Annotated in this window: 55 protein-coding genes (2 of these 55 running past the window's edge); 33 read left to right on the forward strand and 22 right to left on the reverse strand. The window is 67.7% G+C overall.

What is annotated here, in order from left to right:
- From ACIPXZ_RS10950 to ACIPXZ_RS10970, 5 genes are all read right to left on the reverse strand, one after another.
- Nucleotides 1–470 carry the beginning of a DUF222 domain-containing protein gene (locus ACIPXZ_RS10950; RefSeq protein ID WP_400593758.1) on the reverse strand. 1342 nt of this gene lie to the left of the window's left edge, so 470 of the gene's 1812 nt are visible here — the first part of the coding sequence; it begins with the start codon at nt 468–470; the stop codon falls past the left edge of the window.
- Nucleotides 471–534: 64 nt separating this feature from the next.
- Nucleotides 535–1959: an aspartate ammonia-lyase gene (locus ACIPXZ_RS10955; RefSeq protein ID WP_400593968.1), complete on the reverse strand. Its 1425-nt coding sequence runs from the start codon at nt 1957–1959 to the stop codon at nt 535–537.
- Between the two features lie 129 nt (nt 1960–2088).
- Entirely contained in the window at nt 2089–3234 is a 1146-nt protein-coding gene (locus tag ACIPXZ_RS10960; RefSeq protein ID WP_400593761.1) for a M20 family metallopeptidase, read from the reverse strand.
- Complete coding sequence (locus tag ACIPXZ_RS10965; protein WP_400593764.1) at nt 3224–3895, reverse strand: DUF1028 domain-containing protein; 672 nt, start codon at nt 3893–3895, stop codon at nt 3224–3226. Before ACIPXZ_RS10965 ends, ACIPXZ_RS10960 begins: the two co-directional genes overlap by 11 nt.
- A 129-nt stretch (nt 3896–4024) precedes the next feature.
- Nucleotides 4025–4447, reverse strand: a complete 423-nt coding sequence (locus ACIPXZ_RS10970) for a RidA family protein (protein ID WP_400593767.1) — start codon at nt 4445–4447, stop codon at nt 4025–4027.
- Between the two features lie 125 nt (nt 4448–4572).
- Here ACIPXZ_RS10970 and ACIPXZ_RS10975 point away from each other — a divergent pair, with 125 nt between their 5' ends.
- Nucleotides 4573–5487 (forward strand): LysR substrate-binding domain-containing protein, encoded by a 915-nt coding sequence (locus ACIPXZ_RS10975; protein WP_400593770.1) that lies wholly within the window; start codon nt 4573–4575, stop codon nt 5485–5487.
- A 5-nt stretch (nt 5488–5492) separates the two neighbouring features.
- Here ACIPXZ_RS10975 and ACIPXZ_RS10980 read toward each other — a convergent pair whose 3' ends face one another.
- Together ACIPXZ_RS10980 and ACIPXZ_RS10985 are read right to left on the reverse strand one after the other, a co-directional pair.
- Entirely contained in the window at nt 5493–6083 is a 591-nt protein-coding gene (locus tag ACIPXZ_RS10980; RefSeq protein ID WP_400593772.1) for a TetR/AcrR family transcriptional regulator, read from the reverse strand.
- 66 nt (nt 6084–6149) lie between these two features.
- Entirely contained in the window at nt 6150–8108 is a 1959-nt protein-coding gene (locus tag ACIPXZ_RS10985) for a primary-amine oxidase (protein WP_400593775.1), read from the reverse strand.
- Nucleotides 8109–8227: 119 nt separating this feature from the next.
- On the opposite strand from ACIPXZ_RS10985, the gene ACIPXZ_RS10990 reads away from it, so the two are divergent.
- From ACIPXZ_RS10990 to ACIPXZ_RS11005, 4 genes are all read left to right on the forward strand, one after another.
- Nucleotides 8228–8707 carry a hypothetical protein gene (locus tag ACIPXZ_RS10990; protein WP_400593778.1) on the forward strand — a complete coding sequence of 160 codons (480 nt, stop codon included), beginning with the start codon at nt 8228–8230 and terminating at the stop codon, nt 8705–8707.
- 71 nt (nt 8708–8778) lie between these two features.
- On the forward strand, nt 8779–10278 hold the full coding sequence (locus ACIPXZ_RS10995) for an aldehyde dehydrogenase family protein (protein WP_400593781.1): 1500 nt from the start codon (nt 8779–8781) through the stop codon (nt 10276–10278).
- A 235-nt stretch (nt 10279–10513) separates the two neighbouring features.
- Nucleotides 10514–12040, forward strand: coding sequence for an APC family permease (locus ACIPXZ_RS11000; RefSeq protein WP_400593784.1), 1527 nt, complete (start codon nt 10514–10516; stop codon nt 12038–12040).
- On the forward strand, nt 12037–12819 hold the full coding sequence (locus ACIPXZ_RS11005; RefSeq protein WP_400593787.1) for an SDR family NAD(P)-dependent oxidoreductase: 783 nt from the start codon (nt 12037–12039) through the stop codon (nt 12817–12819). Before ACIPXZ_RS11000 ends, ACIPXZ_RS11005 begins: the two co-directional genes overlap by 4 nt.
- Before the next feature lie 92 nt (nt 12820–12911).
- Here ACIPXZ_RS11005 and ACIPXZ_RS11010 read toward each other — a convergent pair whose 3' ends face one another.
- Nucleotides 12912–14546, reverse strand: coding sequence for an MFS transporter (locus ACIPXZ_RS11010; RefSeq protein WP_400593789.1), 1635 nt, complete (start codon nt 14544–14546; stop codon nt 12912–12914).
- 259 nt (nt 14547–14805) lie between these two features.
- Between ACIPXZ_RS11010 and ACIPXZ_RS11015 the strand changes: the two genes are divergently transcribed.
- The 6 genes from ACIPXZ_RS11015 (at nt 14806) to ACIPXZ_RS11040 (ending at nt 17597) form a co-directional block, all read left to right on the forward strand.
- The gene (locus ACIPXZ_RS11015; RefSeq protein WP_400593792.1) at nt 14806–15279 is read left to right on the forward strand and encodes an Asp23/Gls24 family envelope stress response protein; all 474 of its coding nucleotides are present in this window, start codon (nt 14806–14808) and stop codon (nt 15277–15279) included.
- Nucleotides 15280–15284: 5 nt separating this feature from the next.
- The gene (locus tag ACIPXZ_RS11020; RefSeq protein WP_400593795.1) at nt 15285–15476 is read left to right on the forward strand and encodes a DUF2273 domain-containing protein; all 192 of its coding nucleotides are present in this window, start codon (nt 15285–15287) and stop codon (nt 15474–15476) included.
- Complete coding sequence (locus tag ACIPXZ_RS11025) at nt 15473–15856, forward strand: hypothetical protein (protein ID WP_400593798.1); 384 nt, start codon at nt 15473–15475, stop codon at nt 15854–15856. The genes ACIPXZ_RS11020 and ACIPXZ_RS11025 overlap by 4 nt, the downstream gene beginning before the upstream one ends.
- Nucleotides 15857–15861: 5 nt before the next feature.
- A complete protein-coding gene (locus ACIPXZ_RS11030; protein ID WP_400593801.1) occupies nt 15862–16467 on the forward strand; it encodes a DUF6286 domain-containing protein in 606 nt (201 codons plus the stop codon).
- Nucleotides 16464–17072 (forward strand): hypothetical protein, encoded by a 609-nt coding sequence (locus ACIPXZ_RS11035; protein WP_400593804.1) that lies wholly within the window; start codon nt 16464–16466, stop codon nt 17070–17072. Before ACIPXZ_RS11030 ends, ACIPXZ_RS11035 begins: the two co-directional genes overlap by 4 nt.
- 168 nt (nt 17073–17240) lie before the next feature.
- Nucleotides 17241–17597 carry a hypothetical protein gene (locus ACIPXZ_RS11040; RefSeq protein WP_400593807.1) on the forward strand — a complete coding sequence of 119 codons (357 nt, stop codon included), beginning with the start codon at nt 17241–17243 and terminating at the stop codon, nt 17595–17597.
- A gap of 86 nt (nt 17598–17683) precedes the next feature.
- Here the strand turns inward: ACIPXZ_RS11040 and ACIPXZ_RS11045 are convergent, their stop codons facing one another.
- On the reverse strand, nt 17684–19312 hold the full coding sequence (locus ACIPXZ_RS11045; RefSeq protein ID WP_400593970.1) for a glycoside hydrolase family 13 protein: 1629 nt from the start codon (nt 19310–19312) through the stop codon (nt 17684–17686).
- A gap of 235 nt (nt 19313–19547) precedes the next feature.
- On the opposite strand from ACIPXZ_RS11045, the gene ACIPXZ_RS11050 reads away from it, so the two are divergent.
- From ACIPXZ_RS11050 to ACIPXZ_RS11070, 5 genes are all read left to right on the forward strand, one after another.
- Nucleotides 19548–20828 (forward strand): ABC transporter substrate-binding protein, encoded by a 1281-nt coding sequence (locus ACIPXZ_RS11050; protein ID WP_400593810.1) that lies wholly within the window; start codon nt 19548–19550, stop codon nt 20826–20828.
- 107 nt (nt 20829–20935) lie between these two features.
- Complete coding sequence (locus tag ACIPXZ_RS11055; protein ID WP_400593813.1) at nt 20936–21961, forward strand: carbohydrate ABC transporter permease; 1026 nt, start codon at nt 20936–20938, stop codon at nt 21959–21961.
- A 1-nt stretch (nt 21962) separates the two neighbouring features.
- A complete protein-coding gene (locus tag ACIPXZ_RS11060; RefSeq protein WP_400593816.1) occupies nt 21963–22820 on the forward strand; it encodes a carbohydrate ABC transporter permease in 858 nt (285 codons plus the stop codon).
- A complete protein-coding gene (locus tag ACIPXZ_RS11065) occupies nt 22817–23167 on the forward strand; it encodes a hypothetical protein (protein ID WP_400593819.1) in 351 nt (116 codons plus the stop codon). The genes ACIPXZ_RS11060 and ACIPXZ_RS11065 overlap by 4 nt, the downstream gene beginning before the upstream one ends.
- 77 nt (nt 23168–23244) lie before the next feature.
- Complete coding sequence (locus tag ACIPXZ_RS11070) at nt 23245–24288, forward strand: LacI family DNA-binding transcriptional regulator (protein WP_400593822.1); 1044 nt, start codon at nt 23245–23247, stop codon at nt 24286–24288.
- Nucleotides 24289–24297: 9 nt separating this feature from the next.
- Here the strand turns inward: ACIPXZ_RS11070 and ACIPXZ_RS11075 are convergent, their stop codons facing one another.
- The 3 genes from ACIPXZ_RS11075 to ACIPXZ_RS11085 all read right to left on the reverse strand — a co-directional run bounded on the left by ACIPXZ_RS11075 (nt 24298) and on the right by ACIPXZ_RS11085 (nt 27526).
- The gene (locus ACIPXZ_RS11075) at nt 24298–25632 is read right to left on the reverse strand and encodes an MFS transporter (RefSeq protein ID WP_400593825.1); all 1335 of its coding nucleotides are present in this window, start codon (nt 25630–25632) and stop codon (nt 24298–24300) included.
- A 167-nt stretch (nt 25633–25799) separates the two neighbouring features.
- Nucleotides 25800–26690, reverse strand: a complete 891-nt coding sequence (locus ACIPXZ_RS11080) for a hypothetical protein (RefSeq protein WP_400593828.1) — start codon at nt 26688–26690, stop codon at nt 25800–25802.
- Between the two features lie 29 nt (nt 26691–26719).
- On the reverse strand, nt 26720–27526 hold the full coding sequence (locus ACIPXZ_RS11085) for an exodeoxyribonuclease III (protein WP_400593831.1): 807 nt from the start codon (nt 27524–27526) through the stop codon (nt 26720–26722).
- A gap of 76 nt (nt 27527–27602) precedes the next feature.
- On the opposite strand from ACIPXZ_RS11085, the gene ACIPXZ_RS11090 reads away from it, so the two are divergent.
- Nucleotides 27603–28739 carry an NADH:flavin oxidoreductase/NADH oxidase gene (locus ACIPXZ_RS11090; RefSeq protein WP_400593834.1) on the forward strand — a complete coding sequence of 379 codons (1137 nt, stop codon included), beginning with the start codon at nt 27603–27605 and terminating at the stop codon, nt 28737–28739.
- Between the two features lie 50 nt (nt 28740–28789).
- Here ACIPXZ_RS11090 and ACIPXZ_RS11095 read toward each other — a convergent pair whose 3' ends face one another.
- From ACIPXZ_RS11095 to ACIPXZ_RS11110, 4 genes are all read right to left on the reverse strand, one after another.
- Nucleotides 28790–29860 carry a VanZ family protein gene (locus ACIPXZ_RS11095; RefSeq protein WP_400593837.1) on the reverse strand — a complete coding sequence of 357 codons (1071 nt, stop codon included), beginning with the start codon at nt 29858–29860 and terminating at the stop codon, nt 28790–28792.
- Between the two features lie 102 nt (nt 29861–29962).
- Entirely contained in the window at nt 29963–30499 is a 537-nt protein-coding gene (locus tag ACIPXZ_RS11100) for a hypothetical protein (RefSeq protein WP_400593840.1), read from the reverse strand.
- On the reverse strand, nt 30496–31116 hold the full coding sequence (locus ACIPXZ_RS11105) for a response regulator (RefSeq protein WP_400593843.1): 621 nt from the start codon (nt 31114–31116) through the stop codon (nt 30496–30498). The genes ACIPXZ_RS11100 and ACIPXZ_RS11105 overlap by 4 nt, the downstream gene beginning before the upstream one ends.
- The gene (locus ACIPXZ_RS11110; protein ID WP_400593846.1) at nt 31113–32225 is read right to left on the reverse strand and encodes a sensor histidine kinase; all 1113 of its coding nucleotides are present in this window, start codon (nt 32223–32225) and stop codon (nt 31113–31115) included. The genes ACIPXZ_RS11105 and ACIPXZ_RS11110 overlap by 4 nt, the downstream gene beginning before the upstream one ends.
- Before the next feature lie 279 nt (nt 32226–32504).
- On the opposite strand from ACIPXZ_RS11110, the gene ACIPXZ_RS11115 reads away from it, so the two are divergent.
- Together ACIPXZ_RS11115 and ACIPXZ_RS11120 are read left to right on the forward strand one after the other, a co-directional pair.
- Nucleotides 32505–33089, forward strand: a complete 585-nt coding sequence (locus tag ACIPXZ_RS11115) for a heme-binding protein (protein ID WP_400593849.1) — start codon at nt 32505–32507, stop codon at nt 33087–33089.
- A 19-nt stretch (nt 33090–33108) separates the two neighbouring features.
- On the forward strand, nt 33109–33846 hold the full coding sequence (locus ACIPXZ_RS11120; protein ID WP_400593851.1) for an ankyrin repeat domain-containing protein: 738 nt from the start codon (nt 33109–33111) through the stop codon (nt 33844–33846).
- 22 nt (nt 33847–33868) lie between these two features.
- On the opposite strand, the gene ACIPXZ_RS11125 is transcribed toward ACIPXZ_RS11120, so the two are convergent.
- The gene (locus ACIPXZ_RS11125; RefSeq protein WP_400593854.1) at nt 33869–34885 is read right to left on the reverse strand and encodes a LacI family DNA-binding transcriptional regulator; all 1017 of its coding nucleotides are present in this window, start codon (nt 34883–34885) and stop codon (nt 33869–33871) included.
- A gap of 158 nt (nt 34886–35043) precedes the next feature.
- Here ACIPXZ_RS11125 and ACIPXZ_RS11130 point away from each other — a divergent pair, with 158 nt between their 5' ends.
- The 4 genes from ACIPXZ_RS11130 to ACIPXZ_RS11145 all read left to right on the forward strand — a co-directional run bounded on the left by ACIPXZ_RS11130 (nt 35044) and on the right by ACIPXZ_RS11145 (nt 39488).
- On the forward strand, nt 35044–36120 hold the full coding sequence (locus ACIPXZ_RS11130; protein WP_400593857.1) for a C45 family autoproteolytic acyltransferase/hydolase: 1077 nt from the start codon (nt 35044–35046) through the stop codon (nt 36118–36120).
- Between the two features lie 29 nt (nt 36121–36149).
- Nucleotides 36150–37508 carry an MFS transporter gene (locus tag ACIPXZ_RS11135; RefSeq protein WP_400593860.1) on the forward strand — a complete coding sequence of 453 codons (1359 nt, stop codon included), beginning with the start codon at nt 36150–36152 and terminating at the stop codon, nt 37506–37508.
- Between the two features lie 65 nt (nt 37509–37573).
- Nucleotides 37574–38695: an enoyl-CoA hydratase/isomerase family protein gene (locus tag ACIPXZ_RS11140; protein ID WP_400593863.1), complete on the forward strand. Its 1122-nt coding sequence runs from the start codon at nt 37574–37576 to the stop codon at nt 38693–38695.
- Nucleotides 38696–38705: 10 nt separating this feature from the next.
- Entirely contained in the window at nt 38706–39488 is a 783-nt protein-coding gene (locus tag ACIPXZ_RS11145) for an enoyl-CoA hydratase (RefSeq protein ID WP_400593866.1), read from the forward strand.
- A gap of 37 nt (nt 39489–39525) precedes the next feature.
- On the opposite strand, the gene ACIPXZ_RS11150 is transcribed toward ACIPXZ_RS11145, so the two are convergent.
- The 5 genes from ACIPXZ_RS11150 to ACIPXZ_RS11170 form a co-directional block, all read right to left on the reverse strand.
- Nucleotides 39526–40179, reverse strand: coding sequence for a TenA family protein (locus tag ACIPXZ_RS11150; RefSeq protein WP_400593869.1), 654 nt, complete (start codon nt 40177–40179; stop codon nt 39526–39528).
- 128 nt (nt 40180–40307) lie between these two features.
- Nucleotides 40308–41075, reverse strand: a complete 768-nt coding sequence (locus tag ACIPXZ_RS11155) for a glucose 1-dehydrogenase (protein WP_400593872.1) — start codon at nt 41073–41075, stop codon at nt 40308–40310.
- Complete coding sequence (locus ACIPXZ_RS11160) at nt 41072–41686, reverse strand: TetR/AcrR family transcriptional regulator (RefSeq protein ID WP_400593875.1); 615 nt, start codon at nt 41684–41686, stop codon at nt 41072–41074. The genes ACIPXZ_RS11155 and ACIPXZ_RS11160 overlap by 4 nt, the downstream gene beginning before the upstream one ends.
- Before the next feature lie 141 nt (nt 41687–41827).
- On the reverse strand, nt 41828–42649 hold the full coding sequence (gene nadE / locus ACIPXZ_RS11165) for an ammonia-dependent NAD(+) synthetase (RefSeq protein ID WP_400593878.1): 822 nt from the start codon (nt 42647–42649) through the stop codon (nt 41828–41830).
- A gap of 52 nt (nt 42650–42701) precedes the next feature.
- A complete protein-coding gene (locus ACIPXZ_RS11170; RefSeq protein ID WP_400593881.1) occupies nt 42702–43778 on the reverse strand; it encodes a LacI family DNA-binding transcriptional regulator in 1077 nt (358 codons plus the stop codon).
- A 220-nt stretch (nt 43779–43998) separates the two neighbouring features.
- Between ACIPXZ_RS11170 and ACIPXZ_RS11175 the strand changes: the two genes are divergently transcribed.
- From ACIPXZ_RS11175 to ACIPXZ_RS11220, 10 genes are all read left to right on the forward strand, one after another.
- On the forward strand, nt 43999–45348 hold the full coding sequence (locus ACIPXZ_RS11175) for an ABC transporter substrate-binding protein (protein ID WP_400593883.1): 1350 nt from the start codon (nt 43999–44001) through the stop codon (nt 45346–45348).
- Nucleotides 45349–45360: 12 nt separating this feature from the next.
- Nucleotides 45361–46359, forward strand: coding sequence for a carbohydrate ABC transporter permease (locus ACIPXZ_RS11180; protein ID WP_400593886.1), 999 nt, complete (start codon nt 45361–45363; stop codon nt 46357–46359).
- A complete protein-coding gene (locus ACIPXZ_RS11185; RefSeq protein ID WP_400593889.1) occupies nt 46356–47294 on the forward strand; it encodes a carbohydrate ABC transporter permease in 939 nt (312 codons plus the stop codon). The genes ACIPXZ_RS11180 and ACIPXZ_RS11185 overlap by 4 nt, the downstream gene beginning before the upstream one ends.
- Nucleotides 47295–48119 carry a sugar phosphate isomerase/epimerase family protein gene (locus ACIPXZ_RS11190; protein ID WP_400593892.1) on the forward strand — a complete coding sequence of 275 codons (825 nt, stop codon included), beginning with the start codon at nt 47295–47297 and terminating at the stop codon, nt 48117–48119.
- A gap of 17 nt (nt 48120–48136) precedes the next feature.
- On the forward strand, nt 48137–49321 hold the full coding sequence (locus ACIPXZ_RS11195) for a Gfo/Idh/MocA family protein (protein WP_400593895.1): 1185 nt from the start codon (nt 48137–48139) through the stop codon (nt 49319–49321).
- Nucleotides 49318–50211, forward strand: coding sequence for a sugar phosphate isomerase/epimerase family protein (locus tag ACIPXZ_RS11200; protein WP_400593897.1), 894 nt, complete (start codon nt 49318–49320; stop codon nt 50209–50211). Before ACIPXZ_RS11195 ends, ACIPXZ_RS11200 begins: the two co-directional genes overlap by 4 nt.
- 5 nt (nt 50212–50216) lie before the next feature.
- Entirely contained in the window at nt 50217–51650 is a 1434-nt protein-coding gene (uxaC, locus tag ACIPXZ_RS11205; RefSeq protein ID WP_400593972.1) for a glucuronate isomerase, read from the forward strand.
- Nucleotides 51651–51760: 110 nt separating this feature from the next.
- Entirely contained in the window at nt 51761–52999 is a 1239-nt protein-coding gene (locus ACIPXZ_RS11210; protein WP_400593900.1) for a mannitol dehydrogenase family protein, read from the forward strand.
- Nucleotides 52996–54228 (forward strand): D-mannonate dehydratase ManD, encoded by a 1233-nt coding sequence (manD, locus tag ACIPXZ_RS11215; protein WP_400593903.1) that lies wholly within the window; start codon nt 52996–52998, stop codon nt 54226–54228. Before ACIPXZ_RS11210 ends, manD begins: the two co-directional genes overlap by 4 nt.
- An 89-nt stretch (nt 54229–54317) precedes the next feature.
- Nucleotides 54318–55171: the 5' portion of an MFS transporter gene (locus ACIPXZ_RS11220; protein WP_400593906.1), read on the forward strand. The gene runs 538 nt beyond the window's last position; only the first 854 of its 1392 coding nucleotides appear in the window; its start codon is at nt 54318–54320; its stop codon lies off the right edge, out of view.

Consider the following 55171-nt stretch of genomic DNA (forward strand, 5'->3'; position numbering starts at 1 on the left):
TGCTCGTATCCTGACCGTGCCGCGCGGTCCACGATGACGGCACCGTTCTCCCGAATCACCCGCACGTGTGAGGTGCTGATCCTGCCCTCGGCCAAAGCCTGGAACGTGGCCGGGAAATCATCCAGCAACTCCACGGCGGCATCCAGCTGCCGCTGCATGCTCCGGTCACTCGTCCGTGTCGCGGTCGCGAGTTCGGCCGCGACGGTGCGTTGAGCAAGTTCCAGCGTGTTCAGACCCCACACCCTGCCTTCCGCGCCGCCCCTCTGGCCCAGCCGTGCGTCGTCGTCGGCCATCACCTGCGCGAGGCGTGAGGAGAGTGCCAGCGTGTACTCCCGCAGGGCCTGCAGGCCCGCGATCGCAGATTCGATGCTCACCAGCGATGACACCATCTCGGCCAGCAGCGAATCGGGGCCGGCTGTCACCGGCCGGTTCCTCCCGGTGCTGAGTCTGGTGCTGCTGACTGTGCCCATGACAGCACTCTGCCAGTGAGGTCTGACATTAATTTCACGCCGGAATGCTGCGTCCAGGGACCGTTCAGCCGACGGTGTCGAGGCCGGCAAGAGACCTCGGGGATAAGGCCTCAGCAGCCTCAGACGCGCTCAGAAGACCGCGTTCCACCACCAGATCCGCCAGGCCCCGGTTGCTCGCGAGTGCCTCTTTGGCCAGTTCCGCCGCGACACCATAGCCGAGAAGCGGGGCCAGACCAGTGACGACGCTGATGGAACCCAGCATCCGTTCCTCCAGGAGCCTGGTGTTCGCCTGGATCCCGTCCACGCAGCGCGTCCGCAACTGACGGCAGGCGGTGCCGAGCCAGGAGAGCGACTCCAGCAGCGCATCCGCCATGACGGGCTCGAAGGCGTTCAGCTGCAATTGCCCGGCCTCGACCGCCATGGTCACGGTGGCGTCGGCGCCGACCACCCGGAACGCCACCTGATTGACCATCTCCGGGATGACCGGATTCACCTTGCCCGGCATGATCGAAGAACCGGCCTGCACCGCAGGAAGCAGGATCTCCCCGAATCCCGCCTGCGGGCCGGAGGAGAGCAGCCGCAGATCGTTGCAGATCTTGGAGAGCTTCACGGCGGCCCGCTTCAGCACCCCGGAGACGAGGAGGAAGACGCCCGTGTCGCCGGTGGCCTCGATCAGATCTGAGGACGACACCAGCGGAAGCCCGGTCACCGCTCGAAGTTCCCTGATGACCGCATCCCGATAGCCCGCGGGAGCCGTGATGCCGGTGCCGATGGCGGTCGCACCCAGATTGGACTCGAGCAGATGCGGGAGCAGCTCCACCAGGCGTTTCCCGTCTTCGCGCAGAGTCTCCGCGAAAGCGCCGAATTCCTGACCCAGCGACATCGGGACGGCGTCCTGCAATTGCGTCCGCCCCACCTTCAGAACACCGGAGAACTCGGCCGATTTGGCCGAGAATGCCTCGATGAGACGGCCGTGCTCGGCGCAGAGTTCCACGAGTTCGCGGTGCAGGGCGAGCTTCACGGCCGTGGGGTAGACGTCGTTGGTGGACTGGCTGCGGTTCACGTGGTCGATGGGGTGCAGTGCAGCGTAGTCCCCACGACGGCGGCCGAGCAGTTCGAGCGTACGGTTGGCCACGACTTCGTTGGCATTCATGTTCGTGCTGGTGCCCGCGCCGCCCTGGATGGCGTCGACCACGAAGTGCTCGTCCAGTCGGCCATCCATCACCTCCTGCGCGGCCCGCTGGATCGCCTGGGACTTCTCGGAATCCAGCAGCCCCAGCCCCTCATTGGCCCGTGCGGCTGCGAACTTCACAGCGCCCAGACTCCACACGAGAGAACGCAAGGACCCGATGGTCCGGCCGCTGACAGGGAAGTTCTCCACGGCACGCAGAGTACTGATGCCCCACAGGGCAGCCTCGGGGACGTCCCCGTCCCCGAGGCTGTCGTGCTCGCGACGCACGGCGCCAGGGCATGCGGTGCCAGGGCGCATGATGTCGGGGTGCGCAGTGTCGGGGTGCGCAGTGTCGTGGCGTACGACGCCGGGACGCACGCCGGAGTCCTGGCGCGGTGCCGTGTCCGGCGAAGAGGGCTGAGCCATGGTCCTGTCCTTCGAGAAAACTCAGAGCGCGAAATAGTCCAGCGCCGTCAGCGCGAGGGCCGCTGCGCCGTCGTGGATGGCTTGATCCGCAGCCGCGCCCACGCAGTGCGCCGCGAACTCCGGCTGATGGTTTGCCGCCGGGAAACAGCCCAGTCCGATGTACGGGTGGATGGCGGGAACCAGCTGGGACACATTGCCCATATCGGTGGAGGCGCGGTTCATGGTGGCTTGCTCGGGCGGAGCGTCGAAGCGCCGGCCCAGAGATTCGGCGTGCCGGATGTAGAGGTCCAGGGCCCGCTGCTCCGTGCGGAATTCCGAGTACGGTTCGGACTCCGGCGTCACAGTCAGTTCGCAGCCCGAGGCCAGCGCCCCCGCTTCGAAGCAGTGGTTGACCCGTTCCTCCAGCACCGAGAGCTCGGCCAGGGTCTCCGCCCGCACGTACCAGCGCCCCTCGGTCTTCTCCGGAATGGCGTTGGGGGCCTCGCCGCCGCGGGTCTGGACGCCGTGCACCCGGGTCTCCCGGGGAAGCTGCTGCCGCAGGAGGCCGAGCGCCACCTGGGCCACGATGAAGGCGTCGTTCGCGTTGACCCCCTGCTCCGGATAAGCAGCCGCATGGGCGGCCTTGCCACGGTATTCGACGTGGCTGTGTGCGACGGCGAACGGCCGGGCCTCCGCGGAATCCACCGGGCTCGGATGAGCCATCATCGCCAGATCCAGGCCGCGGAAGGCGCCCTTCTTGAGCAGTTCGATCTTGCCGCCGCCGCCCTCTTCCGCCGGGGTCCCGTAGAGCTCCACGGTCAGATCCCATTCCTCGGCGAAACCGGCCAGGGCAATGGCTGCTCCACAGGAGACCGCGGTGATGATGTTGTGGCCGCAGGCGTGGCCGAGGCCGGGCAGCGCGTCGTATTCGGCCATGAGCCCGATGCGTCGGGCGCCTGTGCCGAAGACGGCGCGGATCGCGGTCGGGAAGCCCAGATACTCGCGTTCCACCACGAAGCCGTGCGCCTCGAGGTGTTCGGCGGTCCAGGCTGCGGCCCGGTGTTCCTGCCAGCCGAGTTCAGGATGGGTGTGGAGCCTTTCCGAGAGGTCGATGAGCCCGGCGTGCTGTTCAGAGATCGAGGCGAGGACGCGGTCCCGACGGATATCCCCGGACACGTCAGCGCTCATCGCCGGGAACCCCGTAGCCCACGGAAGAGGCCGGATCGAGGCCGCGCACCACGTAGTCCTCGCGCTGTGGAAGCCAGATCTCCAGCAGGCGCCCGAGTTCCGCCACAGGGTCTTCGTGCCAGTCGACGCGCAGATCAGTGTCCCGCCAGCCGTGACCGGAGACGACGCTGAGCCCGGCGGACCGCACGGGCCCGGCCTCGCCGCCAGCGGCTTCCCCTGCGCGGAGGGCGGCCAGCAGCCGGACCTCCAGCGCGCCGTCGGCCGCCGCGAACGCCTCGCAGATCGCCTGAGGGACAGCGGAGTCCGCCAGCATATTGCCCGCCGAAACGCACCCGGCCCCCTGCGCTGTGCCGATCACGCCGAGCGAGTGCTCGCCGCTGAACACCGCCGAATCGCCCCGGGCATCCAGGACCACCAGCTGGCGGTAGGCCGCCGACGGCGTACGGGCGACGACGACGTCGAGCGCCTCCTGTGCGGAGGCTCCGGACTCCAGTTCATCCAGCAGGAGGGCGCCGAGGCGGGGGTCGGTGATGTTCTGTGAGCTGACGGCGCCGACGCCATCGCGCAGATGGGTGCAGCGGGCGGCGACCGCGGGAGAGGAGGACGTCACGGCCAGGCCGAAGCGGCCGGCGCCGTCCGTGGCGGCGATGCTGAAAGTCATGCTGATGCTTCCTGTGAGAGCACTGATGCTTCCTGTGAGATGACAGCGGTGGCGGGGGTCGTCCGGCGGTGCATCATGCTGAGGCTTCCTGTGAGATGACGGCGGTGGCGGGGATCGTCTGGCGCTGCATCATGCTGATGCCTCCTGCGAAATGACAGCAGTGGCATCGATTTCGACGAGCCATTCCGGCCGGGCGAGCGCCGAGACCACGATGCCGGTGGAGACCGGGAAGACGCCCTTGAGCCAGCGGCCCATGGTCCGGTAGACGGGTTCGCGGTAGCGGGGATCGATGAGGTAGACGGTCACCTTCACGATGTCTTCGAGGCTGCTGCCGGCCTCGCGGAGCAGCATGTCGATGTTGGCCATGGCCTTCTCCGCCTGGGCCTCGACGTCGCCGATCCCCACTGACTCGCGGGTCTGAAGATCCTGCCCGATCTGCCCGCGCAGGTAGACGACGCCGTTGGCGACCACAGCCTGGCAGAGGTCGTTGTCGAGATTCTGCTCCGGGTAGGTGTCCTTCGTATTGAAGGTACGGATGCGCTGATGCTTCACGGTCGGTGCCTTTTCGCGTGGGTGATCGGGGTACTCGATCAGCTTCCCGCCACCGCCCAAATCTGTCCAACAGGCGTTTGCGAATGGCTGTATCGGAAAAATCGATGAAAAGGTATCCTGGCCGCATGGACGTCACCCTCACCCAGCTCCGGTACTTCGTCGAGGCCGCGGCTCAGCTGTCGATGACCGGGGCGTCGGTGCGTCTCAATGTCGCGCAGTCGGCCGTTTCCGCAGCCATCGCCCAGCTGGAACGGCACGTGGGCACGCAGTTCTTCATCCGGCAGCGGTCCAAGGGACTGGTCCTGACGGCAGCAGGGGAGATGTTCCTCCGGGACGCCCAGGCCATCCTGGCCCATGTCGAGGAGAGCCTGGACCACGCCCGTGGCGAGACTCAGAGCCTGGCCGGGCGTATCCGGCTGGCCTGCTTCAACACCCTGACGCCATTCCTTCTCCCGGGTGTCCTGACCCGGCTGCGCGAGGAGCACCCCGCGCTGGAAGTGGACGTCATCGAGTCGGACACCGCGGGCTGCGTGGCGGCCCTGGTCAGTGGCCAGGCGGATCTGGCGCTCTGCTACGAACTGGATCTCCCCGAGTCGCTTGCGAGCACCGTGGTGGACACCGCCCGCCCCTATCTCGCGCTGCCGCCGGAGCACGCGCTGGCCGGCGCGGGCACGGTGCGCCTCTCCGCACTGAAGGAGGAGCCGTTCGTGCTTCTGGACCTGCCGCACAGCCGGGACCTGATGCTGTCCATCGCGCGCCTGGGCGGGCGCGAACCGGAGGTCGCTTTCCGTTCCGGGAGCTTCGAAACGGTGCGCACCCTGGTGTCCCGGGGGCTCGGCTACTCGATCCTCCACCAGCGTCCGCAGCACGGTCTCACCTACGACGGCGGCAGGCTCGCCACCGTGGAGATCGAGGACCGGGTGCCGGAGCTGAAGACCGTGCTGGCGCATCTGCGCAGTCAGCGTCCGACGGCCCGGGTGCGCGCCGTGGCGCAGGCCGTCCGGCGCCAGATCGACGCTGTGAAGACGGGCCGGGACTAGAGGGGTTACGTCAGCCGTGCCAGCGCCCGCTCCACGAGGTGCCGCTGGCGGGACCAGGTGATGGCGTCCGGATCCAGCATGGACGTCACGTGTAGGCCCATCATGATGCTCAGCAGCTCATCGGTGACCGCATCCGGGTCCGGGAGAGGTGCGCACTCGCCGTCGTGCTCGGCCTGGGAGAGGAAACCGAGCATCAGTTCTCTCCAGTGCAGCATCGTCTCGCGGCCGACGGCGCGCAGCGCATCCTCCGTCTGGGCCCGCTGCCAGAAGGAGATCGCAACGCGCGCCTCCACCACGGTGAGCGGGTCCGCCGGAATGATCTCCAGGCACATGCTGCGCAGTGCGGAGATGCCGCGCCGGCCGGCAGTGTGCTCGGCGATGCGCTCATTGGTGCGCTCGCAGATCAGATCGTAGGAGGCGAGGAGCAGAGCGTCCTTGTTGGGGAAGTAGTGGGCCAGGACGCCGGGGGCGGCGTAACCGCATTCTCTGGCGATGTCGCGCATGCTGGCGTTCTCGATGCCCTGCTCGGCGATCAGCCGCCAGGTGCTCTCGATGATCGAGCGGCGCCGTTCCTGGTGGTCCACCAAGCGGGGCATGCTGTTCCTTCCGGGGCCGGGATGCGCGACGACGGCCGGGCGCAGGGCCCGGCCGTCGTCACCTTATCAGTGGCAGGATGCGTGCGGTTCGGCTGAGGCGGAAGCGCAGTGGCTCGCCGCCGAGGACGGTACGTCCAGCGTGGGGTTCTCATCGAAGAAGCCGTGCGGCTTCAGGGTGAAACCGGTGGTGTCCACCGGCATGACCGGCCAGTCCTCCGGGCGAGGGAAGTGGGTCAGCCCGAAGGAGTGCCACAGCACCAGGTTCTGGCCGTCCAGCTCGCGGTCCTGAGCCACGTAGGACGGCAGGCCGGCGCCACCCGGGTGCTGATTGACGAAGTCACCCGCGGCGTAGAGCTCGTCCTCGGCGTGCTGGGTCACCCAGAGGTGGTGCCGGGCGAAGGCGGCGCGGGAGGCGATGGAGGAGTCGTCCGCCATGGCCAGGGTGGGCTGGCCCTCCGGGTAGAGGGTGTAGCCCACAGGGTGGCCGAGGCGGTTGAGGGATTCCGGGTTGCTGATGTGCCACACGCGGCCCTTGCTGCCGTCGGCGTCACGGACGGCCTCGGACTCGCGGCTCAGCAGGGTGCGCTTCTGAGTGAACGCGTTCCCGTGCGGATTGCCCGGGCCCTTCGGCAGGCGGACCAGGTCCAGTTCCTCCACGCGGTTGCTCTCGCCGTCGATCATCATGTCCAGGCGCGCATTGAAGAGGTGCTGGTGGTACGGGGCGCCAAGGCCCGGCGCGATCTCCGAGGCGTAGGCGTAACCCTCCTCCGGCAGGGCCGCGGTGAACACGATGCCGGTCGCCTTGGCTTCGAACTCGATGGTGCCGTCCAGGTAGAGGTACCAGTAGAAGCCGTAGTCGTAGTTGCCCACGGTGGTGAAGAAGGAGACCACCAGTCGGCGGTTGCGGCGGACCTCGTTGGAGTTGGCCCACTCGTCGGTGTGCTTCCAGAGGATGCCGGCGTCCTCCTCATGGACGCAGATGCCGTTCTCGATGGTGCGCGGGTTGCCGAAGTCGTCCGCGACCACGGGGGAGAGGTAGGTGATCTCTCCGAGGCAGTCGCAGCCGAGCTTGAGCGAGTTGGCGTCCCGGCCCACCAAGTATTCGCCCGAGTCGAAGTAGTTCTGCCAGCTGCGGTATGGGGCGGGGTCGCCGTAGGGGACCACCATCTCGGAGATCGCGGCGCGGTGGATGAGCGGACGACGGCGGCCGCGCTGGGTGTGGTGGATCTGGTGCAGCACCAGCCCCTCACGGGCGTCGAAGCCGACGCGCAGATCCCAGCCGGCCCAGCTGAGGTGATTGCCGTCGAAGGAGAAGCTGGGACCCTCGGGCTGGGTGATCTCGATGGGCTTGAGATCGGTGCGGAGCTCGCCATGGATCTCCGGCTCGGTGTAGTTGCCGTTGATCTCCGGGACCGGGACGGGGCCGTCGTCGATCAGGTGGTCCACACGGCGCTTCTCCACGTCCACGAACGCCACCAGGCCGTCCAGGGGGTGGGCCCAGGCGTGGTCGCCGGGATGGTCCTGGCGGAAGCCGAGGCCACGGAGCAGGCGCTTGCCCTCTTCGTTCTCGTACTCGAAGACGCCTGCCGAGAGAGGTGCCACCCGGACCTGTGCCGGGGTCAGGCCCCGCGCGGCGAGAGAGGCGTTCCACTGCGGGTCGGCGGCCAGGATCTCCTCGATGAGCTCGAACTCCTCGAACAGGACCGGCAGCTGGCCGTCGACGGCGGGGTCCAGTTCGCGCTGTTCGAGCACCTCGCCGGTGGTCAGCGAGGCGCGCACATCGAGGGAGCGGGAGAGCGCGGCGTCCCAGAGCATGGCCCGGACGACGCGGTCGACGGCGGTGCCTTCGCCGTCGTACAGGGCGGTCTTGGGCGGTTCCACCAGGCCCAGGTAGGCGAAGCGGGTGGTCTCGGCGAGAAGCCCGGCATCCGCCAGGATCCGGCGGGCCTCACGGATCTCCGGGGCCGAGAGCTGCTCCAGCGGGTGTTGCGCCACGGTGGCGGAAGGGGCGGTCTGAAGAGTCATGGCACTTCCTGAAGTTCGATTTTGATGGTACAACTGTTCAACCAACGCATTGATGTTATCCAGATCACAGCCCGGCGTAAAGTCCCTCTCGACCAGCTCGCCGGGAGACCAGGAGAACCGTGGACCAGACCGCAGGCGCGCGCCGCGTCCCCGCCCGCCAGGCGTCCTCCCGTCGCGCCCGGATATCGACCGTGCTCGTCTCGGGCGCCGTCGTCGTCGGCGTGGCGGCGCATCTGGTGGCCGCCGCGCGCGAGCCCGTGGGCCTCATGGCCTGGTGGATGGCGGGGATGGGAGTCCTTTGCCTCCTCTGCCTGCTCCCGATGGTGACGAAGCGGCACTGTCCGGGACGCGCCGCGGGTCATCTCATGGCGATGAGCGCCGCAATGGTGCTCTTCCATGCCGTCGTGGTGCTGATGCCGGGACTCGGTTCGCATCACGGGATGGCCATGGGGGTCTCGCAGGGAAACCACATGGCTCCCATGCTCCTGCTCATCGTCGTGGAGCTTTTCTGCATGATGGGCGCCGCGGCCGCTCTTCGCCTCAATCGCGCGGCCTCCGGGTCCTTGCCGGTGCATCGCTCCGGCTCCACGATCCACTGACGACCTCGGCCTTCGGATCTTTCCCCGCTCACTCCCCACACCTGCTCATTTCCCACACTTCAGGAGCACTCATGAACGTGACATCCGCACCCCTCGCTCTCGACTGGAACAGCCGTGCTGAATCCCTGGCCATCGACGGCAGGGCCTGGATCGACGGACGCCGAGCCGCCGCGGGCGGTGACGGCGCGTCCCATCCGACCGTCAGCCCCGTGGATGGCCGGGTCCTGGCGGAACTCTCCTCCTGCGGAACGGATGACGTGGACCGGGCCGTCGCCGCCGCGCGGCGGGCGTTCCCGTCCTGGTCCCGGAAGGGGGCTGAGGGTAGGAAGTCGGTACTCCTGGCCCTCGCCTCGCTGATGGAACAGCATGCCGAGGAGCTGGCGCTCCTGGAGACGCTGGACAGCGGCAAGCCGATCCTGCAGGCCACCACCGTGGATGTCCCCGGTGCGATCTCCACTCTGCGTTGGTACGCCGAGGCCATCGATAAGCAGAGTGGCGAATTGCCTGCTGTTCCGGCGGGGGCGACGGCCCTGGTCACGCGCGAGCCGCTCGGCGTCGTCGCTGCGATCGTGCCCTGGAACTACCCTCTCGAGATCGCTGTCTGGAAGCTTGCCCCGGCACTGGCTGCGGGCAATACGCTCGTGCTCAAGCCTGCCGAGCAGACCTCCCTGAGCGTCTTGCGTCTGGCGGAGCTCGCCGCGGAGGCCGGCGTGCCCGACGGCGTGCTGAACGTCGTGACGGGATCCGGGCGGGTGGTGGGAGCCGCGCTGGCCCACCACATGGACGTCGATGCGCTCGCGTTCACCGGATCCACCGCGGTCTCGCGGACCCTTCTGGAGGCGTCCGGCCGAAGCAACCTCAAGCGGCTGAGCCTGGAGGCGGGAGGCAAGAGCTCGAATCTCGTGTTCGCCGACACCGCGGACCTGCCCCTGGCGGCGGCGAAGGCCGCCTTCGGGGCGTACTACAACCAGGGGCAGGTGTGCTCGGCGAACTCCCGGATCCTGGTCCAGCGGCAGGTTCACGATGAGTTCGCCGAGCTGCTCGCCCAGGCCGCCGCCGGCTATGCCCCGGCGGACCCGCTCTCCGGTGCCGAGGGAAACGGCGCCCTGATCAGCTCCGCCCATACGGACGGCGTGGAGCGATGGATTTCTCGGGGCCGCGCCGAGGGTGAGGTGCTCTTCGGAGGTGAACGGCGGACCATCAGCGGTTCGGACGCCTATCTTGAGCCGACGCTGCTCGGCGGGTTGCCCGGAGACCATGACGTCCATCGGGAGGAGATCTTCGGACCGGTGGCAGTGCTTCACCCCTTCGACACGGAGGAAGAGGCCGTTCGGCTGGCCAACGCCACCGACTACGGGCTGGCGGCGTCGGTGTGGACTTCGGATCTGTCCAGGGCCCATCGGGTGGCCGGGGAGCTGTTGGCGGGGACGGTGTCCGTGAACACGGTGGACGCGCTGGGAAACACCACGCCGTTCGGAGGGTTCAAGCAGTCGGGTTTCGGCCGGGACCTGTCCTTGCACGCCTTCGACAACTACACGGCTCCGAAGACCACCTGGATCCAGTTCGGCTGACACTGCATCTGAAGAATCGATGATGTCTATCGATATTCAGTGGTTTACGTGATGTATGCCACAAATCTACTCTGAGGGGAAGCAACGTGGCGGGGCCAGGGCGGTTGCGAAGGGCCAGGGCGGTTCCTGAGAACCCCCGGCCCGCCCGTCCCAGCCGTCGGCGGCAGCACCGCGATGCGCTCCCACACCTTCCCATGCAGTGGCATTCCCTCAGCACAGCAGCAAAGGACCGATCATGGACCAGCCAACCGCCTCCACGCGACTCGCGGAAGAGCAAAGCAAGCACCTGCAGAAATCCCTCGGACGATTCGACATCCTTCTGCTCGTGGTGGCCGCCGTCATCTCGGTCGAGGTGCTGGGCCAGGTCTCCGGCTTCGGAGGTGAGACCTTCACTTGGACGCTCATCCTGGCGGTCACCTTCCTGGTGCCGTACGGCCTGATCTTCGCGGAGACCGGAGGCACCTTCACCGAGGAGGGCGGGGTCTACGTCTGGACCAAGATGGCTTTCGGCCGGGCGACCGCCGCCATCGCAAGCCTCTTCACCTGGGTGACGCAGCCCGTGTGGGTCGGCGGCGCGATGTCCTTTGTGGCCGTGGAGACGTGGTCCAGCTATGTGGGGCACGTCGAGGCCGGGAGTATCGGGGATTACCTCTTCAAGATCGTCTTCATCTGGATCACCGTCACCTCCGCCGTGATCAGCCTGAAGCACGGCAAATGGCTGCCGTCGCTGGGAGCGATCCTCAAGGTCGTGTTCCTGACGTTCTTCCTCGTGGTCACCATGATCTACGGTCTGCAGCACGGCTTCAACGGTCTGGACCTCGGGTTCTTCACCCCGACGCTGGCGGGTTTCCTCGGGGTGACGCCGCTCCTGCTGTTCTCCTTCCTCGGTTTCGAATCGGGCAACAGTGCGGCCGGTGAGATGAAGAACCCGGCCAAGGATGTCCCCGTCTCCGTCGCCCGGTCATCGATGATCGCCGCCGCAAGCTATCTGCTGCCGATCCTCGCGATCCTCCTGGTGGTTCCGCTGGACAAGATCACCGGGATCGACGGGCTCTTCGGTGCGGTGGCCACCGTGTACACCGTGTTCGGCCCGGCGGCACAGGCCATGCTCGCCGTCTCCGCCGTCGTGTTCTGCTTCATCCTGGTCTCCCAGGGCGCCGCCTGGATGATCATCAGCGACCGTATGCAGGCCATGGCCGCCGCGGACGGCTCATTCTTCGGCGGCTTCTTCGGCCGGTTCAACGCCCGGCTGGGAACACCCATCAGGGTGAACACGCTGTCCGGCGTCGTGGCCACGGTGTTCATGATCGCGGCCATGCAGCTCAAGGGGGACAACGGTGCGCTCTTCGGAGTGGTCCTGACCATCGCCATCTCCACCTATCTGCTCAGCTACCTCGTGGTCATCCCGGCTGCCGTCCGCCTGCGCAGCAAGTTCCCGGACGCGGTCCGGCCCTTCAAGGTGCCGGTGTCCGACACGGTCTTCCTGATCCTGGGCGTGATCTGCTTCCTCTGGATCCTCATCGGTTCCTGGGTGGCCGTCTTCCCCGGAACGCTCGAAGCGCTCTTCGGGATCGACTACGACTTCGAGAAGACCTGGGGCGTTTCGCAAGGCGCCTTCGAAGCCTTCGCGCTCGGAACACTCGGCTGTGTGCTGGCCCTGGGGCTGATCGGCTACGCACGGGGACGGAAGGTCCGCCAGGCCGCAGGCTCCGTGGACGCCCCTGCAACGGAGCCCGCGGCCGGGGCTACCCTGGGGGTATGACGGCACGAGCGGACGCCCTGGCGGCGCTGATCACAGGAGCTTCATCCGGTCTGGGCGCGGAGTTCGCCCGCCAGTTCGCCGAGCAGGGCCACCATCTCATTCTGGTGGCGCGCGACGCCGGACGGCTGTCCGCCGCGGCGTCCGCCCTTGAGCGGGACTACGGCGTGACGGTGGAGGTGCTGCCTGCGGATCTGACCGACGACGGCGGCGTGGCCGCCGTCGTCGAGCGCCTCAGTGATGCTTCCCGCCCGGTGGATGTGCTGGTCAACAACGCGGGCATCGGCCTGCTGCACCCCTTCGAGAAGAACAGCATCGAGGAAGAGAAGCTGCACTTGCGCCTCCATGTGCAGACGACCATGGAGCTGTGTCACGCCGCGCTTCAACTCATGCTGGAACGCGGTTCCGGACGCATCATCAACGTGGCCAGTGTCGCGGCGTTCGCCACCAGGGGGACGTACTCGGCGGCCAAGTCCTGGGAGCTGAGTTTCAGCCGCTGGGCGAACCTGGCCTATGGGCCGTCCGGTGTGAAGATCACCGCCCTCTGCCCGGGGTTCACTCACACGGAGTTCCATGAGCGCATGGGCCTGGACAAGACGGCGATGCCGCGCTGGATGTGGCTCGACGCCCGCCGCGTGGTGCGGGACGGCCTGGCCGACAACGAACGCGGCAAGGGCGTCTCGATTCCGAGCCTGCGGTACAAGGCGGTGGTGACCGCCACGCGCTTCCTGCCGGCACGCTTCACGGGTGGCCCGCCGCGCAGGCCGCTGGCGGGAAACTGACTGGGCCCTTAAAGCGGCAATCGACTGCTGATTAATCGTCTGAAAACGGTTCTAAAGGACGATTAATCAGCAGTCGACGAAGATGCGAAACCTCAGCTCGGGGTGCCCGCGAGCGGACGGTCCTCGAACGGCATCGCGTCCAGATCCAGCAGGGGGTTGTCCTCCTGGGTGGCCACGAGCTCGCGGGCCTCCTCTTCCGTTGCCACACTCGGCATGGAACCGGGAAGCGGCCGACGGGCCGACTCCGGCAGGAAGTAGATCGCGATGCCACCGATCACGGAGGTGGCCATGAGGTAATACGCGGGCATCATGTCGTTGCCGGTGGCCTGGATGAGCGAGGCCACGATGAACGGCGTGGTTCCACCGAAGATCGCCATCGAGAAGTTGTAGGCGATGCCCATGCCGCCGTAACGGCTCGACGTCGGGAACAGCGCCGGGAGGGCGGACGCCAGATTGGCCACGTAGAAGGTGACCGGGAAGGCGACCAGGGCCAGGCCGGCCAAGGTGGACCAGACCTCGCCGATGCCGATCAGCAGGAACGCCGGGATCGAGAGCACGACGGTGCTGCCCGCACCGACCCAGAGCACCGGGCGGCGGCCCACCTTGTCAGAGAGGCGTCCGGTCAACGGGATGCAGGCGGCCATGATGACCAGGACCGGGATGGTCAGGAGCGTGCCGTGGATCGGGTCGTAGCCCTTGGAATCCGTGAGGTAGGTAGGCATGTAGGACGTCAAGGCGTAGCCGACGGTGTTCGCCGCGGCCGCGAGGATCATGGCCAGGATGATCTGGCGCCAGTAGGTCTTCACCAGCATGATCGGGCCGGTGTTGGTGGAGGGGTCCTTCTCCGTGGCGCTGTTGACCTTGGCCTCCTGTGCGTCCAGGGTCGCCTGGAATTGCGGAGACTCCTCGATCTTGCTCCTGAAGTAGATGGCGATCAGACCCAGCGGGCCCGCCAGCAGGAACGGGATGCGCCAGCCCCAGGCCTCCATGTCGCTCGCGCTCAGGGTGAGCTGCAGGACGGAGACCAGAGCCGCGCCGACGGCGAAGCCCAGGTAGGAGCCCATGTCGAGGAAGCTGGCGAAGAAACCGCGCTTCTTATCCGGCGCATACTCGGAGACGAAGGTCGTGGCACCGGCGTATTCACCGCCCGTGGAGAAGCCCTGGATGAGCTTGAGCGTGACGAGCAGAGCCGCGGCCCAACCGCCGATCTGGGCGTAACCGGGAAGCAAGCCGATCCCGAAGGTGCTCGCGGCCATCATGGTCAGAGTGGCGGCCAGCACGCGCTGACGGCCGACCTTGTCGCCCAGCCAGCCGCAGACGATGCCGCCCAGCGGGCGTGCCACGAAGGTGACGGCGAAGGTGCCGAGCATGAAGAGTGTACGGACGGCGGGGTCCGCGTCGGGGAGGAAGACGGGGCCCATGGTGGTCACCAGGTAGCCGAACACGCCGACGTCGTACCACTCCATGGTGTTGCCGACGATGGTGCCGCCGATGGCCTTCTTCAGCATGGGTTTGTTCACGACATTGACGTCCGACACCTTGAGTCGGTGGCTCGGCAGACGGAATTTCCGGGCTGGCTTGCGCGGCGTGGAAGAACCGTGGGGAGATCCCTTGACGGCCGCATCGCCGCTGCCGCCCGGGCGGTCAGCGGCGGAGCCGTCGGGAGCCGAAGCGGAGCGGCCCGTGGGGGCCGTCAGAGTCTTCTGTGAGTCTGGGTCTGTGGGCATTTGGGCTTCTCCTTGAGGGAGGTCATTTGCTTGCGACTTGCACTTCTGTGCGGGTCCGGGTCCCGCGATGACAATCAAGTTTAGTCCACTTGACGCAACTTGACCCAATCGTGCGCCGTTTCGGCATCCCAAATTCATCCCTGTGTGCGGTATGAACGCCCACCTCAACACGCCTTTTTGGCACAGTCTGCCACCCTGTGAAAGAGCCTTCTTCACAGTCGTGCCTAGTAGGCTGGGGAGCCAAGGGAAGGGGAGTGCAATGGGTGCTGAAATCGAGGAGCAGTCGGCGGGCGGTCGAACCGTGATCTCCGATTCCGCCGTGGCCAAGGTCGCCGGCCTGGCGGCGCGCGCCGTTCCGGGCGTGTACTCGCTCGGAACCGGGACGCCACGGGCGCTGGGCGCGATCCGCGATGCCGTGGGGAACCCGGATCACGTGGCCGGGGTCCGTGCCGAAGTGGGGGAGACCCAGGTGGCGGTGGACCTGACACTCGTGGCCGAGTTCGGTTACCGATTCCAGGACATCGCCAACGCCGTCCGGGCCGCCGTGTATCACGCCGTCGAGGACCTGGTGGGACTGGCTGTGATCGAGGTCAACATCGAGATCAACGACGTCCAGCTTCCCGGAAGCAAGCAGGACTCGCGCGCGGCACGCAACGCTCCCGCGGCAGCCGCCCAACCCAGTACTGAGCAACCCAGTACTGAGCAGTCCAGCACCGTCGTCGAAGGAAAGTGAGCACCATGAACCACACCCTGAGCGGCATCGCCATCGGTGCCTTCCTCGCCTTCATGTCCTTCCAATTCGGGTGGTGGGGCTTCGTGGTCTCCATCGTCTTCATGGGTCTGGGCGCCCTCCTGGGCCGTGCCGTGGACGGGCGGATCGACCTGCGCCGGGTCCTGGACGCCCTGACGGGACGGCGCTCCTCCTCATGACCGGAGTCGTCGCAGAGGAAGGGGCCGGCCGTGTTCTGGCCGGCCACAACCGCTTCAGCAACCAGGCTCTGACCAGCCTAGCGAAGGCCGCCTGCGCGGAAGTCCTGGACGTGCCGGCGCATGAGGTGCGGGTGGACTGGAGGGACGACGACGGCCTGCTCGCCCTGAGCCTCGTCACGCCGCTCGGTATGCCGGGACTGTCCGAGATCATCCGTGACCCGCAGGCCCTGGCGGCCTCCGGCGGCAGCATTCACGAGCGTGCGGTGCGTGCCAAGGAGGCCATCCGGGCCCGGGTCATGCAGCTGAGCGGTTCCGAACTGAGCAGAGTGGACATCCGGGTCTCGGGCGTCCTTCAGCGGACCGCAGGAAGGGTGAGGTGAGCGGAGTGACGATTCAGCCCCGGTCTCCGGAAGAGGAGCGGCGTTTCCTGGATGAGGTGACGAAACGTGAGCTCACGCCGTCCCGTTCCGGCGTGTCTTTGCTGGCGGGCGTCCTGGTCAGCATCCTCTGCATTTACTTTCTACTCGAGGCCGTCCTCGCGCTCTTCCGTCTGCCCGGCTGGCTCATCGACCCTGACGAGGCTCTCGACTGGGTAGCAGGTCTGCCCGGCACCGGTCCTGGACCCGTCCTGGCACTCGGCGGTGCCGTGCTGGCCATGATCGGCCTCTTCTTCCTGCTCGGTGCCGTCGTTCCCGGCCGCAGGGCGCGTCACGCCCTGCCTCACGAGGGCCTGGCCGTGGTCGTGGATGACGAGGTCATCGCCTCCGCGCTCGCCCGTCGGGCACGTCTGGCAGCCAATGTCTCTCCCGCGCAGGTCATGGTGACCGTCGCCCGTGCCCACGTGGTGGTCAATGTCCGCCCGACCTCCGGCCTCCGGGTCACCCCGGATGCCGTCGAAAGGGCGGTGACGGACGAGCTGGACGCCATGGGTCTCGCACCCCGTCCCGCCGTGACCGTCAACATCGCCGCCACCGGGGTGGTGGGCGCATGAACGGTACGCCGCGCGGGCTGAACCGCTTCTTCACCGGGCTCTTCGGCCTGTTGCTCCTCGTCGTCGGTCTCGGCCTGATGGTCATCACCTTCGTCCCCGCGGCAGCCCGTGCCTGGCGCAGCGTGGGTCGGCACTGGGCACAGTGGCTGCACAAGAGTTACGAGGCCATGCCGCTCATGTCCGGCAGCAGCTGGGTCTACGTCATGGTCGTCGTCCTGCTGCTGGTGGTCCTGGTGGTGACGGTGCGCTGGATCTCCGGGCAAGGCCAGGGGCGCTCCAGCCTTCTGGTGGACCGTCCGGATGATTCTCCGACCCCTGGCGACGTGACCGTGAGCGGGAACGTCGCGGAGCAGTTGCTGCGTTCGGCTCTCGCCGGACGAGGTGACCTGCTGGGGCTTCAGGTGGGCACGTATCAGTACCGGGGGACGACGGCGTTGAGGGTGCGCCTGTACCCGCGCAAGGGGGCGTCGCCTCAGAAACTCGTGCAGGACGTGGATGTTCTGTTGCGGAGCATGGATGCGATGATCGGGCAGCACACGCCCGTCCTGCTCCACCTCGGTTCGGGAACCCGTGCGATGTTCACCCGGGAGGAACGGGTCCGCTGAGCCTGGGGCCGGCTTCGCCGGTGTGTCGCTGGATGACTTCGGGCCGTCCGTCGCATTGCCGCCCTTGCCCTGAAACGGGTGCGCCGCCTAGCGTGATGGTGGGAACACCCGTGACCGGGGCGGCCGCCGTCGTGCGTCTGCCCAGCCATCCACAACGCAGGAGTCATCATGAGTGAGAACATTCCGGGCGCAGAGGAATTCAACAATGCCGCCGACAACGCCGGTGAGGCAGCGCAGAACGCTGCGCAGTCCGCTGGCGAGACCGTGCAGAACGTCGCCGATCAGGCTGCTGAGAACGCCCCCGAGGGCGCACGTGATTTCGTGGACGACGCCGTAGGCAATGTGAAGAACTTCACCGAGGACGCGGTGGGGAACGTGAAGGATTTCGCCGGAGACGCCGCGGAGAACGTGAAGGACTTCGCGGAGGACGCCGCCGAGAACGTGAAGAACTTCACCGAGGACGCCGTCGAGAACGCGAAGGGCCTCGGAGCCAAGATCGCCGGTTTCTTCAAGGGCGACAAGTAAGACGAACGGTCACCGCTGGGCGGTGACGCGACTGCGGCCCCGGAGGGTTCTCCTCCGGGGCCGCAGTGTGTTCCTCGTCAGTCGGTTCAGGCCTTCTCAGGGACCAGGTACGCGGTCGCGTCGGAGGGCAGCAGGCCGTCCTGCACGGGGGCGCTGGACAGCACCAGCGCGAACCCGGACGGCAGAGCGATGCCGGCCTCGCTCATATTGGTCAGCACCAGAACCCCGTTGTTGAGGAACGCGACCACGCCGCGCTCCGGGTTGTGCGCCGCCGACCAGAGGTGTGAGCCCCGCCCGAGCGAGTGTTCCCGGCGGAAGGCGAGCGCCGCGCGGTAGAGCTCAAGCGTTGAGCCGTCGACGCCGTCCTGCACGTCCGCGGCATGGTCGGCGAAGGCTGCGGGCTGTGGCAGCCACGGCTGCGCGCCGTCCTGGGGACCGTTGAGGCTGAAACCGTAACCCGGAGCGCTCGCCGTCCACGGCAGCGGGACGCGGCAGCCGTCCCGGCCGCGCTCGGCGCCGCCCGTGCGGAAGAACGCCGGATCCTGGCGGGCCTCGGCGGGAAGCGTGGTGTGTTCCGGAAGCCCGAGCTCCTCGCCTTGGTAGACGTAAGCGGAACCCGGCAGCGCGAATTCCACGAGGGTCGCGGCCCGTGCCCGGGCCAGCCCCAGTGCCGCGTCCGGCTGTTCATCCTCTGCGGCGATCCCCTTGGGGAAGGTGGTCGGGTCCTTGAGTCCGAAGCGGCTGGGATGCCTGACGGTGTCGTGGTTGCTCAGCACCCAGGTGACGGGGGCGCCGACGGCGGCCACGGCCTCGATGGAGCTGTCGATGGAGTGCGCGAGCCGTTCGGCGTCCCAGCCGGCCAGCAGGAAGTCGAAGTTGAAGGCCTGCTGCATCTCGTCCGGGCGGACGTAGCGTGCCAGACGCTCGGCGGGCTCGACCCAGGCTTCGGCCACCAGCATGCGGTCGCCGGAGTACTCGGCCAGCAGCTGATGCCAGTCGCGGTAGATCTCGTGGACGCCGTCCTGGTCGAAGAACGGTGCCTTGGAGAGGTCCTGACCGCTCCCTCCGGGGCTTTCGTGCGTCGCCTCCCCTTCGGAGATCGATCCCTCCACCATGGCGGCGGCGCCCTCCCAATCGGGCAGACCCTTCGCCTTGATCATGCCGTGTGCCACATCGACGCGGAAGCCGTCGACACCCTTGTCCAGCCAGAAGCGGAGGACCGAGCGCATCTCCTCCCGGACCTCCTCGTTCTCCCAGTTCAGGTCCGGCTGCTTGGTGTCGAACAGGTGGAGGTACCACTCGCCGGGCGTGCCGTCCGGGTTGGTGGTGCGCGTCCAGGCCGGCCCGCCGAAGATCGAGTTCCAGTTGTTGGGCTCCTGCTCCCCGTTCTCGCCTTTGCCGGGGCGGAATATGTAGCGCTCGCGTTCGCGGGATCCCGGCGCTGCGGCAAGGGCCTCCTGGAACCAGGCGTGCTCATCCGAGGTGTGGTTGGGGACCAGGTCCACGATGACCTTCAGGCCCAGTCCGTGGGCGGTCTCGAGCATGTGGTCGAAGTCTTCGTTGCTGCCGAAACGCTGATCCACCAGACGGTAGTCCGCCACGTCATAGCCGGCGTCGGCCTGGGGAGACTTGTAGAACGGGCTCAGCCATACGGCGTCGACCCCCAGCTTCCGCAGGTAGGGCAGCTGCTGAGTGATGCCGGGGATGTCGCCCATCCCGTCTCCGTTCCCGTCCGCGAACGAGCGGGGGTAGACCTGGTAGACCACGGCGTCAGACCACCAGGTGGGGACGCGCGGCTCATGGGGTCCGGGTGCTGTCTGCGGCACGGGAAGTCCTTTCTAACGATTTTGCGTAAACGCTTGCATACTGCCGTGCAAGCTTACTAATGTGATCTGCGCAACATCAACCCGTCAGGGATGAAGTGCTTCGCTCACTGAGGAGTCATCTGCAATGAAACCACGTAAATTCCTCGCGCCAGCCGCCGCCGTCGCCGTGCTGGCTCTCACGCTGACCGCCTGTGGCGGCGGCAGCACCGGCGGATCGGGCGGCGGTGGCGACGCGGCCTCGCAGAATCTGGACAGCCGCGGCCCCATCACCTTCGTCACCGGCAAGGACAACTCCGGTGTCTGGCAGCCGACGATCGACCGGTGGAATGCGGCACATCCTAACGAGAAGGTCACGCTCAAGGAGCAGACCGATAACGCCGATCAGCAGCATGACGACCTCGTGCAGCACTTCCAGGGTCAGTCGGCCGACTACGACGTCGTGACCGTCGACGTGGTCTGGTCTGCGGAGTTCGCCGCCAAGGGCTGGCTTCAGCCGCTCAAGGACAGCATGAAGGTGGACACGAGCACGCTGCTCCCGGCCACCGTCAAGGCCGCCACGTACAACAACACCCTCTTCGCCGTACCGGTCTCCTCCGACGGCGGACTCCTGTACTACCGCAAGGATCTCGTTCCCAACCCTCCCAAGACCTGGGACGAGATGATGAACATGTGCTCCATCGCCAAGCAGCACAATATGAGCTGCTACGCCGGTCAGCTCGCCAAATACGAGGGCCTGACGGTCAACGCGGCCGAGGCCATCAACACCTTCGGCGGCAAGATCGTCGATGACCAGGGCAAGGCCGCCGTGAATTCCCCGGAGGCCAAGACCGGACTCTCCAAGCTGGTGGACGCCTACAAGAGCGGCAACATCCCGAAGCAGGCCACCACCTACCAGGAGGAGCAGGGGCGCGCCGCGTTCGAAGCCGGACAGCTGCTCTTCCTGCGCAACTGGCCGTACGTCTACAACCTCGCGAAGACCGACGGCAATTCCAAGGTCAAGGACACCTTCGGTGTCGCCCCGCTGCCCGGCAAGGACGGCCCCGGTGCTTCCTCCCTGGGTGGTCACAGCGCTGCTGTGAGCGTCTACTCCAAGCACAAGGCGACCGCGCATGACTTCGCGCAGTGGCTGCTCCAGGACGACCAGCAGAAGTTCTTCGCTCTGAAGGGCTCCCTCGCCCCCGTGACGAACGCCCTCTACAAGGACGCCGACATCACGGCCAAGCTGCCGTACATGCCGACCCTGCTGACCTCGATCGAGAACGCTGTGCCGCGTCCTGTGACGCCGTACTACCCGGCGGTCACCAAGGCCGTCCAGGACAACACCTACGCCGCCCTCCAGGGTGACAAGTCCGTTGATCAGGCCCTGAGCGATATGCAAGCCGCCATCGATGCGGCCGGGCACTAGCGCCTGACGGTTCCGGTGGTGGGCCCGCCCCCGGGTGGGCCCACCACCGGACTCCGCGCCCCGGCGCGGATCGCAACACCAGGGGAAGATCATTCAGAGGAGTCACCATGTCCACAGACGTCCCCTCGCAGACGCGGGACGCCAGCGCCGGAGGAGGGCCCGGAGGCCCACGACGCGGCGCGCGTAAGGCGGGCGCGGAAAGCGCCGACCGTCGCGAAGTCACCCAGGGCCGCTGGGCCTACACCCTACTCACCCCCACGCTGATCCTGCTGGCGGTCGTGATCGTCTACCCGATCATCAACGCCATCGTTCTGTCCTTCCAGAAGGACGCCGGTCTGGACAAGGCCACCGGTTTCTTCGTACAAGGCGGTTTCGCCGGCGTCGACAACTATGCGCACTGGATCCTGCAGCAGTGTGGAACGGAAAACTGTCCGCCCGGCACCCTCGGCTCCCAGTTCTGGAGCGCCATGGGGACCACCTTCCTCTTCACCGTCATCACGGTCGCCCTCGAAACGGTGCTGGGCTTCTGGATGGCGATCATCATGGCCCGGGCCTTCAAGGGCCGGAGCCTGCTGCGCGCCTCCGTGCTGGTGCCCTGGGCCATTCCCACGGCGGTCACGGCCAAGCTGTTCTTCTTCATGTTCGCCTTCGACGGCATCATCAACACCGTTTTCGGGACCCAGATCCTCTGGACCGGTTCCGAGTGGCCTGCCCGGTGGGCCATCATCATCTCCGATGTCTGGAAGACCACCCCGTTCATGGCGCTGCTGATCCTTGCCGGCCTCCAGCTCATCCCTGAGCAGGTCTACGAGGCGGCCAAGGTGGACGGTGCGGGGGCGTGGAAGCGCTTCACACTGATCACCCTTCCGCTGGTGAAGCCGGCACTCATGGTGGCGATCCTGTTCCGCACACTGGACGCCCTGCGCATGTACGACCTCCCGGCCATCATGACCGGTGGAGCCAACAACACCACCACGCTCTCCATCCTGGTGGTGCAGCAGATCCGGCAGGGCTTCAATGCCGCGTCGGCGCTATCGACCATCACCTTCCTGACGATCTTCCTGGTCGCCTTCATCTTCGTCCGCTTCCTCGGCGCCAACGCCGTCGAATCCACCAACCCCAGGAAGAAGTGACATGAGCACCACAACAGCCACGCGCCGTCGTGCCTTCTCCTGGGCACCGGCCCGCACCTACGTGCAAGCCGTCGTCATCCTCATCTGGTGCCTGCTGCCGTTCTACTGGATGATCGTCACGGCCTTCCGGGACGTCGGTTACACCTTCGACCCCACGCCGTTCTTCACCCACGTCACCTTCGACAACTTCCGTACCGTGTTCGACGAGTCCCTGGGCAATCACTTCGCCCGGAACCTGCTCAACAGCCTCATCGTGGCCGGCATCACGACCGTGATCTCGCTGCTCGTCGGTGTCTTCGCGGCCTACGCCCTGGCCCGCCTGAAGTTCCGCTTCAAGGAATTGGTCCTCGGCTTCATCCTGGGCGCTTCGATGTTCCCCGGCGTCGCCCTGATCACCCCGCTGTTCCAGCTGTTCACCAACCTCGGCTGGATGGGCACCTACCAGGCCCTGATCATCCCGAGCATCTCCTTCTCGCTTCCCCTGGCCGTCTACACGCTGACGTCGTTCTTCCGTGAGATGCCCTGGGAATTGGAGGAGGCAGCCCGGATCGACGGCTGCACCCAAGGCCAGGCGTTCCGGAAGATCATCCTCCCGCTCGCCGCACCTGCGACCTTCACCACCGCCATCCTGACCTTCATCGGAGCCTGGAACGAGTTCCTGATCGCCAATCAGCTCTCCTCCGACGCGACCAAGACCGTCACCGTGGCCATCGCCTCCTTCGCCGGGGCGCAACCCCACCAGGAGCCGTACACGGCCGTCATGGCCGCGGGCACCGTGGTGACGATTCCCCTCGTCATCCTCGTGCTGATCTTCCAGAAGAAGATCGTGGCCGGCCTCACTGCGGGTGCGGTCAAGTGAGCAGACATCCTTCCATCGCGGACGACGACGGCCGCCGCGCCGCCGTCGTCCGCGGCGGGCAACCGTCCACAGAGCAGGACCGGAACCGCTGGCCGGAAGAGGAGGAAGCTGCGCCGAAGCCCAGCCGCCGGCTGATGCGCAGTGCCGAAGACCTGGACATCGTCCTCGGAATGCTCGGTTTCTGGACGCTGGTGCTGTTCGTCGTGACCGTCTGGACGGAGGTCACGGGAGGCCCAGCCCTCGGCTGGGCACTCGGCCTCCTGGCCGCGGTGCTGCTGCTCTGGGGCCTGATCCGGCTGCGCCGTCGGCTTCCCTCACGGGTCATGGGTCGTCGCAACAGGGGGTGATGCGCTGCCGAATGGGATCCCACAGGGAGTGCATGGTTCAATTCTTGATGCGGGGGTAGCTGAGGAGTGTGACTGGCATGGCTGTGCGCGCTGCCCGCGGAGGGCACCACGGCGTGAGTATCGAGGATGTCGCCAAGAAGGCGGGGGTGTCGACCGCGACCGTCTCCCGGGCCGTTCGTGGCCTGCCCCGGGTCTCCGAGAAGACCCGCCAGCGGATCCTCGATGTCGCCTCCGAACTGGGCTACGTGGCGTCGTCTGCGGCATCCGGCCTGGCCACCGGCAAGACCCGGACGATCGGTGTCCTCACCCCCTATGTGGACCGCTGGTTCTTCTACAAGGCGCTGGAGGGCGTGGAGCGCGAGCTTCACCGTCAGGGGTACAACCTGTCGCTGTTCAGCTTGGACAGCAGGACTCTTGAGCGTCAAAGGACCTTCACCAAGACGATGGTCGCCAAGCACATCGACGCCCTCCTGGTGTTGTGCCTGGCCCTCTCCATGGAGGAGATCGAGGAATTGCGCCGCCTGGACATCCCCTTGGTGGCCGTGGGCGGGCCGGTGGAGGACTGCCCGAGCATAGGAATCGACGACGTCGCTGCTGCGGCGCTCGCCACCCGTCACCTTCTGGAGCTCGGCCACCGGGACATCGGGATCGTGCACGGTGAGGACGACGACACCGATCTGAACTTCCAGGTGCCGATCCTCCGTCTGGACGGCTTCCGGGGTGAGCTGGAGCGTCACGGGAGCGGATTCCATCCGGAATGGGAGGTGCGCGGGAACTTCACCCTGGCCAGCGGTGCGGACGCCTTCGATGAACTGTGGAACCGGCCGGGGCCGAAGCCCACCGCGGTGGTGTGCGCCTCGGACGAGATGGCCATGGGCGTGGTGCTTCAGGCCCGGCGGCGAGGTGTCCGGGTCCCGGAGGAGCTCTCCGTGATCGGCATCGACGACCACGAGTTCTCCCAGGTCATGGGCCTGACGACGGTGGCTCAGGACCCGGTGGCCCAAGCGCAGCTGGGGACGCAGATGCTCCTGGATGAACTCGCGGGCAAAGCGGGCTCGGTCCACGATGTGCGGGCGGAGTTCGAGCTGCGCGTCAGGAACACGACGTCGGCCGTGTCCTGACGCGCAGGCCTAGACCGTTTGCGGCTCGACCCCCAGATCGACTCCACGGGTCTCCCTGACGAGCGAGACGGCGGCCAGGGAGACGAGCGAGGCGAGCGCGATGTAGACGCCGATGGTCCAGGACGCTTTGAAATGGTTCATCAGCATCTCGGCGATCATGGGGGCGAAGGCCCCACCGAGGATCGCTCCCAGGGCGTAGCCGATGGAGACCCCTGAATAGCGGACCTTCGCCGGGAACATCTCCGCGTAGAGGGCCGATTGCGGCCCGTAACTCAGGCCGAGGCCGAGCGTCATGACGAACAGCGCCACGAAGTACCAGAGCAGACTCTTCGTGTCGATGAGGAACCACATCGGCACGGCCCAGAGCGCGAGGGCGCTGTAACCGATCTGGAAGGTGCGCACCCGGCCGATCCGGTCGGAGAGCCAGCCGCCCCACAGTGTGGCACCGAGCCAGCCGAAGGAGGCCAGGGCGGTCACGAGGAGCACGGACGGCTGGTCCATCCGGAGGGCTTTCATGGCATAGCTGGCGAAGAACGCGATGAGCAGATATCCGGCGGCATTGTTGGCGATGAAGATCGCGGCCGAGAGCAGAACCTCTTTGGTGTTGTGCCGGAAGAGCTGGCCCAGCGGCGCGGATGCTTCACGACGACGTTCCTGAAGCTGCTTGAACACCGGGCTTTCCTCCACGGCCCGCCGGATGAGATATCCCACCACGATCAGGACGATCGAGAGCAGGAAGGGGATCCGCCAGCCCCATTCCTGGAAGGCCGGTCCCATGACGCTCGTCAGGACCCACAGTGTGGCGGTGGCCAGGATCATGCCCGCCGGGACGCCGATCTGTGGGAAGGCGCCGAAGAAGCCCCGACGGTTCGTGGGCGCGTGCTCTACTGCCATCAGGGCGGCTCCGCCCCATTCGCCGCCCGCGGAGAATCCCTGGATGAGCCGCAGGAGCACGAGCAGGATCGGCGCCGTGATGCCGACCTGCGCGTAAGTGGGCAGGACCCCGATCAGCGATGTCGAGAGGCCCATGAGGATGAGGGTGAACACCAGCATCTTCTTCCTGCCGAAACGGTCCCCGAGGTGGCCCGCGACGATCGCTCCGAGAGGACGGAAGAGGAAGGAGATCCCGATGGTCGCGAAGGAGATGACCTGGGCGAGGCCCGGGTTCTCGGCGGACAGCGGGGCCAGGAAGAGAGGCGCCAGGACGGTGGCCGCCGCCTGAGCGTAGATGAAGAAGTCGTACCACTCGATGGTGGTGCCGACCAGGGTGCCCGCCAGGACCCTCCGTTCTTCGGAGGACATCTGAGTCGTAGGCGCGGATGCCGTCGAGGTGGGAGAGGGCATGGGTACTCCGTTCAGCTGGTGAGACCGCGAGATGCCAATCTTTACTGACCGACAGTTCGTTTTGTAATACCAGAGAGTACCGGCTTTGTGGGATAAATCACAGGGGGTATCGGTGTGCGTGCCGGCCCCGGAGGCTCGGCGTGGGGAACCTCAGCGTGGGGGGAGTCTCAGCTGGCGCGGCCCAGGTGCCGCAACGGCATCCAGCGGGTGACGAGCCGCTGATACGCCGCGGCTGCGCCCGTCATGTCCCCTTCGGCCAGGCATTCGATACCCAGGCGCACATCGGTGGGGGAATCGTCCGGGTAGACCTTGTCCGCCAGGGCGCCGTAGTCCAGTTCCAGGACGCTGCGAGGGCTGAACCGTTCCAGCCAGCTCACCACGCGCGCCATCTCTTCGAAGAAGTCGAGCTCCGGGGCGCTGAGCGAGAGGGCAGCCACCAGGGACCGGGAACGGCTGATCGCTTCCAGGACCGGGATGTACTGCCGGAGCGTGGCGATGCTTCCATCCCCATGATTGAGCATCTCCTGGCGGTCTCCTTCGTGGAAGAAGATGAACCAGGCGAAGGGCACGCCCCAGGTCGCGGTCCGGGTGAACAGCAGATCCGAATCGACCACACCGGAGTCCACCAAGGTTTTCAGCCGCGCCTGATGCCGTTCCGTGGCGTCGGTCGGCACGATCCTGCGCAGGTTCTCGGCACTCGAACCGTCGCTGAGTTCCTCCGCCGCGAGGGCGGCCCGCAGCACGGCCTGATTGGGGCAGTAGAGCAGGGCGCCCCGCTCGGCTGGGTCGGCGATCACCCGCGCGAGCTCCGCCCGGCTGCCGGGGTAGGGGTCATTGGGCTTGCGCAGCAGGCGGTGGAGGGAGGAGCGCATCTCGCGGCGCTCGACGTCGTCACGCAATGCCCGCAGGCCCGCCGGCGTCGTGGGTGCATCCGCGTCCAGCGCACCGAACTGAGCCACGATGGCGCGGCGTTGAGCCGCGCTGAAAGCCTCCAGGGGCTGGTAGGCGCGGAGGCTGGAGGTGTACGGGAATCCGGTGGGGGAGTCGTACAGGGTCATGGTGTTCCCGGATCCGCAGGGGACACGGATCAGTCCGTGAGCTCGACGATGACCGGGGCATGGTCGCTGGCGCCCTTGCCCTTGCGCTCCTCGCGGTCGATCACGGCGCCGCTGACGCGCGAGGTCAGCGCGGGGGAGGTCATGACGAAGTCGATGCGCATGCCCTCCTTCTTGGGGAAGCGCAGCTGCTTGTAGTCCCAGTAGGTGTAGACGCCGGGGCCGGGGTTCAGCGGGCGGACCACGTCCGTGAAGCTGGCTTCTTCAAAGGCCCGGAATGCTGTGCGCTCCGGCTCCGAGACGTGGGTGAGTCCTTCCTCGATGAAGTAGTCGATGTCCCAGACATCGTCGTCCTGAGGTGCGATGTTCCAGTCGCCCATGAGGGCGATCTGGGCGGCCGGATCGGCGGCGAGCCAACCCTCGGCGTCGTTCTTCAGGGTGTCCAGCCACTCCAGCTTGTACGGCATGTGCTCATCATCCAGGGCGCGGCCATTGGGCACGTAGAGGCTCCAGATGCGGACTCCGTTGCAGGTGGCGGCGATGGCGCGGGCCTCCTGCTCCGGATTCACCCCGCCCTTGCCGAACTCCGGCTGGCCGGGGAAAGTGCGCTCCACGTCCTCCAGGCCTACCCGGGAGGCGATGGCGACGCCGTTCCACTGGCTGAAACCGAAATGCGCCACCTCATAGTCCATGCGCTCGAAGAGTTCCCAGGGGAAGTTCTCGTCTTTGCACTTGGTCTCCTGGATGGCCAGGACATCGCAGTCGCTGCGTTCCAGCCAGGCTTCGACGCGGTCGGCACGGGCGCGGAGGGAGTTGACGTTCCAGGTGGCGATCTTCACGCTCCCAAGCTATCAAAGCGGGCCGACAGTTACAGGCCACGGAATATGCTGCACCCACCCGGGGTTGCCGAGAAGCGTGAGCACACTTTTCACTGAAGCCGTCCTGTCCGCCCCGTCCGGCCAGCTCACGCTGCGCAACCGGACCTTCCTCGCCCCCATGTGCATGTATTCGGTGGACGCCCGTGACGGCGTGCCGACGCCCTGGCACCTGGTCCATCTGGGTGCGCGCGCCGCGGGTGGCTTCGGCATGGTGATCGCGGAGGCCACCGCCGTCGTGCCGGAGGGGCGGATCTCGCCCGAGGACCTCGGCCTGTGGAACGACGAACAGGTGGAGGCCTTCAAGCCGATCACCGCCTTCATCAAGAGCCAGGGTGCCGCGGCGGGTGTCCAGCTCGCGCACGCCGGGGGCAAGGCCTCCACGTACGGCTGGATTCCGCGGTGGGCGTCCCAGGGGCTGACGGGTTCGGTTCCGGTCGACGACGGCGGCTGGACCACCGTGGCTCCATCGGTCACCTCGGTGCACGGGCTGGCCGAGCCCCGTGAGCTGAGCGTGGCAGAGATCCAGGACTCCGTGCAGGCCTGGGCCGCGGCCGCGCGTCGTGCCGAGGCGGCCGGCTTCGACTTCATCCAGATCCACGCCGCGCACGGCTACCTGGTCCACCAGTTCCTGTCCCCGCTGACGAACACCCGCACCGATTCCTATGGCGGCTCCTTCGAGGGCCGGACCCGGTACCTGCGCGAGGTGGTGGCCGCGGTGCGTGAGGCATGGCCGGCCGAGAAGCCTCTGGGTGTCCGGTTCTCCGGCTCCGACTGGGTCGAGGACGGCTGGACCATCGAGGAGACGGCTCGGCTCTCCGTGGAGTTGCGGGCCGAGGGAGTGACCGTGTTCGACCTGTCCAGTGGCGGGATCGGGGCCTACCATGGGCCGACCGGTCCGGGATATCAGATCGCACTGGCCGATGAGGTGAAGAAGGCCCTCGCCGCGGATTCGCTGGAGCGCGGCGTGGAGAACGACGCCTTCGTCACCGCTGTCGGCATGATCACGACGGCTCAGCAGGCCGAGCAGGTGCTGGTGAACGGCCAGGCAGACGGCGTCTCGATCGCCCGTGCGGCGCTCAAGGAGCCGGAGTGGGCCGCCCTCGCCGCCCGGGCTCTGGGTGAGACCGTCGAGGACGCCCCGTTCGCCCCGCAGTACTGGCGCGCGCACTGGTGAGATGAGGGCGGGCGGCTGCTTGAGGGCCTTCCCGGCAGGGGATAGCGGACTCAGCGGGACGCGGACGCCAGGGGAGTCTTGTCCTCCCGGGCGTCCCGGACCCGCTGGCCGGACAACAGGCCCGGCAGACCACGGCCTCGTTCGGTGAACACCAAGGCCCCGAGCGTCGCCAGCACGAACAACGCTTCGAAGAAACCGAAGTAGCTCAGCAGCGCGTAACCGCCGATCCCGCCGAGGAAGCGCAGCAGCCGAGCCGCCCAGCGGGGGAGCGCGCCGCCGTCGTACTCCAATTGCACCGCGTGGTCGCCGACGGTCCTGCCGCTGACCAGCGTGACCATGAGCCAGAGCAGGAAGGTCACGCCCGCGCCGATCCCCACGGAGTAGTGCTCGTCCAGCATCGCCTGCCGGTCGTCCATCACGTACAGCAGGAACGCGCGGATGCCGACGGTGATCGAGGTGCTCAGGAGCGTGAATCCCAGCCAATCGCAGAACATCCCCAGAAGGCGCCGGGGTTTCGTCACCGGCTGGGCGACGGCGGTTGCGGCGGCTTCTCGACGACGGAAGAACGGCAGCGCCACAAGCGAGCCGACGACGGCGCCGAGGGTGTTCGCCATCAGGTCGTCCACGTCGAAGACCCGGTAAGCGCACGGGTAGAGTCCCCAGACCCCGGTCAGCTGAGTGAATTCGATCAGGGCTGAAACCCCGAGCCCGGTCAGCCCTGCCACGAGCACCCCGCGCGACCCCAAGGCCCGGATGAAGAATCCCAGCGGGGCGAAGAGCAGCACGTTGAACGCCACCTGCAGCACCGCGGTGTCCGTGACGGCATTCCTCAGGCCCCCGCCGGAGCGGGACAGCGATTCCTGGATGTCGTGAACGAATCCGAAAGGCTGCAGATTGACCCCGGCGCAGCGGACCGTCTCAGGATCAGGCAGGGGGAGCAGGGTGTAGGTCCAGATCGCCCAGAAGTACACCACGAGTGCGGCCCACAGCAGGGCCCGTCCCAGGGTGAGCCGCCCCCGCCTCCGGTAGCTGGCGGCGACGAAGGGCACGAAGAGGAGTACCCCTGTCACCAGGCCGAGCCCGATGGCGATGATCCCTGACGCGAGTTGGTTCTCTCCCATGGTTCACGAGTATTTCACCGGGCGCGGGGCCGTGTGAGGGGTCTGTGACCGGGGCCACGAGCCCGCTGCTTCGGTGCGAGGCCGCTCACCGAGGGAGCGATCTCACCACCAATCAGCGAGCTCGGCGGAAGGATCCGGGCCGGGGCCGCCGTCCGGCCCAGCGCCGCGTTTCAGCATCACTTCCACCACTTCGCGGACGACGTCGAGCGCCTCCTGAAGCGCCGTGGCGTCGGTCAGGGTCTCCGCCCACTTCCGGTCGAAGGTGGCGGTCGCCTGACGCACGACGCGCTGTGCCTCTGCCGCCGGGGCGGCGGACCAGTCGAACTCGACCGCACGCACGGGAGAGTCCTCGACGGGCGTCGACGGGGTGTCCCTGACGTGCACCGCCTGATCGGTGACCAGGAAACCCACACTCTCCACGCGACGGGCGAAGAGGTTCCGGGCTTGCAGCCCTGCGAAGAGCAGCGCTGTCTCACCCAGGAGCAAGGCCTCCTCCCCGAGATCCGTGCACGCCTGGGTGAAAACCTCCCCGGCCTCCGAGACCGGGTGCTCGCTCAGACCGGGCGCGAACAGCAGGAAACGAACCGGCCCGGTCCTTCGCTGCACCAGCCGGAGCACCTCTTCGGCGACGGGCCTCATCGCATGCCTTCCCTGCGCAACGCCTTCGCGATCGCGGCGGCCCGCGAATCCACGCCGAGTTTGGCGTAGATGTGCGCCAGATGGGTCTTCACCGTCGCCTCTGAGATGAACAGTTTCCGGCCGAGTTCCTTGTTGGAAAGTCCCTGGGTGAGCAGCGTCAGCAGTTCCGCTTCACGCGGCGTGAGAGCCTCGTCGGGGTTGCGCATCTGCTGGAAGAGCCGGCTCGCCACGGGCGCGCTCATATGGCTCTGCCCCTTGGCCGAGCCTCGCACGGCGGCGAAGATCTCATCCGGGGCGGCGTCTTTGAGCAGGTACCCCATGGCACCGGCATCGACGGCCCGCACGATGTCCGCATCCGAATCGTAGGTGGTGAAGACCAGCACGGCCTGCGTCGGGCGCTCGGCCCGGAGCCGCCGGATCGCCTCGATCCCGTCGATGCCCGGCCCCATGGCGAGGTCCATGAGCACCACGTCGGGCCCGTGCTCCAAGGCTGCGGAGAGCCCATCCTCCCCCGAGGAGGCCTCGGCCACCACCTCCAGGTCCGGCTGGGTGCCCAGCAGCGCGCGCAATCCGCTCCGCACGACGAGATGGTCATCCACCAGCAGCACCGTGATCATGCGATTCCTCCCTCTCGATCGCCCGCCGGGATTTCGACCCCGATCACTGTTCCCTCACCTGGCGCGGACTCCACCGCAAAGGTACCGCCCAGCTGCTCCACCCGCTGACGCATGGCCCGCAGCCCGTATCCGCCGTCCGGACCGGGCGCCTGAGTGTCCGCCGGGCGGAAGCCCACGCCGTCGTCGAACACGTCCAGGGTCACGGATCCCGGAAGGAAACCCAGGGTGACGCTCGACGCCGTCGCGCAGGCGTGCCGCTCCACATTCGCCGCAGCGCTCTGGGCGATGCGCACGACGGCGTGACGGACCTCGGCGGCCAGCGGCCGTGGAACGCCGGTGATGCTCACGCGCATGCCGGGCACGTGCCGGTGCACGGCGTCGGCCAAGCCGTCCTCCAACGCCACTTCGGCCTCCCGCGGGGCGGCCAGGTCATGCACCAGCCCCCGGGTTTCGGCGAGATTGACCCGGAGCTGCTCGGTCGCCTGCCGGACCTCCGGGCCGAGCCGCTCCTTCCGGTCGGCTGCCTCGAGCAGCAGCACCGTGCTCGCCAGGCCCTGGGTGACGGTGTCATGAATTTCGCGGGCCACCCGCTCACGCTCCGCCATGGTCCCGGCGGTCCGCTCGGCAGCGGCCTGGCGCGAGAGCGCCGACTCGAGCCGTTCATAGACCAAGGTCAGCACCAGTGCCGCTGCGAGTGGTCCCAGGAGCGCCGCGATGTCCGTGTAGTCACTGAGTTTGAACAGCCCGATGGCGGTGCTCAGTGCAGTCACCCCGGTGGCCAGTGCAGCGGGACGTCCTGTGATCCCCGCCCGGCAGACGAAGAACACTGCGAAAGCGCCCCAGGCGAAGCTCGGGGCCAGGATGACCAGCACGGCCCAGACCGCCACCAGGACCCAGGTGGCCACGGCCTGGGCGGTGCCGCGGGCCCGTACCGCGGCCACGTACAGCAGGCAGAGCACGGCGGCGAGGACCAGGACCGAAGCGCTCTCGTACGGGCCGTGGCGGAGAACGTAACGGATCAGGGACGCCGTCATGAGGACGGCGAATCCACAGTGCACCGCGACGCCCAGATAGCGCTCGCGGATGGGTGCCGGGATTCCGTCGGTCATGGGCCAACTCTACGAGGAGTCCCCGACACGAAAAGCCCCGGGGCGATCCGTCTCATCCTTTTGGCTGAGACGGATCGCCGAAGGCATGAGAAAGCCCGGCCGGAACAGCCGATGTGCCGCGGAGGCGGCGCCGGAAGGATGGATATCAAGAGTTCGCGGGCCTCTGGAAGGCCGGGCAAGCGGAACACGGGATGACCGTGGCATCGGAAAACCCGGCACGCCGGGCCTGCGGACTCAACCACCGGTACACGATCTTCAGAAAGAAGGCACACCATGGCCATGAGCAAGAGCAACGTCAAGATCCTCAGCGCCGCAGCGGCGGCACTCGTCCTCACAGGCGGCATCACGGCAGCGGCGAATGCCGGCCAGGGAGCGACCCCCGAGGCCGCGGCTCAGGCCGCCCCGGCGGCCGTGAAGACCGTCGACATCCCGGCCGGAACCGGCACCACCGTAGCCCAGAACCGGGTGTCCGCGACGGCGTCCGCGAAGGCTGTCCAGGCCGCACTCGCCAAGTGCGTCGGTGACAAGCTCCCGTTCGTGACCGTCTCCGTCGTGGACCGCTTCGGCACCGTACAGGCCGTGCTCCGTGGCGACAACGCTGCTGAGCACACCATCGAAGCATCCAAGCAGAAGGCCTACACTGCCGCCGCATTCGGCGCCCCCACCAGCGAGCTCGCGGGCCGCATCAACGGCAACGGCAAGCCGTCCATCGCGGACCTGCCGGGCACGCTCTTCCTGGCCGGAGGTGTCCCGCTGAAGGTCAACGGTGTCTCGGTGGCAGGCATCGGCGTCGGCGGGGCCCCGGACGGCGCCCTCGACGAGTCCTGCGCGGCAGCCGGTGCCGCAGCGATCCTGGGCAAGTAGAAGAGGCATCATGGAAGCCATGCCTACGCGTGGCGCCGTGTTGAAGGGGAGCCTGGCGGCACTGCTCGCCGGGCTCCTCGCCGCATGCGCGCCCGAGCACGTGAAGGACGACGGCGGGGCGCCCGCAGCGGGCGGTCCGGCGCCGTCGTCGTCCGGAACGGAAGGGACACCGCCCATGAGCAGCACCACGACGCCGTCGTCCGCCGCGTCAGCCGATGCCGGGAAGTCCCGCGCTGCCGCGCGGGCGGCGTTGAGGCCGGCGGAGCGTGCGCGGCTGGATCAGGACCTCATCCGGGCCGCCAAAGCCAACGACCCGGCCCGGGTGAGGCAGCTCATCGCTCAAGGCGGCGACGTCAACGCCAAGGACTCCATTCAGGATTCCGCCTTCCTGTACGCCGGGGCGGAGGGGTTCAACGACGTCCTGCGTCTCACCTTGGCGGCCGGCGCCGAGGTGCGGAGCACCAACCGCTACGGTGGCACGGCCCTCATCCCGGCCTGCGAGCACGGGCATGTGGAGACCATCAGGATCCTGATCGCGGCAGGCGTCCCGGTGAATCACGTGAACAATCTCGGGTGGACCGGCATGCAGGAGGCGATCCTGCTCAACACCGGTGGACCGCGCCAGCAGGAGGCTGTGCGCCTGTTGCTCGCGGCCGGGGCGGATCCTGGGATCAAGGACCCGCAAGGGCGCACCGCGCTGGACAACGCCCGTCGGACGGGGTTCACGGAGATCGCGAAGATCATCGAGACGCACTGAAACGAGACGCACGGGAGGGGCGTCATTCCCGTCGCGTCGAAGCCCGGGGCCGGAGTCTGGCGCGGGTGAGACGAGGTCCCTCCGCCACGCCGGAGGCCAGGAGTTGCTGGAGCATCTCCAGGAGTTCGTCGGCGCAGCGGGACGGGTTGAGCTCGAAGGCGGTGATGGCCGGCCGGCTGGAGCGGGCGTGTTCCGAGTCCGACGCCGCGGCGATCATGGTCTGAGCGGGAACTCCGACGCCGGCGGCTTGGAGCGTCTGCTGCACTCCGGCCGCGTGGCGCCCCGTCATGCACAGCGCGGCCTCGGGAACGCCGTCGGCGAGGATCGCTTCGCCCACGGCCCTTCCTCCGTCGACGCCGGAGCGTTCGGACTGTTCGTAGATCCGTGGCGTGATGCCGTGCGCGGCGCACCAGGCGCGGTATTCGATCTGGAAGTCCCGGTTCCACGCGTTGGTGTCCGTGCCGGAGACCAACACCGCGTGACGCGCCCCGGCTGCTTCGAAATGGCTCAGGAGCTGCCGGGCGGCGAACGGATCATCCTCGGACGCCCAATGGGGGAACTCGGGCCGGCCGGGGATCTTGCCATAGGTCACATAGGGGATGCCCCGGCGTTCCAGCACGGCCGCCACCGGGTCATCCTCGTGCGGACTCATGATGATGTAGCCGTCCATGGAGAAGGCGAGCGGCGGGACGGGGCTGCGGGTCAGGTCCGGCACCAGGGTGATGCTCAGACCCTTGGCCAGGGCCCGGGCCGAGACGATCCCGGCGAAGCGCTCGAACACGTCCACTCCCGCCGGGGTGTAATCGCCCAGGGCGTCGAGGGAGCGCAGCACCAGCCCGATGGCTCCGATGCTGCCCTGGCGCATCCCACGGGCGAACGCGTCGGCCTGGTATCCGAGCTCGTCCGCGACCGCCTTCACCCGGGCCCGGGTCTCCTCGCTCAGGGTTCCCTTGCCGTTCAGGGCGTGCGAAACGGCGGTGATGGACACTCCCGCGCGGCGTGCGACGTCCCGGATGGTGACTCCCTGACCACGTCCCATGACCTGTCCTTTCGTGCTCTCCACCCCCACTCTCATCAGCCACGATGTCCCGCGCAAGCGGCCTTGGTGAAAGGGTGCCCGGACCATGATTGCATAAAACGTTTTGCTTGCCTAACGTGATCTGCATCTCAGAACACGGCGTCTTGGAGGACGAAACCATGGAACTTTTCACCGCAACATCCATCACCCAGGACCCGGCCGAACGCGGCCGTGAACTCGGAGCGGAGTTCGGTGACCGTTTCATCCGGATCGCAGAGCTGTACCTGATGCACTTCGATGCTCTGAAGATCCCCGAGGAGACCGTCCGCCGGATCGCCGAGACCAGCCACGCCGCCCTCTCAGCATGGGCGCCCGGTCTGGCCGCTGAGACGGAGGCGATCGCCGACGCCGTCGGCCTTGAGACCTGGAAGCTGGCCGCCGTCGGCGCCCGCACCGAAGTCCTGGCCGCCGAACCACCGCGCGGTGAGGGTGAGTGCTCCACCGCCGTCCTCGTCGGGCCGGGGCGCGCCCCGGAGACGATGCAGACCTGGGACTGGCACGACTTCCTGGTACCGGACGGTCTCCTCCTGGACTTCGTGGCGGAGAGCGGACACAAGGTCAAGATGTTCACCGAGTTCGGCACTGCGGCCAAGATCGGCGTCAACGATGCGGGGCTGGGCCTGCACTTCAACATCCTGTCCCACCGCACCGACTCGGATCAGGGCGGAGTGCCGGTCCACGCGATCGCCCGCCGCATCCTCGAGGAGGCGTCCACGCTGGACGACGCCGCGCGGATCGCGGGCAGCGCCACCGTCAGCGCCTCCACCGTTTTCACGGTCTTCGAACTCGATGCCGACGGCGGTTCCCGCGCCGCCAGCCTCGAGCTCTCCCCGGCGGGCCTGGCCACGGTGCAGCCGGGCCAGGACGGCTGGCTCTTCCACACCAACCACTTCCTGGATCCGGAACTGTTCGCAGGCGACACCATGCCGGCGGACTCCAACACCGCCGAGCGCTACCAGCACCTCGCCGCCGTCCGGAACACCCTCGCAGATCTGACACCGACCGAGCGGGCCGGCGCCGCGTGCGGTGGCCAGGGTGAGCATGCGGTCATCTGCATGACCCCGGACACCGCCAAGCCCCTCATCGACCAGTGGGGCACCCTCCTGACCATCGGCGTCGACGTCGCAGGCTTCGGCCTGGACTACTTCGCCGGTCGCCCCGATCAGGCCGCCCGGCACGGCCTGGCCCGTTTCTGACACACCTTCCCTCTCGCAAGGATCGACTCATGTCCCACACCCAGTCCTCCCCGGCGTCGACGGCGACGCCCCAGGACCCATCGAACAACGCCCCGAAGCTGGGCGCTCAAGCCACCACCGCGGTGCGCACCTTCTTCATCTCAGGCTTCGGCACGGCCCTGGAGTTCTACGACTTCATCGTCTACGGCCTGGCCGCCGCCTTGGTCTTCCCCACGCTCTTCTTCCCCGCGGCAGACCGCCTGACCGGCACGCTCGTCGCCTTCGCGGCGTTCGGCGCAGGGTTCATCGTCCGTCCGCTCGGCGGAATCGTGGTGGGGCACTTCGGTGACCGCATCGGCCGCAAGTCCATGCTGATCATGACCCTGCTGCTCATGGGTGGCAGCACCTTCCTGATCGGCTGCCTCCCCACCTACCAGAACGTCGGTCTGCTGGCCCCCGTGCTGCTGGTGATCCTGCGCCTGGTCCAGGGCTTCGCGGCAGGCGGTGAATGGGGCGGCTCCTCGCTCTTCGGCATCGAGAACTCCCCGGAGAACCGCCGCGGGCTGTGGGGGAGCTTCACGAGCACGGGCATCGGCATCGGCAGCCTCTTCGGCACCGGTGTCTTCACCCTCATGACGCTCCTGCCGGAGTCCGAACTGACGGCCTGGGCCTGGCGTGTTCCATTCCTTCTGGGTGGACTCCTGGTCCTGGTGGGCATCATCGCCCGCAGCCGCATGCCGCACGAGTCGGTGAACAAGGAACAGGCCCCGCGGGTCCCGCTGCTGGCCGCCATCAGGAAGCACCCCAAGCAGATGCTGCTGGCCATCGGGGTCGCCTTCGGTTACAACACCATCGCCTACATCGGCTCCCTGTTCACCGTCACGTACACGGAGGAGCGCGGCTACACCGACACGCAGTCCCTGCTGTTCCAGGTGGCCGGTTCCTTCGCCTTCATGCTTGCCGCGCCATTCATGGGTCTGCTCTCGGACAGGATCGGGCGCAAGAAGGTCATCGCCGGCGGCGCCGTGATCTACGCGGTGTTCTTCTTCCTGTTCTTCCCCCTGGTGGACGGCCAGATCGTCTTCCTGTCCACTCTCGCCTTCATCCTGGTGAACGTCTTCATGGCCATGCCGCAAGGCTGCATCCCGGCCTTCCTGGGTGAGCAGTTCTCCAAGGAGAGCCGGTACTCCTCCATCTCCGCCACCTATCAGACCGGTGCGGCGCTCGGCGGCGGCACCGCGGCGAGCATCGCCACGGCGCTGTTCATCGCCTTCAACCACGGTTCGCTCGGGATCGCGCTCTACTCGGGTCTGGCCTGCCTGGTTCTCGTCCTGTGCGTCCTCGGCCTCCGGGAGACGTACAAGGTGCCGACGGCGGAACTGGGTGAGACGCCCCGAGCCACGGTCTGACAGCAGGTCCTCCCGGAAAAGGGGTCGCAGATGATTCTGCGGCCCCTTTCGGGCAAGCTAGTGCCATGGAGCCTTCCAGTACCGGCACGTCGCCGGCCCTTCCTGTCCTGTCCACCGCCGAGGTGGAGTTCGAACGCCGGGGGCACGCCGGCGTCGTGACCCTCAACAGGCCGCGCGCCGTGAACGCGCTGAACCACGACATGGTGGCCGCAGTGGACGCGCAGCTGCGCCTCTGGGCGGACGACTCCGCCGTCGAGCACGTGGTCATCACCGGGGCAGGTGAGAGGGGCCTGTGCGCGGGCGGCGACGTGGTCGCGATGTACCGCGACGTGGTCGCCGGTGAGCGTGCCTCTCACGATTTCTTCCGGGCCGAGTTCCGGATGAACTCGCTCATCTTCGGGTATCCGAAGCCCGTGGTCGCGATTCAGGACGGACTGGTGCTGGGTGGCGGCGTGGGCATCTCCGCGCACGCTTCGCACCGGGTGGTGAGTGAGTCCACCCGCATGGGCATGCCCGAGGTCACCATCGGTTACGTGCCCGACGTCGGTGGCACCTGGCTGCTCGGCCATGCGGGTCCCGCGGGCGTGCACGCCGCCATGACCGGCGATCATGTCGGTCCCGGCGATGCCATCCATCTCGGGCTCGCGGATGCCTTCGTGCCGGCCGCGGAGCTGCCGGAGTTCCTGACCTTCCTGGAGACCGAGACGGCCGACGACGCCGTCGCACGCTTCACGCACGCCGCCCCCGAAGCGCGGCTCGCGGCAGCGGACGGCGGCGAGGGCGCTGCGTCCTGGGTGGAGGACTGCTACTCGGGGGCGCTGAGCGGAGACGCCTCGGCCGCGATGATCCTCAGCCGTCTGGAGACCCACCCCGCCGAGGAGGCGCAGACCGCTGCAGCCGGTCTGCGGGGCAAGTGCCCACGCTCAGTGGCCGTGGCCCTGGAAGCGGTGCGACGGCATTCCCGGAGCACCCTGGAGGAAGCCCTGAAGGACGAGTTCAGGGTGGCCGTGCGGTGCCTGGCCTCGCACGACATGCGTGAGGGGATTCGCGCCCAGGTGATCGACAAAGACCGGAACCCGCGCTGGGAACATGCGAGCCTCAGCGAGGTCAGCCAGGAACTGGTGCTGGCGTACTTCGCTCCGTTCCAGCCCGGCGAGACCGACGGCGGCGACTTGACCCTCGGCTGATCCGGCCACGATGCAAGGAGAAGGTGTGGAGAACATCCTGGTGGAGCGGCGCGGACGCGTCACGCTCCTGACACTCAACCGGCCCGAGGCGCTGAACGCGCTGAACCTGGCCACGATGAACGAGGTGGTGGCCGCCGTCCGCGCGGCGGACGTCGATCCCGAGGTGGGCGCGGTCGTCCTGACCGGTTCCCCGAAGGCCTTCGCCGCCGGGGCCGACATCAAGGAGATGGCGTCCAAGGACCATCTGGAGATGTACCGTGCCGATTGGTTCCGTGGCTGGGAGGAGCTCTCCCGGGTGCGCATCCCCGTGATCGCAGCCGTGTCCGGCTACGCGCTGGGCGGGGGCTGCGAGCTGGCGATGATGTGCGATCTGATCATCGCCGCGGAGAATGCCAGGTTCGGTCAGCCGGAGATCAACCTGGGTGTCATCCCCGGCATGGGCGGTTCCCAGCGGCTGACCCGGGCCGTGGGCAAGGCGAAGGCGATGGACCTGGTGCTCACCGGCCGCATGATGGATGCCGCGGAGGCCGAGCGCTCCGGGCTGGTGGCCCGGGTGGTGGCCGCCGATGCACTGCTGGAGGAGGCCTTGGCCGCCGCAGACGTGATCGCCTCGAAGTCCAAGCCGGTGGCGATGATGGCCAAGGAGGCCGTGAACGCGGCCTTCGAGACCGGCCTCGCTCAGGGCGTGGTGTTTGAACGCCGGTTGTTCCACTCACTGTTCGGCACCCCGGACCAGGTGGAGGGCATGGCCGCGTTCCAGGAGAAGCGCCCGGCGGAATTCAACCAGGGCTGAGCTTTTCCCGTTTCACCTCACGCGTGAGGAGAGCGCTTCAACGCGCCGCCATCACGGAATCGAAGAAGGCCCGCTCCAGGCGGATGGCTTCCGCGAAGGTGTCCGCCACACGTGCGCGGCTCACCGTGTCGACGGGCTCGACGGCGTCGAACTCCTCACGCAGCCACGTCACCCAGCCGTTGTACTCGGGATTGTTGTGCAGCCGGATCCATTCGGCGTGCTTCGGCGCGACCGGCCAGGAGCCGGGGTCGCCGGCGCGCGCCGCCCAGTCCCCGTACAGCCACTCGGCCACCAGGAGCACGGCGAGAACAGCAGGGTAAGAACGAGTCGCCAGCGTACTGCGCATCAGGGCATCGAAGTCCCGTGTGGCCGCGGTCAGCTCCGGCCCGTCGCGCTCGACGTCCGGAACGGCCAGTTCGTCGAAGCAGTCCTGGAAGTAGCTGTTCTCGTCCGAGGCGAAGGCGCCCAGCACCTTCGCGAACATCAGCCTGGAGGCCAGCGACGGCGCCGAGGCCACCGCCTGCCCGAGCAGGGCTGCGAATGCATCACAGAACTGGTAGTCCTGCACCAGATAGTGGCGCAGAACAGGATCCGGGAGATTGCCGTCCAGCAGCCGGTCGACGAACTCGTGTCCGACGGACGCATCCCAGTCCGCGGCGCAGCTGCTTCTCAGTTCTTCGGCGAAGCCCATGGTGTTCCCTCCTGGATGGTCAGCTGGGAGCCTAACAGTTCTCCGGAATGAGGGACGCGAGAAGCCAGTTGAGCACAGTCGCAGACCGCATGACTGTGCTCAACTGGCTTCTCGCGAGGGCTTTCGGGTTACTGGCCCATGATGTATTCGGTGGAGGGGCCGGCGGTCCAGCCGCCGTCCACGGCGATCTCGGCACCCGTGGTGTACGACGCCGCGTCGCTGAGCAGGTAGCTCACGGCTCCGGCCAGCTCGTCCGGGCGGCCGACACGCTGGAACGGGTTGTTGGGGAAGGCGCCTTCGGCCGCCACGATGCCGGTGTGCGCGGTCATCGGGGTCAGCACCATGCCGGGGTGCACGGAGTTGACACGGATCTTCTCACGGCCGAGTTCGACGGCGGCCACCTTGGTCAGCCCGCGCACACCCCACTTGGCGGCACCGTAGGCGCTGGTCAGGGCCATGCCGATCAGTCCGGCAGCCGAGGAGATGTTGACGATCGACCCGCCCCCTGCCCGGCGCAGGGCGGGGACCACCGAGGCGATGCCCGTGTGGACGGCAACCAGATTGATGTCGATGATGCGCTGGAAGGTCTCGTGGCTCTCGTCTGCCACGGGGGTCCCGGAAGCAGAGATGCCCGCATTGTTGACCAGACCGGTGAGACTGCCGAAGGTCGCTTCCGCGGTGGCGACGGCGCGCTCCCAGGAGGCCGGGTCGGTGACGTCCAGATGCACGAACAGTGCGCTCTCTGCGCCGAGTTCGGTGGCCAGTGCGGCGCCGGCGTCGTCCAGGATGTCGCTGATGACCACTTTCCCGCCGTTGGCGACGACGTCGCGTGCGAACGCCTCGCCGAGGCCGCGGGCCGCACCGGTGATGAGGATGACTTTGCCGTGGAGGTTCATAATGAGGATTCCTTTCCGGCGGTGCCGGCAGGGCGCCGTCGAGCATGGTTTTCTGTGAGATTCGCGGTGGCGTGGGCGACCGCCGCGGCGGCCTCCCCGGCGTTGAGCCCGTGGACCGTCATCCGTTCGAGCCCGGAGAGCATGAAGACGACGGCCTGCCCGCAGGCGACCGTGGTTTCGAGCGATCCGGGGACGGAGCCGAGCAGGCGGGCGAGCGGGGCGCGGAGGACGCCGAAGGCCTGGTAGCTGGCCTCCAGCCAGATCTGGCGAAGGGCCGGGCTTTTCAGGACGATGTCCATGAGGCGCACGGACGCCGAGTTGGCACTGCGTTCCAGGGTCAGGATGAACGCGGCCTCGAGGGCGGACAGGAAGTCCGTGCCGGTGGGTTGTTCATCGAAGGCCTGGGCGTAGAGCCGGTTGCCGTGGTCGAAGAGGGGCCGGAGGCTGTCCTCCTTGGTGGGGAAGTAGCGGTAGAAGGTCCGCTCGGACAACCCGGAACCGTCGGCCAGTTCAGCGACGGTGGGTGTGGTCTCTCCGCCGCGAAGGAACTTGTCCGCGCAGTGTTCGGAGATTTTCAGGAGCTCGTCCTGGTCCAGAGGTCGCCGTGCCACGTGATTCAGCGTACGCCTTAATGGCAGAAACTGCCACTAAAGAGCCGGGTGGATGCTCCCCGATACGCGAGAAGCCAGTTGAGCACAGTCGCGGACGGAATGACTGTGCTCAACTGGCTTCTCGCGGAGAGGCGGTTGGCCCTACTTCCACCACTCGTCGAAGAGGGTGACCGGGACGGTTCGCTTGTGCCGGGTCCGGAGGAACTTCTCCTCGATGGCTGCGGCGACTCCCTCCGGAACCTCTCGGCCCTCCAGGTAATCGTCGATCTGGTCGTAGGAGATGCCGAGTTCATCCTCGTCGGTGCGCCCGGGCTTGCCGTCCAGCAGATCGGCGGTGGGAACCTTCTCCCACACCAGACGCGGGGCGTCCAGGTGCTCCAGCAACTGGCGGTTCTGCCTCTTGTTCAGGCCGTACAGCGGGAGGATGTCCGCCCCGCCGTCGCCGAACTTGGTGAAGAACCCGGTGACGGATTCGGCGCCGTGGTCCGTGCCGACCACCAGGAGATTCCGTTCGCCGGCCAGGGCGTACTGCGCGATCATCCGGGCGCGGGCCTTGACGTTGCCCTTGTTGAAGTCCGAGATCTCCGAGCCCGTGGTGGCGAGGAATTCGGATTCGAAGCCGTCCACCGCGGGGCCGACGTTGAAGGTCCACTCGGTCTTGGCCTTGATGAAGTCGAGTGCCGCCTGAGCGTCGGCTTCGTCGTGCTGCACCCGGTATGGCAGCCGGACGGCCACGAAGTCGGCATCCACGCCATCGGAGGAGAGTTTCTCGACGGCCAGCTGGCACAGTCTGCCGGCGAGCGAGGAATCCACGCCGCCGGAGATGCCCAGGACGAAGCCGTTGGTACGGGTCGCCTTCAGGTAGGCGGCCAGGAAGTCCACCCGCTTCCGGATCTCCTCGGCGGGGTCGATGCCGGGCTTGACGCCCATTTCCTGGATGATCTGGGCCTGGAGTGCGCGCATGGCCCCAGGGTACCCGCCGGACGTTTCCAGCCGGTAACACCGCTCTGCCGGATCAGCTGCCGGAAGCCCTCTGCCCGGTGGACTGGCGCACCGTCAGATGCGTTGGCAGCACGGCCCGCTCCCGTGTGCCTCCGCCGAGCCCGCCAGGGGCGACGCGGCCGAGGAGCATGGAGATGGCCACGCGCCCGGCCTGTTCCGTGGGTGCGCTGATGGTGGTGAGCGGAGGATTGCAGAAGTCCGCGCCGAAGACGTCGTCGCAGCCCACCAGGCTCAGCTGCTCGGGGATCCGCACGCCGCGGGCGGCGAAGCGCTGGAGCATCCCGATCGCGATGAGGTCGTTGAAGGCCAGCGCGGCGCTCGCTCCGGAATTGAGCACGGCATCCGCGGCTGCGGCGCCGGAACTCGTCCGGGGTGTGAACGGCCCCACCACGCTCAGCTGGAGTCCCCCCAGCCGGGCCAGCTCCTGGAGTGCGGCCAGGCGCAGCCGGTTGGACCAGGAACTCGGAGGGCCGGCGACGTACACGATGTGCCGGTGCCCGAGTGAACTCAGGTGCTCCAGAGCCTGTTTCAGGGAACCGGGCGTGTCGATGATGACGGTGGGGACGCCGGGAACCTCGCGGTTGATCGTGACGAGCGGCAGCTGCAGCGCCATCTCCGCGATGCCCGCGTCGTTGAGGCGCGACGCCACCAGCACCACGCCGTCGCACGTGCGACGCAGTCTCGCGAGGGCGTCCGCCTCGACCTCCGCCGATTCCTCCGTGTCCACCAGCAGCTGGGTGTAGCCGGCCGCCTTCAGCTGGTTCTGCGTGCCGCGGATGATGTCGAAGTAGAACGGGTTGGTCACGTCCGGGACGAGGAGCGCGACGGCGCCCGTCCGGCCGGAACTCAGGGCGCGCGCCTGGCTGCTGGGGACGTAGTCGAGGTCCTGGGCGATGCGGGTGATGCGCTCGCGAGTGGCCGCATTGACCCGTTCGGGGTTGCTGAGCGCGCGGGAGACGGTGGAGACGGCGACGCCGGCTGCTTGCGCGACGTCGCGGATGGTCACCGAGCGGGGGAGTGCCGGGGGCGTGGAGGTGCTGTGGCCGTCGGCCGCTCCGTCCTGAAGGTTCCCCGAGGCTGGATGCTCCATGCGTCTCCCTTTCGTCGACCCATCCTATCGGTGCCGTTCTGCGGTTCGGACCGGCGCCGACGACACCATTGAAATTCTTTTGGCAACTTTTGGCAAACGGTTGCGGCAACGTTTTGCCAATTCATAGACTCGAGCCACGAGCAGCTGTGGCGCGCATCACACAATGGGGTGGGGCGAGGCCACGACATCCCATCAATGCCACAACTCCATTGGAGGACGAGTGAAGAAGTCAGCTCTTACAGCCCTAGCGGCGGTGCTCACGGCCTCAGCCCTGACGCTGACGGCCTGCGGCGGGTCATCATCCGGCAACGACGGTGGATCCGCAGACGGTAAAGGCAAGACCCTGAACGTCCTGATCAGCGCCAACACCAACTATCCGGAGCAGCAGAAGCAGTGGTTCGCGGACACCGCGGCCGCCTTCAAGAAGCAGACCGGTGCGGATGTGAAGTTCGAGACGTTCGCCTCCGGCAATGAGGAGCTTCAGAAGATCCAGGCCTCCGTGGTCTCCGGCGACGGTCCGGACGTGTACAGCCTCGGCACGACATTCACCCCCACGGCGGTCTCCACGAAGGCGTTCCTCCAGCTGGGTGACGACGAATGGAAGAAGATCGGCGGCCGGGACAAGTTCAACCCGGCCACCCTGGGGATCTCCGGCCCGGACAAGGACCACCAGTACGGTGTCCCGTTCGCCAGCCGTCCGTTCGTCATGGCGTACAACAAGGACCTGCTGAAGGCGGCCGGGATCGACAAGCCTGCCACCACCTGGGACGGGCTGCGGGAACAGGCCAAGAAACTGACTGACGCCTCCAAGGGGCAGTACGGACTCGCCATCGGGTACAAGGACAACTACGACCCCTGGAAGTTCATCTGGGCCATGGCCCTCCAGTCCGGCAACCAATTGGTGGACGGCAACACTCTCAAGCTGGACGACCCCGCGGTGAAGAAGGCCTACCAGAGCTACTTCGGCTGGCTGAGCCAGGACAAAGTCGTGGATCCGGCCTCGGTCGGCTGGACCAACTCCAGCGCGCTGGCCGCCTTCGCCTCCGGAAAGGCCGCCTTCTTCCCGATGACCACGGTGACGTCCCTGAACACCCTGAACAAGTCCGCGGTCAAGGACCAGTTCGACTACGCGCTCATGCCGCTCTCGTCCTCGGACCCGGCACCGTCCGGCGGCACCCAGGCGGCGTCGATCCTTTCCGGGGACAACATCGTCGTCGCGGACTACTCGAAGAACAAGGACCTGTCTCTCGCCTTCGTCAAGATGGTCACCGACAAGGACGCCCAGCTGAGCTACCAGAAGACGTTCGGCGACCTGCCGACCAACGCCGAAGCCCTCAAGGAGGTCGGCTCGGGCACCCACCTGTCCGCCATCGCCGACGCCGCGGCGAAGTCCTACCCCACTCCGTTCACCGGCGCCTGGGCGGACATCCAGCTCGCCATGGTCAACGTCGCCGTCCAGAGCATTCCGGATCTCGCCGCCGGCGGAGTGTCCGACGCCGGCCTGTCCCAGCGCCTCAGCGACGCACAGTCCAAGGCCCAGGCGTCCCTCGACCGGGCCTCGAAAGGCTGACGGGGCCGAACCGTGAACAACAGCACCAGCAGCACCCTGCTTCCGGGGGACGCCGAGGCGTCTCCCGGGGGCGGTCCCGCCCGCCGCCCGGAGAAGGCGTCACGGCCCGGCCGACGCCGAGAACTCTCCGAGCGCAATCGCCCCCTGTGGATGCTGATCCCCGGCGGCGTGCTCATGACGGTGATCATCGTGGTCCCGCTCCTGCTCGGCGTGTACATGTCCTTGCTCGACCTGGACCAGTACACCCTCCGCAAGTGGGTCTCCGCCCCGTTCATCGGGCTGGCCAACTATGTCGAAGCCCTCACACAGTCGGAACTGCTGCATTCGGTGTGGCTGAGCATCTCCTACTCGGTCATCGCGATGGCGGTCACCCTCCCGCTCGGAGTGGCCGCGGCGATCGCCACCCAGAACACCTTCAGAGGGCGGGCGCTGATCCGTTCCGTCTTCCTCATCCCGTACGTCCTGCCGAGCTTCGTGGTGGCCACGGTGTGGCGGACCATGTTCCAGCCGGACGGCGTCATCACCGCGGCACTGCACTCCATGGGCATCGAGCCGGGGCTCTTCCTGAACGGCCCCAACTCCTACTGGACACTGATCCTGGTCCAGATCTGGGCCTCCTGGCCGTTCATCTACCTGATGGCGCTGTCCGGCCTGCAGGCCGTGGACCACGAGGTCCACGAGGCCGCCGCCCTGGACGGGACCCTCTGGTGGAGCAAGCTGCGCTATGTGATCTTCCCGTACCTGAAGGGGCCCCTGTCCCTCGCAGTCCTCATCGGGCTCCTGCACCACTTCAACAACTTCACCCTGCCGTTCGTGCTCTTCGGCATGCCGGCGCCGCAGGACGTCGCGGTGCTGCCGTATCTGACCTACGAGACGAGCTTCCAGAGCTTCCGCTTCGGGCTCAGCGCGGCCATGGCCGTGGCCTCGCTCATCCTCGTGGCGATCCCCCTGTTCGTCTACCTGCGCGCCGTCCGCCTGGACGACGCCGACTCCACGGGAGGACGGAAATGACCACCGCCACCACGCGACGGGCCGCCGCGAGCCGCGCCGCTGCGAAGCAACCGTCCGTCGAACGCCCCGGCTCCCGCCGCCAGAACGAGGTGACGCGGCTGCTGCCCACCTGGCTGGTGGCCACCGTCGCCACCGTGCTCTGCGCCCTGGTCCTGGTGCCGCTGTGCTACATCTTCCTGGCCTCGCTCAACAGCGACATCGGGGTGGCCCGCGGTGAATTCTGGCCCAGCAGCTTCAGCTGGGAGAACTACTCCAGGATCTGGTCCAGCGTCGGTCTGGCCGGAGGACTCCTGAACTCGGTGGTCGTGGCCGGCTCCACGGCCGTGGTCTCCGCGTTCCTGTCCGTCGCCACCGCCTATGTGCTAGTGCGGTTCCAGTTCCGCGGACGCGTCACCATCCTGCGGGGCCTCCTGGGCCTGCAGAGCGTGCCTGGGACACTCATGCTGCTGCCCGTGTTCGTGCTGTTCAGTTCGGCGGCGAGCTACCTCGGCGTCAAGATCATCGGCACCCAATGGGGCCTGTTCCTCACCTACCTGACGTTCGCCCTCCCGTTCTCCACCTGGGTCATGGTCACCTATCTGCGCGGCCTGCCCCGGGAACTGGAGGAGGCGGCGCGCATCGACGGCGCGTCCAATCTCGGGATCCTGACCAAGATCATCCTGCCGCTGTCCTGGCCGGGGATCGTGGTGTCCGGGATCTTCGCGTTCCTGCTCGGCTGGAACGACGTCCTGTTCGCCTCGGTCATGACCCGTCCGGAGACGCAGACCGCGGCCGTCGCGCTGCAGCTGTTCGCCTCCAGCACCGAGGGCGGGGCGATCCCTTACTACGGGCAGATGATGGCGGCGTCGCTGGTCTGCGCCGCACCCGTGGTGATTCTCTACCTGATTTTCCAGCGATACCTAGTGGGCGGTCTGACCGCCGGAGGAGTGAAGTAAATGGCTTGGGTTCTCTCAGGATTCGGTGACGAGATCGACCAGGATCCGCACGTCCAGGTGGCCGTGCTGCAGGCGCTGGGCGCCCGGCACATCGAGGTCCGCAGTGCGTGGGGGATCAATATCGTGGAGCTCTCCGCGGAGCGGCTGGATGAGCTGAAGGCGGTGCTTGAAGCCCGCGGCATGGGGGTGTCAGCCATCGCCTCACCCATCGGCAAGGTCTCCGTGGGCCTCCCCGTGGAGCACGAACTGGGTCGCCTGGACGCGGCGATCAACGCCGCCCGGGTGCTCGGCACCCGCTACATCCGCATCTTCTCCTTCTACTACGACGGCGAGGCGGCGGCGGTGCGGGACGCCGTCGTCGAGCGTATGCGTGCGCTCGCCGCCCGCGCCGAGGAGGCCGGCGTCGTGCTGCTGCATGAGAACGAGAAGGACATCTTCGGCGACGTGCCCTCCAGGATCCTGGACATCATCACCTCGGTGGACTCCCCGGCCCTGCGGGTGGCCTGGGACGCCGCGAACTTCGTCCAGGTGGGTGTGAAGCCCTTCACGGAGGCCTACGAAGCCCTTCGTCCGTACCTCGAGTACGTGCAGGTCAAGGACGCCCTCTTCGCCGATGCGTCCGTGGTGCCGGCCGGCGAGGGGGACGGGCAGCTTGCGGAGACCATCCAGGCGTTGAAGGACTCCGGCTACTCCGGCTTCGCCTCCCTGGAACCCCACCTGGCGGATGCGTTCGCGACGGGCGGGTTCTCCGGCCCGGCGGCGTTCGGCGTCGCCGGCCGGGCGTTCGCCGCAGTCCTGGCCGGTGCCGGCCTGGAATCGGAATGACCGAGGAAGGAGAACTCATGACCGTGTCAGAACAGCCCACGCGCGTCGCCATCATCGGCTGCGGATCCATCGGCCGCACCCACGCCGCCGTCATCCTGGAACAGCCCGAGCTGCTCCTCACCGCTCTCGTGGACCCCGTCACGGAAGCACGGACCGAGCTCGCCGCCTGGGTGGGGGACCGGGCCGCGCCCAGGCAGTACCCGTCCGTCGCCGCAGCCCTGGCGGCCGACGTCGCGGATCTGTTCGTCCTGGCCACGCCCAGTGGGCTGCACATCGCCGGTGCGCTGGAGGTGCTCGAAGCCGGCAAGCACGTCATCATCGAAAAACCGCTGGACGTGGACCTGGCACGCGCCCAGGAGATCGAGGCGGCCGCGCTGGCCGCGGAGGCCCGCGGACAACTGGTCACCGTGATCAGCCAGCACCGCTTCGACCCGGCGAGCCTCGCCGTCGCGGACGCGGTCGCCGACGGCGGCTTCGGCCGGCTGTGCTCGGCCATCGCCACGGTGTCCTGGTGGCGTTCACAGTCCTACTACGACTCCGGTGACTGGCGCGGGACCTGGGCCATGGACGGCGGAGGCGCGCTGATGAACCAGGGAGTGCACACGGCGGACCTGCTCCTCTGGTTCCTGGGCCGCCCGGTGACCATCACCGGCCATGCGGCCCTGCTGGCCCACCGGGACATCGAGGTGGAGGACACCGCCGCGGCCGTCATCACCTTCGAATCCGGAGCCTTAGCCGTCCTGCACGCCACCACCAGCGCCTACCCGGGCCTGAGTGCGTCCGTTCAGCTGATGGGTTCCGGGGGATCGGCACGGATCGACAACGACCGGCTGGCCTACTTCCACGCCGCCGGCGAGGACGCCCCGGAGTCCCGGATGGGCATGAACGGCGAGGGCGACCAGTCCGCCGAGGTCCTCAGCCGGTATCCGGAGGAGGCCGCCGAGGTGGCCGATCCTACCGTTTACCCGGTGGGCCACGCACGCCAGTACCGGGACGTGATCCGCGCTCTGGCCTCCGGGTCCCGTCCCGGCGTGCGCGTGAGCGACGCCGTCAACGCGCTCGCCTGCGTGCGGGCCGTCTACCTGTCCTCGGCGCTCGGCCGGACCGTCCTGTTCGAGGACGTTCTGGCAGGCGTGTACGCGGGCACCGATGTGGCCGCCGGCATCGCCGGCGGCGTCTACGCAGGAAAGGGACAGGCATGAAGTTCTCCGTGTTCACGGCGTCCACCCCCGAGTGGTCCCCGGAACAGGCCGTCGCCGAGCTCGCGGCTCAGGGTTGGGACGGGATCGAGTGGCGTGTGGTGGATCAGCCCGCCTCGCCGGACGGCCGTCCGGGATTCTGGGCCGGCAACCTCGCCACCGTGCCGCTGACCGGGCTGGAAGAGGAGGTCCCCCGGCTGCGCGCCCTGACCGAGGCGGCAGGCCTGGACGTGTCAGGCGTCGGCGGCTACGCCCCCTGCAAGCAGCACGACGACGTCGAACGGCTCCTTGCCGCGACCCGCGCCTTGGGCGCATCTCAGGTGAGGATCGTGGTGCCGGCCCTCGGACACGTAGCTTGGGGCGGCCGGCTGCCCACCGGCGGTGACTATCCGGAGCTGTTCGCCCAGGCCCGGGACGATTTCCGCTGGGTGGCGGACCGTGCCGCGGAGCACGGGGTCAAGGCCCTCGTCGAGCTGCACCACACGACCCTGACCTCCTCGGCCTCCGCGGCGATGCGTCTGCTGGACGGCCTGGACCCGGAGCATGTGGGCGTCATCCACGATCTGGGGAACCTGCAGGTGGAGGGCTTCGAGGACCACCTGGCCGCGTTCCAGCTGCTCGGCCCGTACCTGGCGCACGTCCACGTGAAGAACGGCGCCTGGTTCCGGGACGAGGTGCAGGGCGATGACCCCCTGGCCACGGTGGGCTGGCATCATGAATGGACGCCCGTGAACCAGGGCATGCATTCGGTGGTCGAGTACCTGCGGACGCTGAAGGGGCACGGTTACGACGGCTGGGTCACGCTGGAGGACTTCTCCACGGAGCTGCCGCTCGCGGAACGAACCGCGTTCAACCTCGCGTACATGCGGCGGGCCTGGGAGGAGGCCCAGTGAACGCTCTGGACGACGCCCTGGATCCCGACCGTCTCTTCCCTGCGGACCCGGCCACGCGCGCCATCGCCCGCGAGCTGCACGCTCTGGTGGAGCAGCTGCCGATCCTGTCCCCGCACGGCCACGTGCCGGCGTCGATGATCGTCCAGGATGAGCACTTCGGGGATCCGGCCGGCCTTCTGGTCAGCCCCGATCACTACGTCACCCGGCTGATCCACGCCTCCGGAGTGCCGCTCTCCGGGCTCGGTGCCGGCCCTGGCGGGAGCATCGCCCCGCGCGAGGTGTGGCGGCGCTTCTGCGAAGCCTGGCCGCTCTTCGACGGAACGGCGTCCGGGTACTGGCTGCGCACCGAATTCGCGAGCGTGTTCGGTGTGGACGAGACCCGGATCAGCGGCGAGAACTCGGACGAGGTCTTCGACGCCGTCCAGGCCGTTCTGGACCGCCCGGACTTCCGGCCGCGTGCCCTCATGGACTCCTTCGGCATCGAGGTCCTCGCCACCACGGATGACCCGCTGGACACCCTGGAGGACCATGCTGCGTTGGCTGCGGACCCGTCCTTCACACCGCGGGTGATACCGACCTTCCGGCCCGACCCCTATGTGAACGCGTTCGCCCCGGGATTCGCCGACCGTGTGGAGCGGCTCGTGGCGGAGGCCGGCGACGGCCAGGTGGGCTACCGCGGATACGTGCGGGCGCTGCAGAACCGCCGGGAGCACTTCATCCGGCACGGTGCCGTCTCGGCCGACCACGGCGTCCGCACCCCGTTGACCATGAAGCTCGGCGACGGCGAGGCCGCACGGCTCTTCGACGCCGCCGTCCGCGGCGGGCTGAGCGCCGCGGACCGGGATGTCTTCGAGGGCCACATGATGTACCAGATGGCCCGCATGTCCGCCGAGGACGGCCTGGTCATGACCCTGCATCCCGGCTCCTTCCGCAACCACCACACGCCGAGCTTCGAGCGGTTCGGGGCGGACACCGGGCATGACATCCCGTTCGCCGTCGGTTTCACCGAGGGCCTGCGCCCGCTGCTGAACGACTTCGGCACCGCCGGCTTCGGAACCGGCCGCAGTGGCACGGACAAGCCGTTCCACCTGGTGCTCTTCACCCTGGACGAGACCGTGTTCTCCCGGGAGGTGGCCCCGCTGGCGGGCTTCTATCCGTCCGTTTTCATCGGGGCGCCCTGGTGGTTCCTGGACGCTCCGGACGCCATGCAGCGGTTCCGTTCCGCCGTGACGGAGACGGCCGGATTCTCCCGCAGCTCCGGGTTCATCGACGACACGCGCGCGTTCTGCTCCATCCCGGCCCGGCACGACGCCTCCCGCCGCGTCGAGGCCGGATTCCTCGCCCGGCTGGTCGCCGAGCGCCGGATCCGCCTGGACCGCGCGGAGGAGATCCTGGTTGACCTGGTGGACGGCGCGCCGAGGCGGGTGTTCCGGCTGTGAAACCGCAAAGCGCAGTGCATCCGGAGAACACAGCACCGCCGGAGAACACAGCACCGCCGGAGAACACAGCACCGGCGCAAAGCACAGCGCAGCCGCTCAGTCGTGCGACCGTGGACGTGCCCCGGCCTCCTGTCCGGATCGTCCACTTGGGCCTGGGCGCCTTTCACCGCGCTCATCAGCTCTGGTACACCCAGCACGCGTCCGACGGCTCCGAGTGGGGGGTGGCCTCGTTCACCATGCGCAGCCCCACCGCTGCCGAGGCACTGGCGCCGCAGGACGGCCTCTGCACGCTCATCGAACGCGCAGCCGACGGCGATCGTTTCGAAACGCTGTGGCCTCTCGTCGAGGTGGGGGACGGGTCCGCCGAGGCCGGCCGTGAGCGGATGGTGGAGCTCCTGGCCTCGCCGGACACCGCCGTCGTGAGCCTGACGGTCACTGAGGCGGGCTACGCCCCCGGGGCGCCCGCGGCCACCGTCCTGCGGCGGGGGCTGGAAGCCCGCTTCGCCGCGCAGGCCGGGCCGCTCGCCGTCGTGCCCTGCGACAACCTCAGCGGCAACGGCGAACTGGCCCGGCAGGCGGTGCTCGGCACACCGGGTGAAGCCGAGCCGGGCGCGTTCACGGCCTGGCTCGCTCGAGAGGTCAGTTTCGTGTCCAGCTCGGTGGACCGCATCACGCCGCGCGCCACCGGTGCCGAGACGGAGGAGGTCCAGACCGCCTGCGGCGTGCAGGACGACGCCCCCGTGGTCTGCGAACCGTTCCGCTCCTGGGTGCTGGAGGGTGCGTTCCCCGCCGGGCGTCCTGCCTGGGAATCGGCGGGCGCGCGCTTCGTGACGGATCTGGAGCCGTGGGAGCGCCGCAAGCTGTGGATGCTCAACGGCTCGCACACCCTCCTGGCCACGGCCGGCCGTCTGCGCGGGCACAGCACGGTCGCAGAGGCGATCGCGGACCCCGTCCTCCTGACGGCCGTCCAGGATTTCTGGGCGGAAGCCGCCCGGAACCTCCCCGCCGAGGTCGATGCGGCAGCGTATGCGCGGGACCTCCTGGACCGCTTCGGCAACGGCCGGATCGCCCATCTCCTGGCGCAGATCGCCCAGGATTCCGTGACCAAACTCCGGGTCCGTGCCGTGCCCGTATGGCGTGCCGAACGGGCCGCCGGACGCAGCGGCGACGCCGCCCTGGCCGTGATCACCGGCTGGGCGGACGCCGTCGTCGCCGGTGTCCGCAGCCGCGACACGGAGGACGCCGCCGTCGACGCCGCCCTGGAGGCTTCCGAGCCACGGCAGGCGCTGCTGCGTCTCATCGACCCCGAGCTGACACCCATTCCCACGACCCCTAAGGACATCAGATGAAAATCGTCGCCGCGGACGTCATCGTCACCAGCCCCAGCCGCAACTTCGTCACGCTCAAGCTCACCACCGACGAAGGGCTGGTGGGCATCGGGGACGCGACCCTCAACGGCCGTGAGCTCGCCGTCGCCGCCTATCTGACGGAGCACGTCTGCCAGCTGCTGGTGGGCCGGGACGCCCACCGGATCGAGGACACCTGGCAGTTCCTGTACCGCAGCTCCTACTGGCGGCGCGGCCCCGTCACCATGGCCGCGATCGCCGCCGTGGACATGGCACTCTGGGACCTCAAGGGCAAGGCTGCCGGACTGCCCGTGTACCAGCTGCTGGGCGGTGCGTCACGGACCGGTCTGCGGACCTATGGGCACGCTTCCGGGCGGGACCTGCCGGAGCTGTTCGACTCCGTGCGGGAGAACCTGGAAGAGGGCCACACCTCCGTCCGCATCCAAAGCTCCATCCCCGGGCTGAAGGCCATCTACGGCATCGCCTCCCAGGACCAGTCCTCCGGGGAGCGCTACGACTACGAGCCGGCCGGCCGTGGTGCCTTCCCTGCGGAGGAGGACTGGGACACCCGGGCCTATCTGAAGCACCTCCCCACCGTTTTCGAGGCGGTGCGCAACGAATTCGGCCCGGATCTTCCGCTGCTGCACGACGGGCACCACCGGATGACGCCCATCCAGGCGGCGAAGCTTGGCAAGTCCCTGGAGCCGTACGATCTGTTCTGGCTGGAGGACTGCACTCCAGCCGAGAATCAGGAGGCCCTCCGGCTGGTGCGGCAGCACACCACCACCCCTCTCGCGATCGGCGAGATCTTCAACACCGTGTGGGACTTCCAGACGCTCATCAAGGAACAGCTCATCGACTACGTCCGGGCCGCGTCCACGCACTTCGGAGGCATCTCCCCGCTGAAGAAAGTCATGGACTATGCGGCCCAGTACCAGATCAAGTCCGGCTTCCACGGGCCCACGGACATCTCCCCGGTGGGCTTCGCCGCCCAGTGCCACGTCGGCCTCGCGATCCACAACTACGGCATCCAGGAATTCATGCTGCACTCGGACGCCACCAATACGGTGTTCGAGCAGACCCTGGAATTCCGGGGCGGGCTGATCCGGCTGGACCCGGAGGCTCCGGGCCTGGGCGTCACACTCAACGAGGAAGCCGCCGCAGCGTACCCGTACCAGCAGGCCTACCTGCCGTACAACCGGCTCGCGGACGGCACCGTCCACGATTGGTGACCGGCCCAGGGCATCCGGGGCAGAATGGAGCTGTCGGCATACGTCCACCCGGCCGGAAGGAATCCAATGAGGCAGCGGGGAAACTCGGCATGAAGACCGGAACCGCTGCTCAGCGGCTCATCCTCTGGATCGCCATCCTGGCATCCTTCGTATCGTTCCTGGACAGCAGCGTCATCAACGTAGCCCTGCCCGCCATCGACCGGGAGTTCGGCGGAGGCCTGGCGACCCAGCAATGGGTGGTGGACGCGTACCTCATCACGCTGGGTGCGCTGATCCTCCTGGCAGGCTCCCTCTCGGATGTCCTCGGGCGCATCCTGATCCTGCGCATCGGCTTGATCGGGTTCGGGGTCACCTCATTGATCTGTGCTTTCGCCCCCACGGCCGAGGTGCTGATCGTGGGCCGAGGCCTTCAGGGCGCGGCCGCCGCCCTCCTGGTGCCCAGTTCCCTGGCTCTCATCACGGCCAACTTCGCCGGACCGGCACGCGCCAAGGCCATCGGCCAGTGGACGGCGGGCACCACGGTCGCCTTCATCGCGGGTCCCATCCTGGGGGGTGTGCTCGTCGATACGGTCGGCTGGCGGGCCGTCTTCTGGATCAACGTCCTGCCCATCGCCGTGACGCTGTACCTGCTCGCGGTCCTCGGCATGAAGGACACCCGCGCACACGGTGTCCGGATCGACTACGCCGGGGCCGTGCTCTGCGTGCTCGGTCTGGGCGGTCCGGTGTACGCCTTGATCGAGCAGGGGAACCAGGGCTGGGGGAGTCCCGGCATCTGGGTCCCGTGCGTGGTCGGGGTTCTCTGTCTGGCCGGATTCCTCTGGCGGCAGGCGACGGCACGCCAGCCTCTCATGCCCCTGAGTCTTTTCACCGTCCGCAACTTCGGCATGGGCAACCTCGCCACCACGTTCATCTACGCCGCGCTGTCGATCGGCGGCCTCATCGT

This window comes from Arthrobacter sp. NPDC090010, from assembly GCF_044748305.1.
Taxonomy (GTDB): domain Bacteria; phylum Actinomycetota; class Actinomycetes; order Actinomycetales; family Micrococcaceae; genus Arthrobacter_E.

Excerpts from the sequence above, each read along its gene's own strand:
- manD (WP_400593903.1), top strand. The coding sequence starts at position 52,996 with ATGAAAATCGTCGCCGCGGACGTCATCGTCACCAGCCCCAGCCGCAAC.
- ACIPXZ_RS11040 (WP_400593807.1), top strand. The coding sequence starts at position 17,241 with ATGAGTGAGAACATTCCGGGCGCAGAGGAATTCAACAATGCCGCCGAC.
- ACIPXZ_RS11080 (WP_400593828.1), bottom strand. The coding sequence starts at position 26,690 with ATGACCCTGTACGACTCCCCCACCGGATTCCCGTACACCTCCAGCCTC.
- ACIPXZ_RS11135 (WP_400593860.1), top strand. The coding sequence starts at position 36,150 with ATGTCCCACACCCAGTCCTCCCCGGCGTCGACGGCGACGCCCCAGGAC.
- ACIPXZ_RS10965 (WP_400593764.1), bottom strand. The coding sequence starts at position 3,895 with ATGACTTTCAGCATCGCCGCCACGGACGGCGCCGGCCGCTTCGGCCTG.
- ACIPXZ_RS11190 (WP_400593892.1), top strand. The coding sequence starts at position 47,295 with ATGGCTTGGGTTCTCTCAGGATTCGGTGACGAGATCGACCAGGATCCG.
- ACIPXZ_RS11000 (WP_400593784.1), top strand. The coding sequence starts at position 10,514 with ATGGACCAGCCAACCGCCTCCACGCGACTCGCGGAAGAGCAAAGCAAG.
- ACIPXZ_RS11110 (WP_400593846.1), bottom strand. The coding sequence starts at position 32,225 with ATGACCGACGGAATCCCGGCACCCATCCGCGAGCGCTATCTGGGCGTC.
- ACIPXZ_RS11020 (WP_400593795.1), top strand. The coding sequence starts at position 15,285 with ATGAACCACACCCTGAGCGGCATCGCCATCGGTGCCTTCCTCGCCTTC.
- ACIPXZ_RS11185 (WP_400593889.1), top strand. The coding sequence starts at position 46,356 with ATGACCACCGCCACCACGCGACGGGCCGCCGCGAGCCGCGCCGCTGCG.
- ACIPXZ_RS11060 (WP_400593816.1), top strand. The coding sequence starts at position 21,963 with ATGAGCACCACAACAGCCACGCGCCGTCGTGCCTTCTCCTGGGCACCG.
- ACIPXZ_RS11195 (WP_400593895.1), top strand. The coding sequence starts at position 48,137 with ATGACCGTGTCAGAACAGCCCACGCGCGTCGCCATCATCGGCTGCGGA.
- ACIPXZ_RS11015 (WP_400593792.1), top strand. The coding sequence starts at position 14,806 with ATGGGTGCTGAAATCGAGGAGCAGTCGGCGGGCGGTCGAACCGTGATC.
- ACIPXZ_RS11115 (WP_400593849.1), top strand. The coding sequence starts at position 32,505 with ATGAGCAAGAGCAACGTCAAGATCCTCAGCGCCGCAGCGGCGGCACTC.
- ACIPXZ_RS11145 (WP_400593866.1), top strand. The coding sequence starts at position 38,706 with ATGCAAGGAGAAGGTGTGGAGAACATCCTGGTGGAGCGGCGCGGACGC.
- ACIPXZ_RS11035 (WP_400593804.1), top strand. The coding sequence starts at position 16,464 with ATGAACGGTACGCCGCGCGGGCTGAACCGCTTCTTCACCGGGCTCTTC.
- ACIPXZ_RS10980 (WP_400593772.1), bottom strand. The coding sequence starts at position 6,083 with ATGCCCCGCTTGGTGGACCACCAGGAACGGCGCCGCTCGATCATCGAG.
- ACIPXZ_RS11005 (WP_400593787.1), top strand. The coding sequence starts at position 12,037 with ATGACGGCACGAGCGGACGCCCTGGCGGCGCTGATCACAGGAGCTTCA.
- ACIPXZ_RS11050 (WP_400593810.1), top strand. The coding sequence starts at position 19,548 with ATGAAACCACGTAAATTCCTCGCGCCAGCCGCCGCCGTCGCCGTGCTG.
- ACIPXZ_RS11075 (WP_400593825.1), bottom strand. The coding sequence starts at position 25,632 with ATGCCCTCTCCCACCTCGACGGCATCCGCGCCTACGACTCAGATGTCC.
- ACIPXZ_RS11100 (WP_400593840.1), bottom strand. The coding sequence starts at position 30,499 with ATGAGGCCCGTCGCCGAAGAGGTGCTCCGGCTGGTGCAGCGAAGGACC.
- ACIPXZ_RS11130 (WP_400593857.1), top strand. The coding sequence starts at position 35,044 with ATGGAACTTTTCACCGCAACATCCATCACCCAGGACCCGGCCGAACGC.
- ACIPXZ_RS11155 (WP_400593872.1), bottom strand. The coding sequence starts at position 41,075 with ATGAACCTCCACGGCAAAGTCATCCTCATCACCGGTGCGGCCCGCGGC.
- ACIPXZ_RS11140 (WP_400593863.1), top strand. The coding sequence starts at position 37,574 with ATGGAGCCTTCCAGTACCGGCACGTCGCCGGCCCTTCCTGTCCTGTCC.
- ACIPXZ_RS11120 (WP_400593851.1), top strand. The coding sequence starts at position 33,109 with ATGCCTACGCGTGGCGCCGTGTTGAAGGGGAGCCTGGCGGCACTGCTC.
- ACIPXZ_RS10995 (WP_400593781.1), top strand. The coding sequence starts at position 8,779 with ATGAACGTGACATCCGCACCCCTCGCTCTCGACTGGAACAGCCGTGCT.
- ACIPXZ_RS10960 (WP_400593761.1), bottom strand. The coding sequence starts at position 3,234 with ATGAGCGCTGACGTGTCCGGGGATATCCGTCGGGACCGCGTCCTCGCC.
- ACIPXZ_RS11170 (WP_400593881.1), bottom strand. The coding sequence starts at position 43,778 with ATGGAGCATCCAGCCTCGGGGAACCTTCAGGACGGAGCGGCCGACGGC.
- ACIPXZ_RS11045 (WP_400593970.1), bottom strand. The coding sequence starts at position 19,312 with ATGGGCGACATCCCCGGCATCACTCAGCAGCTGCCCTACCTGCGGAAG.
- ACIPXZ_RS11105 (WP_400593843.1), bottom strand. The coding sequence starts at position 31,116 with ATGATCACGGTGCTGCTGGTGGATGACCATCTCGTCGTGCGGAGCGGA.
- ACIPXZ_RS10985 (WP_400593775.1), bottom strand. The coding sequence starts at position 8,108 with ATGACTCTTCAGACCGCCCCTTCCGCCACCGTGGCGCAACACCCGCTG.
- ACIPXZ_RS11200 (WP_400593897.1), top strand. The coding sequence starts at position 49,318 with ATGAAGTTCTCCGTGTTCACGGCGTCCACCCCCGAGTGGTCCCCGGAA.
- ACIPXZ_RS11095 (WP_400593837.1), bottom strand. The coding sequence starts at position 29,860 with ATGGGAGAGAACCAACTCGCGTCAGGGATCATCGCCATCGGGCTCGGC.
- ACIPXZ_RS11010 (WP_400593789.1), bottom strand. The coding sequence starts at position 14,546 with ATGCCCACAGACCCAGACTCACAGAAGACTCTGACGGCCCCCACGGGC.
- ACIPXZ_RS11025 (WP_400593798.1), top strand. The coding sequence starts at position 15,473 with ATGACCGGAGTCGTCGCAGAGGAAGGGGCCGGCCGTGTTCTGGCCGGC.
- ACIPXZ_RS11055 (WP_400593813.1), top strand. The coding sequence starts at position 20,936 with ATGTCCACAGACGTCCCCTCGCAGACGCGGGACGCCAGCGCCGGAGGA.
- ACIPXZ_RS10955 (WP_400593968.1), bottom strand. The coding sequence starts at position 1,959 with ATGCGCCCTGGCACCGCATGCCCTGGCGCCGTGCGTCGCGAGCACGAC.
- ACIPXZ_RS11125 (WP_400593854.1), bottom strand. The coding sequence starts at position 34,885 with ATGGGACGTGGTCAGGGAGTCACCATCCGGGACGTCGCACGCCGCGCG.
- nadE (WP_400593878.1), bottom strand. The coding sequence starts at position 42,649 with ATGCGCGCACTCCAGGCCCAGATCATCCAGGAAATGGGCGTCAAGCCC.
- ACIPXZ_RS10975 (WP_400593770.1), top strand. The coding sequence starts at position 4,573 with ATGGACGTCACCCTCACCCAGCTCCGGTACTTCGTCGAGGCCGCGGCT.
- ACIPXZ_RS11070 (WP_400593822.1), top strand. The coding sequence starts at position 23,245 with ATGGCTGTGCGCGCTGCCCGCGGAGGGCACCACGGCGTGAGTATCGAG.
- ACIPXZ_RS11150 (WP_400593869.1), bottom strand. The coding sequence starts at position 40,179 with ATGGGCTTCGCCGAAGAACTGAGAAGCAGCTGCGCCGCGGACTGGGAT.